The sequence below is a fragment of the Cohnella massiliensis genome, assembly GCF_900169535.1.
In the GTDB taxonomy this organism is placed as follows: domain Bacteria; phylum Bacillota; class Bacilli; order Paenibacillales; family Paenibacillaceae; genus Cohnella; species Cohnella algarum.
The window spans coordinates 570,574-628,244 of sequence record NZ_LT821257.1 but is presented as its reverse complement, the minus strand read 5'-3'; the positions used below and the strand labels follow the sequence as shown (position 1 = coordinate 628,244).

51 protein-coding genes (2 of these 51 only partly in view) are annotated in these 57,671 nt (G+C 41.5%); 47 read left to right on the top strand and 4 right to left on the bottom strand.

The features are described 5' to 3' along the window. The 5 genes from B7E11_RS09565 to B7E11_RS09545 all read left to right on the top strand — a co-directional run. Positions 1–180: the 3' end of a copper amine oxidase N-terminal domain-containing protein gene (locus tag B7E11_RS09565; protein WP_080833707.1), read on the top strand. It extends 1,392 nt beyond the left edge of the window; 180 of the gene's 1,572 nt are visible here — the last part of the coding sequence; its start codon lies beyond the left edge, outside the window; it ends in the stop codon at positions 178–180. 461 nt (positions 181–641) lie between these two features. Beyond that, positions 642–5,495, top strand: a complete 4,854-nt coding sequence (locus B7E11_RS09560) for a hypothetical protein (RefSeq protein ID WP_080833705.1) — start codon at positions 642–644, stop codon at positions 5,493–5,495. A gap of 269 nt (positions 5,496–5,764) precedes the next feature. After that, complete coding sequence (locus B7E11_RS09555; RefSeq protein WP_080833702.1) at positions 5,765–6,103, top strand: hypothetical protein; 339 nt, start codon at positions 5,765–5,767, stop codon at positions 6,101–6,103. A gap of 148 nt (positions 6,104–6,251) precedes the next feature. After that, entirely contained in the window at positions 6,252–7,061 is an 810-nt protein-coding gene (locus B7E11_RS09550; RefSeq protein ID WP_080833700.1) for a hypothetical protein, read from the top strand. Continuing rightward, entirely contained in the window at positions 7,054–7,944 is an 891-nt protein-coding gene (locus B7E11_RS09545; protein ID WP_080833698.1) for a DNA adenine methylase, read from the top strand. Before B7E11_RS09550 ends, B7E11_RS09545 begins: the two co-directional genes overlap by 8 nt. Positions 7,945–8,601: 657 nt before the next feature. Here B7E11_RS09545 and B7E11_RS09540 read toward each other — a convergent pair. After that, complete coding sequence (locus tag B7E11_RS09540) at positions 8,602–8,796, bottom strand: hypothetical protein (RefSeq protein ID WP_080833696.1); 195 nt, start codon at positions 8,794–8,796, stop codon at positions 8,602–8,604. 936 nt (positions 8,797–9,732) lie between these two features. Here B7E11_RS09540 and B7E11_RS29495 point away from each other — a divergent pair. The 25 genes from B7E11_RS29495 to B7E11_RS09420 all read left to right on the top strand — a co-directional run bounded on the left by B7E11_RS29495 (position 9,733) and on the right by B7E11_RS09420 (position 38,089). After that, positions 9,733–9,906: a hypothetical protein gene (locus B7E11_RS29495; RefSeq protein WP_176220670.1), complete on the top strand. Its 174-nt coding sequence runs from the start codon at positions 9,733–9,735 to the stop codon at positions 9,904–9,906. 56 nt (positions 9,907–9,962) lie between these two features. Continuing rightward, positions 9,963–10,184 (top strand): DUF5348 domain-containing protein, encoded by a 222-nt coding sequence (locus B7E11_RS09535; protein WP_245809665.1) that lies wholly within the window; start codon positions 9,963–9,965, stop codon positions 10,182–10,184. Between the two features lie 18 nt (positions 10,185–10,202). Further along, positions 10,203–10,742, top strand: coding sequence for a hypothetical protein (locus tag B7E11_RS09530; RefSeq protein WP_080833694.1), 540 nt, complete (start codon positions 10,203–10,205; stop codon positions 10,740–10,742). A gap of 31 nt (positions 10,743–10,773) precedes the next feature. Further along, positions 10,774–11,496: a hypothetical protein gene (locus tag B7E11_RS09525; RefSeq protein WP_080833692.1), complete on the top strand. Its 723-nt coding sequence runs from the start codon at positions 10,774–10,776 to the stop codon at positions 11,494–11,496. 25 nt (positions 11,497–11,521) lie between these two features. Continuing rightward, entirely contained in the window at positions 11,522–12,169 is a 648-nt protein-coding gene (locus B7E11_RS09520; protein ID WP_080833689.1) for an HNH endonuclease, read from the top strand. 1,435 nt (positions 12,170–13,604) lie between these two features. After that, positions 13,605–14,054, top strand: coding sequence for a hypothetical protein (locus B7E11_RS09515; protein ID WP_080833687.1), 450 nt, complete (start codon positions 13,605–13,607; stop codon positions 14,052–14,054). Between the two features lie 17 nt (positions 14,055–14,071). Further along, on the top strand, positions 14,072–14,842 hold the full coding sequence (locus B7E11_RS09510) for a hypothetical protein (RefSeq protein WP_080833685.1): 771 nt from the start codon (positions 14,072–14,074) through the stop codon (positions 14,840–14,842). After that, the gene (locus B7E11_RS09505; protein ID WP_080833683.1) at positions 14,823–15,533 is read left to right on the top strand and encodes a hypothetical protein; all 711 of its coding nucleotides are present in this window, start codon (positions 14,823–14,825) and stop codon (positions 15,531–15,533) included. The genes B7E11_RS09510 and B7E11_RS09505 overlap by 20 nt, the downstream gene beginning before the upstream one ends. A gap of 79 nt (positions 15,534–15,612) precedes the next feature. After that, positions 15,613–15,852 carry a hypothetical protein gene (locus B7E11_RS09500; protein ID WP_080833681.1) on the top strand — a complete coding sequence of 80 codons (240 nt, stop codon included), beginning with the start codon at positions 15,613–15,615 and terminating at the stop codon, positions 15,850–15,852. Positions 15,853–16,609: 757 nt separating this feature from the next. After that, the gene (locus B7E11_RS09495; RefSeq protein WP_139787132.1) at positions 16,610–17,170 is read left to right on the top strand and encodes a hypothetical protein; all 561 of its coding nucleotides are present in this window, start codon (positions 16,610–16,612) and stop codon (positions 17,168–17,170) included. Next, the gene (locus B7E11_RS09490; protein WP_080833676.1) at positions 17,167–18,438 is read left to right on the top strand and encodes a leucine-rich repeat protein; all 1,272 of its coding nucleotides are present in this window, start codon (positions 17,167–17,169) and stop codon (positions 18,436–18,438) included. The genes B7E11_RS09495 and B7E11_RS09490 overlap by 4 nt, the downstream gene beginning before the upstream one ends. Positions 18,439–18,548: 110 nt before the next feature. Then, positions 18,549–19,406, top strand: a complete 858-nt coding sequence (locus B7E11_RS09485) for a hypothetical protein (protein WP_080833674.1) — start codon at positions 18,549–18,551, stop codon at positions 19,404–19,406. Between the two features lie 232 nt (positions 19,407–19,638). Further along, positions 19,639–19,893: a hypothetical protein gene (locus B7E11_RS09480; protein ID WP_080833673.1), complete on the top strand. Its 255-nt coding sequence runs from the start codon at positions 19,639–19,641 to the stop codon at positions 19,891–19,893. A 33-nt stretch (positions 19,894–19,926) separates the two neighbouring features. Then, complete coding sequence (locus B7E11_RS09475) at positions 19,927–25,047, top strand: hypothetical protein (RefSeq protein WP_080833670.1); 5,121 nt, start codon at positions 19,927–19,929, stop codon at positions 25,045–25,047. Between the two features lie 238 nt (positions 25,048–25,285). Further along, positions 25,286–26,242: an amidoligase family protein gene (locus tag B7E11_RS09470; protein ID WP_080833668.1), complete on the top strand. Its 957-nt coding sequence runs from the start codon at positions 25,286–25,288 to the stop codon at positions 26,240–26,242. Positions 26,243–26,270: 28 nt separating this feature from the next. After that, the gene (locus B7E11_RS09465) at positions 26,271–26,750 is read left to right on the top strand and encodes a gamma-glutamylcyclotransferase family protein (RefSeq protein WP_080833666.1); all 480 of its coding nucleotides are present in this window, start codon (positions 26,271–26,273) and stop codon (positions 26,748–26,750) included. A gap of 92 nt (positions 26,751–26,842) precedes the next feature. Then, on the top strand, positions 26,843–27,115 hold the full coding sequence (locus tag B7E11_RS09460; RefSeq protein WP_080833664.1) for a hypothetical protein: 273 nt from the start codon (positions 26,843–26,845) through the stop codon (positions 27,113–27,115). Between the two features lie 93 nt (positions 27,116–27,208). After that, on the top strand, positions 27,209–27,400 hold the full coding sequence (locus B7E11_RS09455) for a hypothetical protein (RefSeq protein WP_080833662.1): 192 nt from the start codon (positions 27,209–27,211) through the stop codon (positions 27,398–27,400). Between the two features lie 181 nt (positions 27,401–27,581). Beyond that, on the top strand, positions 27,582–32,036 hold the full coding sequence (locus B7E11_RS09450; protein ID WP_176220669.1) for a leucine-rich repeat protein: 4,455 nt from the start codon (positions 27,582–27,584) through the stop codon (positions 32,034–32,036). Between the two features lie 193 nt (positions 32,037–32,229). Further along, a complete protein-coding gene (locus tag B7E11_RS09445; protein ID WP_080833658.1) occupies positions 32,230–33,756 on the top strand; it encodes a DUF5050 domain-containing protein in 1,527 nt (508 codons plus the stop codon). 206 nt (positions 33,757–33,962) lie between these two features. Beyond that, entirely contained in the window at positions 33,963–35,183 is a 1,221-nt protein-coding gene (locus B7E11_RS09440) for a hypothetical protein (RefSeq protein WP_139787131.1), read from the top strand. 110 nt (positions 35,184–35,293) lie between these two features. Further along, positions 35,294–36,343 carry a Kiwa anti-phage protein KwaB-like domain-containing protein gene (locus tag B7E11_RS09435; protein WP_176220668.1) on the top strand — a complete coding sequence of 350 codons (1,050 nt, stop codon included), beginning with the start codon at positions 35,294–35,296 and terminating at the stop codon, positions 36,341–36,343. 42 nt (positions 36,344–36,385) lie between these two features. Next, complete coding sequence (locus B7E11_RS09430) at positions 36,386–37,051, top strand: hypothetical protein (protein ID WP_080833653.1); 666 nt, start codon at positions 36,386–36,388, stop codon at positions 37,049–37,051. Between the two features lie 180 nt (positions 37,052–37,231). After that, positions 37,232–37,723: a hypothetical protein gene (locus B7E11_RS09425; protein ID WP_213084130.1), complete on the top strand. Its 492-nt coding sequence runs from the start codon at positions 37,232–37,234 to the stop codon at positions 37,721–37,723. Next, positions 37,724–38,089, top strand: a complete 366-nt coding sequence (locus tag B7E11_RS09420; RefSeq protein WP_245809664.1) for a hypothetical protein — start codon at positions 37,724–37,726, stop codon at positions 38,087–38,089. 428 nt (positions 38,090–38,517) lie between these two features. Here B7E11_RS09420 and B7E11_RS09415 read toward each other — a convergent pair whose 3' ends face one another. Continuing rightward, entirely contained in the window at positions 38,518–38,721 is a 204-nt protein-coding gene (locus B7E11_RS09415) for a helix-turn-helix domain-containing protein (RefSeq protein WP_080833650.1), read from the bottom strand. Positions 38,722–38,946: 225 nt separating this feature from the next. Here B7E11_RS09415 and B7E11_RS09410 point away from each other — a divergent pair, with 225 nt between their 5' ends. The 13 genes from B7E11_RS09410 to B7E11_RS09345 all read left to right on the top strand — a co-directional run bounded on the left by B7E11_RS09410 (position 38,947) and on the right by B7E11_RS09345 (position 52,121). After that, positions 38,947–39,879 carry a stalk domain-containing protein gene (locus B7E11_RS09410; protein ID WP_080833648.1) on the top strand — a complete coding sequence of 311 codons (933 nt, stop codon included), beginning with the start codon at positions 38,947–38,949 and terminating at the stop codon, positions 39,877–39,879. A gap of 170 nt (positions 39,880–40,049) precedes the next feature. Then, entirely contained in the window at positions 40,050–42,581 is a 2,532-nt protein-coding gene (locus B7E11_RS09405) for a leucine-rich repeat protein (protein ID WP_080833646.1), read from the top strand. A 769-nt stretch (positions 42,582–43,350) separates the two neighbouring features. Next, positions 43,351–43,959 (top strand): hypothetical protein, encoded by a 609-nt coding sequence (locus B7E11_RS09400; protein ID WP_080833644.1) that lies wholly within the window; start codon positions 43,351–43,353, stop codon positions 43,957–43,959. A gap of 244 nt (positions 43,960–44,203) precedes the next feature. Beyond that, positions 44,204–45,085 carry a BsuPI-related putative proteinase inhibitor gene (locus B7E11_RS09395; protein WP_176220667.1) on the top strand — a complete coding sequence of 294 codons (882 nt, stop codon included), beginning with the start codon at positions 44,204–44,206 and terminating at the stop codon, positions 45,083–45,085. A gap of 221 nt (positions 45,086–45,306) precedes the next feature. Beyond that, positions 45,307–45,711, top strand: a complete 405-nt coding sequence (locus B7E11_RS09390) for a hypothetical protein (RefSeq protein ID WP_080833639.1) — start codon at positions 45,307–45,309, stop codon at positions 45,709–45,711. 337 nt (positions 45,712–46,048) lie between these two features. After that, positions 46,049–46,525 carry a hypothetical protein gene (locus tag B7E11_RS09385; protein WP_080833637.1) on the top strand — a complete coding sequence of 159 codons (477 nt, stop codon included), beginning with the start codon at positions 46,049–46,051 and terminating at the stop codon, positions 46,523–46,525. 533 nt (positions 46,526–47,058) lie between these two features. Then, entirely contained in the window at positions 47,059–47,967 is a 909-nt protein-coding gene (locus B7E11_RS09380; RefSeq protein WP_080833634.1) for a tyrosine-type recombinase/integrase, read from the top strand. Between the two features lie 32 nt (positions 47,968–47,999). Beyond that, entirely contained in the window at positions 48,000–48,668 is a 669-nt protein-coding gene (locus B7E11_RS09375) for an EAL domain-containing protein (protein WP_080833632.1), read from the top strand. Further along, positions 48,669–49,019: a hypothetical protein gene (locus B7E11_RS09370; protein WP_080833630.1), complete on the top strand. Its 351-nt coding sequence runs from the start codon at positions 48,669–48,671 to the stop codon at positions 49,017–49,019. A gap of 30 nt (positions 49,020–49,049) precedes the next feature. Then, positions 49,050–49,385, top strand: a complete 336-nt coding sequence (locus tag B7E11_RS09365; RefSeq protein WP_080833628.1) for a hypothetical protein — start codon at positions 49,050–49,052, stop codon at positions 49,383–49,385. A 726-nt stretch (positions 49,386–50,111) separates the two neighbouring features. Beyond that, a complete protein-coding gene (locus tag B7E11_RS09355; protein ID WP_080833624.1) occupies positions 50,112–50,417 on the top strand; it encodes a hypothetical protein in 306 nt (101 codons plus the stop codon). Positions 50,418–50,907: 490 nt separating this feature from the next. Further along, the gene (locus B7E11_RS28875; protein ID WP_139787129.1) at positions 50,908–51,387 is read left to right on the top strand and encodes a hypothetical protein; all 480 of its coding nucleotides are present in this window, start codon (positions 50,908–50,910) and stop codon (positions 51,385–51,387) included. Between the two features lie 335 nt (positions 51,388–51,722). Further along, positions 51,723–52,121: a hypothetical protein gene (locus B7E11_RS09345; protein ID WP_080833620.1), complete on the top strand. Its 399-nt coding sequence runs from the start codon at positions 51,723–51,725 to the stop codon at positions 52,119–52,121. 76 nt (positions 52,122–52,197) lie between these two features. On the opposite strand, the gene B7E11_RS30780 is transcribed toward B7E11_RS09345, so the two are convergent. Continuing rightward, entirely contained in the window at positions 52,198–52,701 is a 504-nt protein-coding gene (locus B7E11_RS30780; RefSeq protein ID WP_080833618.1) for a cold shock domain-containing protein, read from the bottom strand. Positions 52,702–52,867: 166 nt separating this feature from the next. Between B7E11_RS30780 and B7E11_RS09335 the strand changes: the two genes are divergently transcribed. The 4 genes from B7E11_RS09335 (at position 52,868) to B7E11_RS09315 (ending at position 56,262) form a co-directional block, all read left to right on the top strand. Then, positions 52,868–53,656 carry a hypothetical protein gene (locus B7E11_RS09335; protein ID WP_080833617.1) on the top strand — a complete coding sequence of 263 codons (789 nt, stop codon included), beginning with the start codon at positions 52,868–52,870 and terminating at the stop codon, positions 53,654–53,656. Positions 53,657–54,086: 430 nt separating this feature from the next. Beyond that, positions 54,087–54,665, top strand: coding sequence for a hypothetical protein (locus B7E11_RS09330; RefSeq protein ID WP_080833615.1), 579 nt, complete (start codon positions 54,087–54,089; stop codon positions 54,663–54,665). Positions 54,666–54,796: 131 nt separating this feature from the next. Continuing rightward, a complete protein-coding gene (locus B7E11_RS09325; RefSeq protein ID WP_080833614.1) occupies positions 54,797–55,372 on the top strand; it encodes a hypothetical protein in 576 nt (191 codons plus the stop codon). 467 nt (positions 55,373–55,839) lie between these two features. Continuing rightward, entirely contained in the window at positions 55,840–56,262 is a 423-nt protein-coding gene (locus B7E11_RS09315) for a WG repeat-containing protein (protein ID WP_176220666.1), read from the top strand. Positions 56,263–56,362: 100 nt separating this feature from the next. On the opposite strand, the gene B7E11_RS09310 is transcribed toward B7E11_RS09315, so the two are convergent. Continuing rightward, positions 56,363–57,671, bottom strand: the 3' portion of a protein-coding gene (locus B7E11_RS09310; protein ID WP_080833609.1) for a hypothetical protein. Its footprint extends 875 nt past the window's final position; the window shows 1,309 of its 2,184 coding nt (coding positions 876–2,184); its start codon lies off the right edge, out of view — the gene reads right to left on this strand; it ends in the stop codon at positions 56,363–56,365.

Sequence of the window (57,671 nt, the reverse complement as noted above, 5' to 3'; positions counted from 1 at the left end):
AGCTTGGGATTTAATACCGCTATTATCGGCGGTTCAAATCACGCTGAAGTCTTGATCCAAATTGACGGAAAATGGTTTGAATGTGGATCAGGAACTTTTCGACTCATTGATGTATCAAAAGCTTTAAAGAACGGCTCGTACATTATTTCTCTACCTACCGATGGAACAATCCTTATGTAATCTTTCATCGGTATCATGACGATGTCCTTGCCGACATCGTCTTTTTAATTTCTCGAATAGTTCATTAGAGATTTTTTCAACTTTTGCATCCGAAAATAAAGATGAAATACAGTTGGTAACGATAGGACTGACTAATATTCAGTAGAACAAACAACGGATACGGTAATCAGCTTGAGACATGAAGCGTAATCGAAAACAGAGAATTCTTCGATGGGGTATCCCTTCCAATCTTTGATCATCCCGCCCCTGTGCACCCCACAAAGCAGATTAACGCCCCCTCTCCAATATCAAGACGATGTCCCACCCGACACCGTCTTTTTTCATTTCCCGACATTTCTTACGGAGTACATTTACGTTTTCGATCTAAATCCCAATCAATTTTACATTTATCAGGAAGATTGAATGCCAACCATCAAGGCATCCCGATCCAATCTAAGATTTCCCAAGGAGGAGAAGAGAGAATGAGGAAGTTGTTTACCATCATGGCTTCACTGGCTCTATGTTTCTCGCTGTTCTCGGCATCAGCCTTCGCCGCTGAGCCACCGACAGAAGGAGCAGTCAGTCCCACCAATCCCACTCCGACCAGTGAGTCCAGTCTACCCACTCAACCCGAGCAGTTGACTGACAATAGTCAAAGGGTCGTAACGGACGGTCTGTATGTAGATATCTACTACCCGACCGACCAAATCACCTACATCCCTGAGTTCACCTTAGAGCTTTGGGACGTACCAACCGACAAGTTGATCAGTTCCGCTACAGGTAACAGCCAGAATTACGAGAATGGGAGGTATCACCTGATCTTCAATCATCCGGGGTATCGACTTGGAGACGAGTTGGCTTTAATCCTGCGAAAGACGGACGGCATCATCGAGGAGTTGAACTTCAATGGCATCCATCTCAAGAAGGACACCCATTACAAGTTCACCATCGACCAGTTTACCTACTTCGAGGGCGCTAATGACGAGCGTCATTTCCAAGACCTAACAGCAACCAAGCTCAATCCACTGCAAGCATCTCTGGTAACCAATCCGAAGAAGATCGGTCTATCGCTCCAATCGGAGTCCGGCACACCGATCAAGCAGACGCCAGTCGAGGTTAAATTGTTGGAAGGTAAAGGCTCCCTCCAAGCGACTTCCGACAATAACGGTCTAATCTGGCTCGATACCGACAAGTTAACGTGGAAGTTCCTCGTATCTGCAAAGGGGTTTATTTCTTCTGATGGCTTAAGTAGCGGAGTTGAGGTCGAGTTACCGGCACCCGTTGTTACAGGAACACAGAAGTCGGCAGTCGTCCTACCCATCATTTTCAAATCGACAGAGACATCTCAAAGTGAGATTGCGCTATCCCTCTCTACCGATGCAAATACTGACTTGAGTAAAGCTTGGTCAGAGTTCGACCTCACCCTAACGGATGCCAATGGGGTATCGAGCACTCACACGCTCAATCTGGACAGCAAGACCATCCAAGGATTAGCGGATGGTCAATACAAGATTGAGGTTTCCAACGCCAAGTACGCCGATGTCAAGCTCGATTCCGCTTCCCTTTCCGTTAAAGGGGGTAAAGGGGGCATCAAGGGCACGATCCAGCCGAAACATATTCTCGAAATCAGCAAGGATGGCGACCCTTACAACTTCTCAGTAATCAACGTCAACAGTATCTCCGACAAGCAGTACACGGGAACAAAACCACAGACCTTCGCCGTAACACCAGGCGAGTCCTACATGATCAAGGACAACGATACGGGTAAAGTCGAGACGGTTGCCATTGACGCCAACTCCCCGACCACCCGAGTCATTTTGGGCGCAGGAGTAGTATTCGGCGGTTCGGTAAGTAGACCGCATACGGGTGACCTGATTATCTTCTTGGTTATTCTGGCAGGGGTATCGCTCTTAATTTCTCTTTGGGGTTGGATGATGTATATGAACAGTAAGAGATCTCCCAAAAAATCGGCACCTACAACAAAGCTGATGAGTCTTTTATTAGCTGTCGCTCTCATGACTTCAATTTTTTCAGCAGTAGCACCGACATCAGCTTCCGCCGCGCAGTCAGATGCGAATGTTGGCGGCACTGGACCCGCAACTGGTAACGCAACTTCAAGGACTCCAGCAGGAACATTCCAAGTCAGCGACAAGATTGCCGTATTGCAGTTCGGTTTCATCCCGAACAAGGTAAAGTCCAACGGAGAAGGCGTTCTTTCCGCTTCTTCAGGGGTTGCCGATCTTGAAGATCCATTTAAGTTCGACTATGAAGACCTAATGTTCTACATGGCACCAAGCCAGATTTCGGATTCCCTCTGGAGAAAGCAAGGTTCCGGCTTAATCTCCTTCGAACGGGGTATCGGGGTAAAAACGCTTTACGGCAACAACCCACTCTACCCAAGCATTCAAGCCGAAAATAGCCGAGACGACCTGATGAAGCGCACCTTAGATTACGCTGACATTGCTCGTAACGATGGGGACGCCAGTTATTTTGAGCAAGTCATAGGCGAAGTTCTCTATAACATCGACCCGAACAACCCCGATAGATCATTATCCGGTAAGGGGAGTGATCGGGTCATCGGTGATTCGTTGAAGAGAATGATTGAAGATTACATTACGAATCGTCCAGATGGATTTGATGTCGATGCCCAAATCATCGGCAGTTTGATGTTCTCGGGGTATCTCGACCTAATCAAGTCTAAGGGAGTCCTGACAGGAGCCGAGTATACCGCCTTCGAGCAGATGATGAAGGACAAGTTCAAGAAAGGTGAGCTGATCTTCTTCGCCCAAACGGTAATCGGCATTTCCGTTCAAGACGGAGGCAATCCGCAAGCCAGAGACTATGCCTTCATGCCGTTCCATGACGCAACTGACTGGTATCTCAATACCCGACAATTGGCTCGTCCGACCGACCAAGTCGTGCAGGGGTTGACCGCTAACAAAGAGTTCGAAGCCGTATCCCTTGGAGGAGCAACCTCGGCGGAGCAAGGTTCCCTTTCCCCTTACAAGGAAAACGGCAATATTCCATTCTCTTTCCGCACTTATGCGCGAGATTATTACGCCCGTACCTTGAAGCCGGTAACCGAAAGCGTTCCGATGTCATCGGACTATAAGGTCAACGGATTTGGCGGTTGGGGGTTCCAGCCTTGGGGCTATGGCGATACCGAGCAAGCTAATACACCTGCCATCGATGTTCAGTTGAACGTAACAGTCATTGACGAGAATGGTAAGCCGACAAACGAAACCTTCACCGTTCCGGTTAACGGATGGTCGGTGCAAAACCAAAGATATCTTGGAGATCTCAATATTCGCAGTAACGATTCGGATTTATTGATTCGGGGTGGCATGGAAGTAACTCATGACGGGAAATCGTATGAAATTCTTCCTGACGAGGACGCCAGATTCACGTTGATCGATAAGAAGGACAATGAGAACATCAACAAAATGGAGTTGACGAAGGAAGCTGTTGGTGAAGATGTAACGATTCCGGTACCTTCTTCACCAGAGTCGAGCACTTGGGAAATCCGTTTGGGGTATGATACTCCCCTCCCACTCGACCTGAATAAGTATTTGGGCGGAGATGCATCGTCGGGGTCGTCATCGGTTGAGAACAAATACGAAGGCACTGGTAAGTTCTCCAATGCTCAAATCACTTTATTCGTCCAAGCGAAAGAAGCCGCTCCGAAAGATGAGAAGGTCGAGACCAACCTTGAAGTCCCGCAATGGCGACTGTCGAAGTATTGGGGAGATATTTCCCCATCGGCTAAGAATCCGGCAACCTTCAGTCTCCAGCTTCCGATTGAAACATTCCGAAACCCGAGTCTTTCGCCTTCCAGCGTGACCTTCAAGTTGCTCGATCCTGATTTGAGTCAGGTACCTTGGGCGATCAGCCGAGCGAAGTTGTTTAATGACACGCCGTACCGCAGCTTCTCGCCCTACAACACGTCAGCCAAGTTCAATCTTGCGGGGGATCTGTTAGCCATTAAGGACAACACGACAATCAGCAATAACAAGTTTGCTTCTTGGGTAAACAACATGACCTTGTTCAATAATCGTATCGGTTCGGCAACCGCAGGTTCCTCTGACGGACAAGCAACGGTAACAAAGGATTTCTTGTTCCAATATGGGGTCAATAGCGGGGTTGATCCTTTCCGTTATACCGAGGACAAGCGAGTTCCAGTAGGCACAAATTGCAGTAAGTTTGGCTGTTGGACTATATGGGGTTGGGAGCCGCGAACCGCCAACGCCACAAGCAATTACGACACGGCTGACTACGATACGACCGTAACCTTCCAGCGTTACATGCCGAAGGATAGCACCGCACCAAAGACCTTTGAAAATGCTTCGGAGTCGGTCAACGGCAAGCATTGGGAGACGAATCAAAGTTCGGACACCTTGAAAGTCAATCCAGAAGTCTTGATGGCGTATGACGATCAGAGCGGCAACACGAGTGTCGCCTTTGTCGCCGGAGATAAACTCCGCCCGATCAAACCTGTCTCGTTCAATGTTGCTCAATTCGTCAACGTCGATGTAAATCCAACCGTAACAGGCATGTCGGTCGCCACTGATTCGAACGCCAAGCAATTAGCAAAGAGTCTCAATGCAGCGGATAAAGAGGTTCTTTACAAAGGCAGCGCGGTAACTACCAACTTCGAGGTCAGGGGTCAACTGGAACTGAAGACCTTCGCGTTGGATATTGGGAATGATGCGTTCAAGAATGCTTGGAATCCAGGCATCTCCTACTCGACCGATGCCATCAACGAAGCTTTTGTATCCCAATACGCAACCAAGGACGAAGCTACAGGTAAATGGAAGGCGACTCTGAATGCTGATGGTAAGCTGGTCATCGGGGGTAAAGAGTACGGTGGCAAGCAAGGACAAGTCGTAGCCGAGCAATCGGATGAATCGGTAAAAACTTACGTCTTGGAAGTGCGCGGCGGCAAGTTGGTGGGGGTCAATGGCAATCGCAACTTGAACAACCTGCCGACCGAACTGAAGGAAGCCTTGACTCGGATGCACATCCTCGGTGACGACAACGTCTTTAACACTTTCGAGCGCAGCACTGGTGCAAAGTTGAACGAGGATATCGTAGCGACTCTTGGTAATGCTATAAGGGGGTCGAGCGATCTAGCTGTCGGCAAAGGCTTTTACAACGAAGATTCGACAATCTTGGTCGTAAGAGAGTACACCACCACCTTCGACCTTCCGTCCTACATGACAACGGATAAGGTTCCGATGGAGATTTCCGGTTTGGAAGTCCAGATGGATAAAAACCAGTTCTTCTCCAAAGGGGCGACCGGACATACCTTGCTCCAGTACAAGGTAGGACAAGTATAGATGATTGCCGATTCCTTCAGAGGTGACGTCGGAGTGAAGAAGTCCACACAGTTTGTAGTGACTAACGTCGCGATTTTGGAAAGTTTCTCAAGTCAATAATGATTATCCGTCGGGGGTTGTCTTAAGGGGTTTGGCAATGAATCGGATATAGATTTTCTGAGAAGAAGGTGTCGTAAAAATCGGCACCTTCTTTTCTTGCGATGATGTTTCAATCTACGGTATAGTACGACACAACGATTTTTCTAATTCTTTTGCATGGGGGTATTGCTGTGACGGTTCTAACGGAAGCTGATCTACATGACCGTTTTCCTTGGTCAAAGCCGGTTGTCCCGGCTCTATCTGATCAAGATAAGGCAGACGGGTATTTCTGCGACCCACAACCTTGGGACTTCGCTGAGCCGGTATTAAAGCTGATTGAGCAAATGTTTTTGGAGATCGAGTCTTACTTCGCTAACAGAAATGAGCCAGTGGAAATCGCCATCTACGGGATGCAAGAGTTGTTTGGCGAGCTTCAAGTCGAAATGTATTGTCCTCACGCAGATGTTTATGCGATTGTTCGGAGGTACACCAGACTGTCACGAGATTTGTTTCAGGATGAAGACGAATAATGGAGCATCTATTGAAGGTGTCGCTATGCGCGGCACCTTATTTGTTTCTCTGAGGGTGTTTTGATATTAGTGAGGGAGTTGAATGCAGTTTTAAGAGGTATTCGCCCTACTGGTGAAATTCAAATTCACTGGTAGAGGAGTTAGAAAAATGAGCAAAAGAAATGTGGTTTTAGAAAATGTCACTGTCAAAAACGGAGTATTACCTTCCGCAGACGAAGTAGTTGTCAAAGAAAGTGTATTTCCTCCGGGTTTGCGTGAGGTAGTGGAAGAAAAACTGGAAGTAGAGGTTCTTCATGTAGAGCACCCAGATTATGACGGCAAAATTTTCATTGCAAAGCTAACAAGTGTATGGGGCGAGTCAAAGCCGATGTTTTTTCCTCTTGGTGATTTAATCGATAAGAAAAAGAAAGAAAATGTAATAATACAATTGGTAAATCGGACCTTTTTTGATCCAGACAAAGACTTCGAATTTCTTTATGAATATATTAAGTGCTTAATACGCGCGAAATTGTATAAGACATATGACGAGAAGTATCAACAGTATCTTTTTGAAACTGAAGATCTATCCGAGAATGAAGACAGTTTAGAGTACTATAAGCTTCTTGTTGAATACATTGAGGAAAATAGTACGGTATTCCCTAAGCGGAGCAGCGGTTTATTTGAAAAGAATTGGTGTCATGGTGTTTATTTAGATAAACCGGAGCAAGTGAAGAAATTCGGTAAGAATGCTTATGCTGTTATACCTGAACACCTTCGTGAGATATTCCAAATACCGTACACGAATAAGTATGGTGCAGTTCTCGATGATCTTGTAAAAAAGGGCTTGTTGTATTGCGGTGGGGGTAAAAAAGCAAGAAAGGATATTGTGGTTTCGCTTTCCGACAGGGTTTCAATGAAGGCATATGTCTTTACAATTGATCCTTCCGTATTAGTTGAGGAGGGACGCGGAAATGTTTGATTTCAGGTTGAAATTTATCAAGACCCTTAAAACAATAGGCGGAAAAACCCGCCTATTGAAAAAGCTTATACCGATTATGTATTACGTAATAAAGTCTGAACAAATTCAAGGTGTTCTTGATCTCTTTGGAGGGGGTAATAAATTTATTCCGCAGCTAGATCGATTCACAATTCCCATCCGAATATATAATGAGCGAGATGAAGGCATCTCGAATTTGATGGCTTGCATGACGGATGAAAACAAAGCAAGAGCGGTTATTGATCTAGCCTATCGGTTACAAGATGAGTATCGAATTGAAGCGGCTTTTCATAAGGCGCGTGAGATAAGACGTTTAAAGGAGACTCCACCTATCAAATCAGCAGCACTTACACTTATAGTTGCGGAGTTTAGTCGAGCAGCGGATCGAGTTAAGTATTATAAGCCAAATGCGGAACGAGGATTTAAATACGAAAGTCATTTACCCTTCTTGGAGCTGGTTCCAATCATGCGAGATGTAATTATAACCTGTGCCAGCTATGAAGAGCTTTTTGAGTATTACAGTCATCGGTGTGATTTTCTAACCATCCTTGATCCGCCATACGTTGGATCAGACTGTTATGAAGATGAATTCCCCGACGAGAAGCATGAGGAAATGGTCAGACGTATCGTTGACACCAAAATGAAGGTTATCCTTTGTGGGACTGATACTACCATCTATGACTATCTCACAGAAAGAGGATGGCATAAGTATTGTCTTGGAGAGATACCTAGAAGTAATGTTGGTGAGGCGGATGCAGTGCAGGAAGAATTCATTTGGACGAATTTTGAAATTCCGAGTTTCTTACTTTCCAGATTAGATATCCACCCAGTCTACCCAGACAAGCTGGTCAAAATTATGGTTTGAAAAATATAATTGTAGCCCCAATTCGGCTGTTTCCATCCGAGTTGGGGTCTTTTGTATGCAGCACAGCTCGTTCAACAGATTAATTAAGCTTCGATGAAGTACACTTCTGATGATGATGATAATTAGCATCGCAGGATTGATATTCAGATAAAACACACTTGGCAAGAGCGTAGTGGGATCTTTATGACAACAGGATGTCGCAAACCGGCTAGAGAATCGGGTTAAAAGAACACATTGGTGATTATCCACTCTTGATTTGTCGAATGCTTTATAGATTTCTGTCGAAAATTGAGAGGTAAGGTTGCCGTAATCAAGTTGTTTATGGCTCGAATCTTCGTAATCGGCAAAATTCCGTATTGTTTCCGAGTTTATCTCGGGGGTCGCCGCGCCCTTCAGAAAGGCTCCGAAATCGCCCTCCTTCCCCCTTCAGGCTTGTCATAGGTCTACCCCGCCATCAAAAGCGTCTTAAACTGGCAACAGGTGGCTCACATCGTGCGTTCGAATGTCGGCTCGAAGTCATTGTTGGCTTTTGGTTTCATTTCTATTTGTGGGGAATGGTTTGAATTTGCTCATTTCAAAGGAGTTGCCGAATTTATTTTGGTGGACTGAATGAAATAGGGATAAACGAAAATGACCACATCCAATAGGCGGATATGGTCATTGCTCATTGCCGGTATGGTATTTCTTAACGTACACCTTAGTTCCATCCTTGTATTTGTCGAAGACGCCGAGCTGATCACCCATTCTCACGGGATGTCCAGAGTTGAGAATGGCTTCTGTTATTTTCTGAAATTGTTCCTTCAGGATGTCGTCGGTTTCATCTGCAGGAGTATCGAAGCCGAATTTCCGCAATTCAATCACCTTCCTTTGAAGTACGGGTTCCCTTAATTTTATCACAAATTTTGATCGAAAGCTCGGTCTGGTGCGACATTATTGAATCGCAGGGGTATTGAAAATCCTTATCTGTCGGTTTTTAGAACGACCGGCAACTGTTTTATAAAAACACTTCAAAGATCGTTGAAGCTATGCAGGTTGATTTGAAAAAGGATGAGCTGCTGAAATCCTAATCTTACTGACGACATGTTGTCACAAACCTATTCTAAAAGCACACTTCTTGCCAGTACAGCATCCGACAGATCAGGAGACAGTGACTTTAGTAGGTTCTAAAAGCACACCTCTCAAGAGAGGCGTTGCCCTGAAGATTGATTTTGACGGACTTTCGTAACGAAACGGGACAAAGATGTGAGGAGAATGCCGGTTCGTGGAGCAAAAATGCCGATCTGCAAGATAAAGGTGATGACATCATCTTGAGATTGGTAAAATTTCGAGAGTTAACCGTATTCAAGTCGATGTTTCAATGATCGTTATATGTTTAACTCCCATTTTTCCGTCATGGTAAGGAATGGACGCTCGGTCGCCCTCGCTCTCTTTAGGGGGTCGCCCCTGTTCTCCTTCTGTTCGCCTTTCGCCCTACCCGCCAAATTTGCCCTCTACGCCCTCTGCTCCCCGCTTAGGGCTATTCTCCTATTACCCTCCCCTTCAAAATCGAATTCGGGCGGCTTACGGCTCGTCTAGCGCGGTATGCCCTTCTCGGTCGATGGTCGGTCGCCCAAAATCCAGTCGTATCAAGGGTTTTCGGCTTCTTTGGGTCTATCAAAAAGTTCTTATTTTCGTTAAAAAGGACTTGAATTACTCGCTAAATGACGCTATACTCATAACACAAGTTAAATAGGTAAAAAGTACTAAAAAAGTAAATTAAAGAGAGATTACGAGAGAGGATGAGTGAGCATGTTGGATCAGTTGTTTGTCATCTTTTTTGGATTATTGAGCTTATTTCTAGGATTTCGTTTTTTCACTATTGCAATGATTGATCTTGGTGAAACTCTGAAAGGGCGTATCTCAGGTGTATTGGCAGTAGGATTCTTTATCATCATGATCGTTACCAAGTATCAGATTGGTTGATTGCAACAGTGAACGTTTCTTGCTCTAAGAGAACACACTAGAAGGGAGGTGAAATCGTGCAGCGTAACGTTCCAATGTTCTACGATCCAGATTCTGATCGCTGGTGTGTTGAACTCGACGGTACAAGCTATGGATTGCATTGTGGAGAAGGCTTCGAGATTTATCTTGGTCAACAAGCCCTCCCTTGTCGGATTGAGATGGATCGTGAGTGGTATTTGATCGTGAATGGAACCAGCTTCAACCTTCGTAAATCGAGCCGGTATCGGGTGAATTATTAAGCGAAAGGGGTAAATGGTGTGGCGAGAATTGGTTACCTTCGTGCCAAACGGAAACAAGAGATCGAAGAATTCGAGAGCAAAGCCAAAATTGACAAGACCTTTGTTGACCTGACAAATGAAGTTGGCTTTACGCGTGGCGAAACCCTGAAATTGATGTTAGAGCGGATTGAGGCTCGAGACACATTAGTAATTCGTAGTCTGATAGATGTGGCTAACGATGTTCTCGGATTACGTAGCTTTATTGCGACTTTGAAGGAATTGGATGTAGATTTGGTGATTCTTAGTGCAAATGAACCCAATATTTTGACTGACCAAGGTTATGAAGCACTTTGTTTTATTGATGACTTTCTGAAGAATAAGGCTATGTCTCAAACATCAATGCAATCGAAGATTGGAAGGCGTTCGGAGCCATACCCACCGAACTTCCTAGAGGTATATGAAGAATATCGAAGACCGGAAAAAGAGAATAGAATTTCCGGGCTGGAAGCCGCTAAGAAATTGTCGGTCAGCTACAATAAGTTTCGCGAGTTAATCAAGCTTTTCGAATTGAGGTTTTAAGTATTGCTTTATAGAGAGAGGGGAAGGGAGAATGAATCGGGTGATTAGCTTTTCAATCAACAAAACTATGGAGGAAGTTGATAATGCTTGTAGGGTTGCCTTTAATGATTACGATGATATTGATGAAATCGAGGACATCCGAGCAAGAAAAGTCCATTTTGAGGAGTGGCGAAGTGAAGTCATATTTGCTTATCTCGAAGAAAGGGTTGGTGATTTTGTCAATTTTGAAGCATTCGCAACAAGATGTGAACGAAATCGGGTTTATGCAAAATCCAGTCGTGAGGTCAATTTGCTCAGTAAAGATGAGTGGGAACGGGGTAAAAGTGGTATAAATGACCCATCATATCAGCCACGTTCGAGGCGAAACGAGAATACTGAAGTTGACAGTTTAATCGAAAAACTTGCTCATGAAGAAGAACGTGACGCAAAGCGAGTAGAGTTCGAAGAATTTTACGAAGTATTAGCAATCGAGCATGGTGTGAATATCAAGACTTTGATTCGTAAGGCTCTTTCTACGGGACTTAGACGATACGTCAATCGAATAAGGTACTGGATCGAGCAATATGAAAAGCAAGAACTAATTGAATTCGTCTTGAGAGATAAGGTTCTCGTAGATGAGTTTGAACTGAATGACGAGGATGCAACTTTCACTAGACCAAATGGCATAGTTGAGCATAACGAAGTCGAACCTAAAACTTTTGGACCGAAGAAGTTTATCGTTGATGTTGATGAAAGATTTAAGTGTGTAGTGTGAAAATTAATAGAGGAGGCGTTCCAGGATGATAAAAGAGAGTGAAACCAGGAATCCGAATCCGAGACCTATTCCAAAGATCGTGAAGGATTTTGATGGCGTAGAAGTTATTCTCACTATCAACGAAAAGCTAATTGCATGTTGGACAATGTATCAAAACCTACAGCATCTATATGGGGCAGTTTTCCATACAACCTTTGAAAGATTATCATTTCTTATCGACATGACGAACGGTGGAGTATATCGCTACAACAATAAAAAATTTGATTTGTTGAGAGACGGGAGTACTCTCTACTTACTAAGAAAAAATGGTCGTAGAGAGTGGAAGGCAGTCTATGAAGATGGGGTATTTAACGTTTCCCGTGGAAATTGGCTCATGGAAAGTTGCCAAAGATCAGGCAGCAATAATAACTACAAGGTATTTACAATTCGTAGGGGCATTATCATTCGGGATCACCAATTAATTGTTTTATTCCGGGATGGAGCGGTTGGGTTACTTGGGATTGGTGATGATAGGCATTATGAAGTCAACCACTTCGACAGGAACACCAATAACAACAGCCCAAGTAATTTAATTTTGGGGACTAAAAAAGAGAATCAGGATCACCGTATTGAGAATCTTGATATTTTGTCAATTATCAAATTACCTAATGGTGAGTTAGGTTTTAATTTGTAGTCTGTAGTCTGTTGGGAGAGAAAAACTGTGCAGCATAATAGTTGAAACAGCGAGGAGTCCATCCGATTTCTCGCTATATTTACGCCCACTTGTTTGTTTCATAAAGAATCCCTTCAAGAGTATCAAACCCTCGAATCTCATCCTAATTTCTAGTCCGCGACTCGTAGTCCGTCAATTCGTCAATGTCCAAATATACGTGCCACTGTTCATATTGGTCTACCTTCGCTTCCCACCCTTCAGGGGTTCCTATCTGTTTCTGCTCTTATTTAACCCAAGATCCGGCAAGGAATCGACAATCGCCATTACTTGAATCTTATCTCAATAAAATTTCCACAGTTAACCAACCCTGCAGTGATACTTTAATTGCGAAAGAAATCGGTATTGTCATTTTCTTCACTTAATTTATGATTGTACAGATTGAAAGTGAAGAGATCCCTTTATTCATGTGCAGAATTGGTTCAATGATTTCTCATTATTTGCGGAGGGGTATGGTGTGTAATCAGAAAAAGGAAGGAGTTCTTAATAAATACACTCGATTTATTTTATTACGATACTCAACTTTCTGTATAACGTCACTCAATCTTATTATAACAGCACTCAACCTTTTTAACCTCAAATCAATGTTTTTATTACGAGGCTCAATGTTTATAGCTCCGAACTCAATATTTTTATTAAACTTTCAGTCAAATCGGCTGAGTTTTACCTCATGCAAAATGAGGACTTTTATAACTCTGCTCAATGTTTTTATTAAGCTTCTCAATCTTTTAATAAATACTCGATCCGATCCAAATAATCTCTCAGTAATGCTCCGAATAAGCAGAGCTTGATACAACTCACTGCCCATGTGGTATCTCACCCCTGAGTATTCACCTTCCCAGGTTGGGTATGAGCACTGACCTAGTGAAAGATGTTTTTTCCTCGATTATGTAAATTATCCTTGCTTTCCCCAACAAAACCGGCAGAACGATCTTATCCTGACAGACTTGATTATCTTCGAGAGACAGGGAGCAAGTGCATACCAGTCTGATCTTGTTGGTTCCTTCCTACTTCCTCAAATGCCCTTTTTTCAATTAATCACCTTTATTCAGATTTCAATCCTTGATGGTTTACGAAATTCCCCGAGTAATATTTTTTATCTTAATCGGTACATGAATTTGATTTAGGCAGCTTGAATCTGAGCGACTTTATACTACTTAGGCTTCGGCTACTTGTATTATGTTTTTCGACCATTCCGTTTTGGGCGATTTTCGCTTGCCACGTCTAGGGATTTTCAGAAATTACAAAAAGCCCTGAAGCCTAAAAATCGGTGAAAGTGAGCCACATTTCTAAGTAGGGGGTCGAATCAAGAACAAATAGGTTAATTATGTTCTTTTTAAACGACTTTGTTGGTTTGAATTGGAGCTTTGTATAAAAATTTTAGAAGGAGAGATTGCATATGTCTACAACTAAAACGCAGATTGCTACTAACCTAGAGACTTTGAATGATGGAGTAGCTCAAATTTGGATTCAGCTTAGTTCATCGAGTTTGACGGATGAAGAACGGCAAGTATTTCTTTTAAAGCTATCGATCGTCAAAATGATCTTCGATTTTCTAAAAGCAATGAAGGATATCTCTGAGAAACAAGCAACATTGGTTACTCTTTGTATGCGCGGCGGTAGATGCACCAGTAAGGACATGCGTGAATTAGGTTTTCGAACGTTGGATCACATGCGTTATGTGCGTAACCAGATGGAGACTTTATTGGAAGCTACCGTTTTGAATACCGATCAAGTTAATCGCTTGTTTAAAACGAATTCTCTTGCCGAGGTGATGGAGATAAAAAATTGGTATGTAACGAACGTTCTGCAAAATAAGCAGTTATTGCGTTTCATTGCTCAAAATTAATCGAAGGGGGTATCACTATGGCGCACAAACAAAATATCTTTCGAGAAGTAATTAGTACTCGGGAAGTCATAATTGAGCAATTGAGAAGAGCCAATCCAAAGGAATATGATCTGGTGAAGCGGAAGCTTGATGCCATAGATGAACTGCTTCGAGACCTTAGATCACTTCACTGGATCAAGCATAAGAAAGCAAAGGAACGTCTTGAATATTATTTGAATCATGCCGACTTGAATTGTAGAACCACAGCTTCCCGTTTTGAAGTCGATAATGTCAATGTAATTGAACAGACAGTCAAGTACGCTTCGGACAAGATCAGACCTTCAGTGGATAGGGCAATAAGTCTTATTACGGGAGCAAAAGATCCTGAATCTATCGACGAAGCCATCGAAGCCTACCGAGAGAGTGCAACCCATCCGGGGACATATGGTTATTTCTTACCAGGCACTTCTCTATATTTACCTGCACCTAAGTATGATCCGAGTTTAAGTTTAAAGGATTGCAGGAAAGAGTTAGCTCGACTTGGGGTATATGCTCATTTTGCAGAGTATGTTTTAACGAAAGACTGTGATCCTGAAAAAATTGCTCATATTTTAGCCCTGCTAAGCACACGAAACGGGAAGAAGTGGGATCGAGATGCGGTGAAACTGTTCTTTAGTGGTGAGTTTACCCTGCAAGGTCAGCATACGATAACCGATCAGTTAAATCAGCTATACGAATGGCTCGAAGAACAGAATCCTTATCGGAACTTAGATTGGGAGGCTGAGTACGATGCCAGTAATGCGGATTAAAACTCTGTTAGAGTACCGCTTCCCTACGCCTGACGAGGTTTATTTCCTTGATGGGGTATTACTCGAGCCTTTAGCTCCCGACCAGATGCTCCAGTTAGCATCATTCCCCTACCGAGACGATCACTTTCTTCGATTGGCGTATTCTGTTTCTTATCCTTCACTTCGTTGTTATGCTGACGAGGGCTACCTTGATATAATCAAGCAGCTTCAGCAAGATGCCAGCGATGAGACGAGTTTAGTTCCAGAAGCCCCGATTCGTTGCCTATTTATTATCACCAATTTGAAATCGCCGCTCTATCAAGTGAGGGAGATCAAATGGCTCAAGGGGACTGATTTCCTTGGCAGTTATGGCATGTATACGATTCACTCTAAACTGGGCTTCAGTGGGGAATTAATGCAGAGAGTAACGACTCAAATTGTCCAGTATAGTTTGGAATCCTGCAATACTTTCGAACGATTGATGATCGGGTTGATACAGCCTGATAATAGTTGGCAACTTGTGTTGGTCAATATTAATATCTCACCGTCGCTAATGAAAAAGGGTAATAATCTCGTAAGTATGAAGATTCGAGTTTATGACCCGACAATTTTCGTTCAAATGGTTACGGGCGAGTTGAATCCGAATGATATCTCCTGTCAGGAGCTAAAGACAATTGCAAATGTCGCAGGGAGTTTACGGCACTTCAAGTAGCCGGTATTTTGTAATTTCTTAGCGACTTCTGAAGAGATTGCTCTACATTAGGGGACAAATGTCCAAGGAGTGATTTAAGATGAACTCAATTAAAAAGGTATTCCTGATCATCGGCGTACTGATGCTGGCATTCATAGTCTGGAGTATTGTATTTAATGATGGAGGGGTTGTAAGAACGGCTTACGATGCGATCTCAACCCCGATCAACAGCGCGTGGCAAACGGTTACGGGTGATCCTGATGCTATGTTGCTTCCCGATTGGGGCGATACTGGGGTTGATCTCGAGGATAACTTGAATGACCAGAGTGGCGGATTTTAATGGAGTTTTTGAATAATGAGTTGAGAATATTTGATGGATTAAGATGAGAAGTGAGAAATTTTCGTATTAAAATGGAATGACGGAATCAATGGATTCATTCTTCTGTCTATTCCCATTCATCATTCTCTCTTCCCTTGCCACTCTTGCTTTTATTAGCGAGAGTGGATCTTTTTTATGAGGATGAGCTGCAGAACCAGGGCATAGGGGGCATCAGGGGAGTAGGATTTGTAAAATAGCAGATGTTCAAGCTAAAACAAAGTATCGAATAATTTCTTGAGTTATTAAATCGAACGGGGATACTTAATCGGATTTCGGTGTTACAAATAGATGTTTTCTGCTTAATATTTGAGCATTCTTTGATGTTGGTTCATCGGCTATGATTTTGCATGGCTGAAAATCTGCTCATTATTCGGGACTTGTTCATTGTTACAGGCAAAGTCCGTATAAAATATCGGTATTCACAAAGTGCCTTCCCCTCTTTCTGGGGTAATGGCACTTTTTCTTTTTAAGGATGACCAGATAATAAGCCGAATGAGTTCAAGTTGTAAAATGTCTATCAATTTTTGGGGTTCATCGGACAATTAATTACTTTTCGAGTTTTCGCCTAAGAAATTTTACGGGTTATGAGTAAAACGCAAGCCCTTCCCCTCTTGCTTTTTGCTCAACCTTTAAATCGGTTCACTTGCTGACTCACCCCCAATTGCAAGTGAAACACAAGTAAAAAGACAGAGACTTTCTGAAGGGAGAAGTGATGTGATTGAGTGTACAAGAAACAGAATCTGTAAGGGAAAGAAAGCGAAGGATGATTATCGGCTTGACCATCCTATTGCTGGTCGCTCTGGTCGGATCGTTATTCCTCGTTCCACAGAGAAAGGATAATCAGCCGGTGAACTCAATCGACCCTCCAAAGATGGAGGAACGCGGTTTTGGTGAAGATGGCGAATTGGATATGACCAACGCTCAAACGATCCGAGACGGGGTTCAGCAAAGAGCTGATGAGTCTATGTTGGAATTGGTTATCAACAATAACCCGATTTACGAAAACGGTAAAGTGAACTGGATGATCGAGAATCCTGCAAAGAATAGGAAGTTATTGCAGGTAGACGTTTACTTGGATGGGAAAGTGATTTATAAGAGTCCAACCTTGAAGCCAAATCAGAAAGTTCAGACTGCTGAAGTTGATCTAAGCTATATGAAAGCTGGAACAAACAAGGTTGTAGCTGCTTTTAACTTCTATGATGAATCCACCAAGTATTTAGTCGCCAACAATTCTATGGTAATTAACTTAACCATTAAAGATGGAGGTTCAGAGAAATGAAAAAACTGATATTATTGGTCATGTTGTTTACTTTGGCTTTTGCCGGAAGTGCATTTGCAGCAACATACGGAGATTATGAGTACACAGATAATGGGGATGGAACCGTCACGATTACTAACTATTTGGGAACTAATGTAGGTATTGTAATACCCGATCAGATTGGTTCGGTTAACCAAATAATTATTTCAAGTCAGGCATTCGAGAATAAAGGTTTGTATATTGTGGAAATCCCTCAAAGTGTTATTAGCATCGGTTCAAATGCCTTTAGTGGAAATGGTTTGAGTGAAGTTAAGATTTATAATCCCTCTGTTTCCATTGATCCTACAGCTTTTGCTAATACGCAGGCAGTCCCCTCTGATTTGACTATTTACGGATATTCGGGATCAACTGCGGAGTCCTTGGCAATGAGCAAAGGTTATACCTTTGTCCCCCTTTCTGCTCCAGTAACCTCAGGTTTTAAGTATACCGACAATATGGATGGGACAGCTACTATTACGGGGTATGATGGAACAATCCCTCAAGATTTGGTGATTCCAGATACGATTAATGGTTTAACTGTTGTTGAGATCGCCCCTTCTGCTTTCGCGAGTAAGGGGTTGACCAGTGCCACCATTCCTTCGTCTGTAACCACTATTGGAACTGATGCATTTGTTAACAATGCCCCGTCATTCAAAATTAGAGGTGAATCCGGAACAGCGGCTGAAACCTATGCTACGGCAAATGGGATACCTTTCGAAGATATTAGCGGCGCTTCGGGAACTGGTGGAACTGAACCGATTTTTGAAGACGTAACTGTCACGGGTAGTGTATACGCTATCGTTCTTCGAGTCACAGTTCCATCTGAGGTTACTTTTGTGATCGATCCAAACCAGGAGAACGTTGAGGACAGATTCATTTCACCTGTATTAACAGTTCAAAATCAGACCAATGCGCCTGTAAAGGTGTCGATTGCGAGCTTTGATATGAAGCAAGAATCGATTGATAAAGGGTTTCAGAGTGTAGCTCCAAGTCTTTTTACAGATGTTGAGTGGTCAAAGTTAAATAAAACAGACAGTAAGAAGTTGGCTGTGGGTATCAAGGCAGATAAGAACTGGCAAGTGTTAGATAATGCCAGTACACAATTTGCAAATAATTTCTCTAATCAGGTAATCGGCACAATTGCAGCTAATGGGACATCCGACTTTGTCTTTGAAGCCAAACATGGTAATGCCTTCGATAAAGCGGAAATCATTAAGTATACGGTTTCCTTCGTGATTGAACTGGACTAATGAATAGTTGATGTTAATGAATCAATCCCTCTCGAACGAGAGGGATTGATTCGGTTTTATAGGTCATATTTGATTTTTAATTGTTGATTTCCCTTAAGAGGGTGGGAGGCATGACAAAAAAACTGACCTTATCTATTCTTCTAGTATTATTCCTATCGATTGTATTCAGTTTCTTTGGAGAAATTTCGGTAAATGCTGAAGAGGCTGGTGTGAAGTCGATATGGATTCCTCCTGCCGATATGAAAGCTATGGAGGAGCTTTGGTCGCAGATGGGCGTGGATGGAGATTATTTGACCTTAGATTTTAAGATGGATTCTCATGGAAGCGAATCCGACACCAGACTTCTTGTATATGATCCCCAAGAAGGGGTATTAAAATTTCGAGCTGATATTTTTCAGGCAGCTACCAGCGAGTCCCGATATAAAGCGTTACAAACATTTGTCTCGGCATTACAGGAATCAAGAGTATCTCCTCAAACCCAGCAGAACATAATGGATACAATGACTTCGATGAATCATGATGTTTCTGAAATGTTGATACCGATTGTCATGGAGACAACAACTGCTGATGTGTATACAGCAATGAGGTGGGTTGCCCCGATTTTACCTATTCTACGTGTGATTCTCGGAGTCGGGGCTATCGTTATTACGATCCTGTTGGTCGGTGTAACAATTATTGATTTGACATACATTGGTTTACCGATAGCACGGGAGTCAATGACGGATAGGAGCGAAAAGAAAGGGAAACGCAAGCCCTCTTTTGTTTCTGACGATGCTTTTGTCGTGGTCAGGGAAGTTGAAGCATCCCTTGAAACTACGAATTCATATAAAAATGCGTATCTTCTGTATTTTAAGAAAAGGCTGTTGACTTATTTTATACTTTCAATCTGCTTACTCTATTTAGTCGCAGGTGAGTTGGGTGGACTCATTGCATGGCTTTTGAGTCTTGGTAAAGGAGTGGTTCAGTAACATCAATGCTTTGTAACGGGTGATCAATGTGTTCACCAGGGGTTGAAAAATATAAAACTTTCTCAGACCGCTTTATTTATAGGGCGGTTTTCTTATTGAAAAAAATCGAGTTTCAAACGATGTTGTTCCAGTTTATGATGTGTTTTTTATTCAAGTTTGCTTTTGGGAGTTAATTGCAGATCGAATTTACAAGTATCAGAAAGAAAAGTCGATTTGGGAAGGATGAGGATGAATGAGTAATAAAAATGTTGAGGTGTTTGTGACGGTTATCGTAAACGATGAGCCAGTTGATACTTCTAAGGAATTGACTTGGTGGCAAAGTGCCACAGGGGTTATGAGACTAGAAGATTTAGCTTGGTGGCAACGAGCTACTATCAAATTTCTAGATGGTATGGAACATGCAGCTTTAAAGTTAGATCGATTAGGATCATGGGCAAATGATAAGTTGGAGCAACATACAGGGAAAACGATGATTAAGCGTAAATAAGCTGATCCTGAATCATGCAGAGGGGCGGATAATATGAAACGAAATAGGTGGACAAAAGGCATAGTCATCGCTCTGCTGATGGTCATTGCCTTTTTAACAGTAACACCGCATCCCGATGTGCAAGCAGCAGAGTCGGAGAATAGCGGCAGTTCCATGACTCGATCCATGATCGATTTTTTCCGAAAGGAACAAACACAAATAGATGTGAATCGGGTTTCGAAGGATGAGCTAATGATATATGGAGTCTTTCTTTCCAACTTTTTCGTTCCGGGTAAGACCAAGTTGAAAGATTTGATTGATCCATCGACGGATAAGGATGACACCTTACCTAAGCAGATAAGTAACAAATTTTTCGGTTCAACAGGTAACTATCAGCAGATCATTAATATCAACAATAAATTGTATTCTGCCATTACAGATGTGTTAAAAACGTCAAGATCGTCCTTCGGTTTGTATGCTTCTCCCCCATCGGAAGATGCAAAAGTAATGTCTGGAACGGATTTGTATAACAAACTGGCGGGTGTTGATCAAGATTCGAAGATTTATGGGAATATTTCTTCCCCAGATGGAGTTGTCATGGATTTAAAGGATAAGGCAACAAGGGCTTCCATTCAGGTTTTGTTTTCCTTTGCTCCAGAACTTATATTGGATAAGGAAAAGGGCTTAAGAGCATTTCACTCGTTGTATATTGACGGTCTGGGAAATATTTGGGGCGCTTATAATAATGTCTCTATCGAAGAGTATGTATTAATTCTTCCGTCAGCTTTAAATCCGGTAGTGTTTTCAAAAAACACGAAGAATGGTAAGTTCCCTGTTGCGAATGTTTTTGTTATGGGAGGTATTGTGAAGATCACGGAGGATTTTCTTGCTGACAGTCATTTTATGACTCCGTATTACAATATCAGGGACTACTTTACTACAGGGACAACTGGCGCGGCGAAAATGAATACTAATAATATGTTGAATATCTTTGGACTCCAGTCACCTTCTGCTAAAACGGTTTTAAAGAATAATGGAATTTCCCTTGAGATAGGGGCTATTGGTGAAACGGACACCATTATTGAAAATAGTAATCGTGTAGAGTCGAATCCATATGAAGATATAAAGGGATATTTATCCGAAACCACGGAGTCCACTTTTTCGGATGCCAATTCGTTTATTTTATTTACGATTGACTCCAGCAAGTTTAAAGACGGAAAAAAGTATTTCGATGGAGAGTCATCATTAACAACCGCTCAGAAAGAGTCCTTATCCGATTACTTATTCGGTGGGAGCGTCTTTTCCTTAAATGAACTAGCGGATGATATGTATTACTTTAATGTTACCAATGGGGCAAGTGGAACGGATGAGGGAAGCTGGAATAATGGTAGTGACGATGATCTGATCAAGAGACAGAAATTATTTGCTAAAGAAGTCGATGGGAATTTCACATTCTATAAGCAATCGTATTTCTCGTCTCCGTTTAATCGTTTTTTAAAGCAATATTTTGATAACAATAGTCATGATGTTCAGAAAGGGACAGAGTTCCTAGTTAATTACCTAAAGACACATACGTTAAGCAAGGAAGTTAATCCAGAATCTAACTCGTTTAAAGCTTTAAAGAGTTTTCTCGATTCAGGAAATTTCGGTACAGAAGATCCAAAGGTTATTAACAATGCGTTAAAGCTACTTAAATTTGATGGGAACAATTTTGTTTATAATCTTCTCCCTTCTTCTACTTCCGTTAATTTGAACACATTGGATTCGAATATTTTCAAAAATACTGTTTCACCAACAGGATTTGGGCTAGTGGAGAATGAACGGCGTTTAGGTTTCATTTCATCCGCCATACGAGAAAGTAGCTTTTGGAAGGGATACAGTAAGAGTTTTCCCAACGCTCCATATTTTAAATTTGAAGGGACAGATTTATTCAGTGCAGGCAATGGTGGAGAAATCGTTGGCTATGATGATAATGGTAAGGCAGTAGGTAAAAACGGTCAAAATGCGATCTCCACTTTGTTTTACAATACGATGGTTTATAGAATATTTGGCATGAACAGCACATTCGCATCGCAAATTGATAGTAATAAACTATATGCCGGAGATAAAGTATCAGGGGCATTAGGAGAGTATACGGTTAAGACAGCTGTTATGAATGGTGTCAATAACTACCCAGGCATCTACTGGGGGTATATGGTGCAGTTATTGAACATTCATAAAGACGGAGAAGTCTGGAAAAGCGAACCTTATTCAAATCCTTTGCTTCCTTATATGGTGATCAGCACTTTGGGGGGCAGTTTTAACTTAAATGACGCGCTCAATAACTCTACAGGGGTTGTATCTTCTGAAGAGAGAACGATGGCGGAGATGTCAAAGGATATAATTAAGAAAGTATACGGTCTACTGTCAGACGGACCAAGTCCCTACAGGGATAAACTGGTGAAGTCAGCTCAGGACAGTTGGGTCATCCAGACCCATCGAGCGATAACAGGTTCATGGATCGGGAACATTTTAAGTGTGAGTGCAGGAGGAAATAACTCATACGCTTCAATTGTGGGTTACATCAATTCTCCGAGTCTTTACGATTTACCGCTAACTTCTTGGGTTTTAGATGATTATCTTCACATCTATATGCTTTTGCTGTTGTTTGTTCTGTTCGTTGTCATCCTCATGGTAATAGTTGGACAAAGAAGAGTTGGTGTAGGGGTCTTAATATTATTGTTGATGGCATTTGTTCTGATTTTACCTCAGTTTTTGCTTTCGAATGTGATCAATGTATCGAATGCCGCGGGAGATAAAATTTATTCTGAACGGTTCAATTACTGGGCGATAACCCAGCATCAACAATCCATTTCAACGATCAACTCCAGAAGAGGCGATGAGATAGATTATATCATTGCTCAGAACATGGAAGCTGCAAAAAATGTTTACTCAACCGATGTTGGAGTTCGGGTAAAATGGATGTCACCCAAGAAGGATGACGTGTTTGATAAGATGTTCAATCATAATACTAGCCCACAGGGGCTGATGTCGAATCTCACCATTTTCCGATGGTTGTTTAATTCCTTCTTTACTCAGGTTGAGTATGTATATGACAACCCCTTAGCTACTTATGTGTATCGTCCATATAACGCCATAGCCGCTGAAGCTAAAAATGCTTACGAATCAGTAGAGGTTAATGCTATCGATAGAGAAAAAATATCTAACCAGATTAAAAGTGCCAAGGAAAATCTAAAAGGAGTACCAGATTATCGATTTAAACTGTTTAGCGATGCGAATATTGGTTCCTTATTATCCAAACAGCAACTTCAACTAGTGCAGTCAGTTGGAGCTTATCGAGCACCGGGCACAAATCAAGACTTTATTGACGATTACCGTTATTGGATATTGAACAATGCTGATGTAACGAAGGCGATTTTCCGTAATGATTTTGAAAACAATGTGGGTATCAATACGGACACTTCGAATCCGTATTACAATGCGTTCTCCTTATCTACGGAAAGTCCGTTCTATTATTTCTATAATGTATTCCGGCATCGTTATTCATCCATAGACGGTGGCTTTAAATCGGCGTTGCTATCAAAGGACGTGTTTAAAGTTAACAGTGATAATGCCGAGGTCAATCAAAAACTGAGAGATTTTCTTGATCTTGAGGGGTTATTTACCTATGTTATTCCTTACTTGCAACAAGGAAATCAATATGTTCATGGGTGGATGAGTATTAATGGCGAGAGCGTAGATGGTTACGATTTTGCCAATGGGGTTGCACCGAGCGATCCAGAATTACTCAAGAAATATGAAGCTGAACTTCGTAAAAAAGAAGATATGAAAAAGGTTTGGAAGCTATATTCACCTTGGGTTGATCAGTTATACGACTTGAATGTGTATAATCAAAAAACACGAATAGCTAACCGAACTACTCTTGTTCCAGATGCTTTAAATCCAGGTGCTTATTTTGAAGTGGGCAGACCAATGATCTTTTCGGAAGCGGATATGGCAGCTAAACATTACAGAGTTTCTGACTTGACTGATATAGAAACTCGAATCCAAGCTACTTTAAAGGCAACTTATAAAGATTTATTGTATCTTTCAAATTATCGTGATTTTGATGACGAGGTATTGATAACATCCGCAGCGATGATCGCAACTTTCAACTTCAATCGAGAATTTTCGGAGTTTAAGTTACTTGGGGAAAGTGTTATGCAATACCCTCAGAATTATGAGCTTAAAAATTTCAACTATGATGCTTTCATGAGATTGATTTTGTTGAATGCGACAGGCGAGCCATTGATGTCGGATAAAGATTTGTATGTTCGGATTATCGACAAAACGTCATTCTTTACGGGACTTGCGCTTTTGGTGAATGATTTACTGGCGGTTATAGCGATCCCAACAGTTAAAATGGTAGTTCTGCTACTCCTTCTGTTCTTAAGTATAGTGATTTGTCTTTCTTGTGTCTTAGTACCGCCAGAACGGGTTGGAAAAGAAATTTTGAAGAGGGTTGGGACACCTTCATTACTCTTTTTTGCAGTGAGTGTTGGTTTTGCGTATCTTGTATCACTTTTTATGGGAGAAGGGCTAACGGGGTATGTAGGTGGACGAACTCCTTCTCTTGGTGTGACTGATCCTTCCATTATGCTATTGTTAATGGCGATTGTGGATCTTGTGTATATCTGGTTGCTTTGGAGATTGATTAAAATTTTATTCAACTCCCTCAAAGTGCATCTCATCAAAACGGTTTTTGCTACTGCTGAATTAGGAATCGGTGCATTTAAGGTTATCTCCAATAAGCTGTCTATGAGTAAAAGCGATACGTTTGGCGGATCAACCACGAAAGGTGGTATTTCGGGAGGGGTAATGTCGGGGAAAGTCGGTTTACTCAGCAAGCTTCGCGGCGGCAAATCCAATGGCAACATGGACTCGAAAATTAGTGATGACGAGAGTTATTCAACTGTTTCTGCTCAGCTTGCCCAGGACTATAAGAACTGGTCGAATAATAAACAGTCTGCAATACACAATGCACAAAGCGACAACTCGAAAATCGCTAATCGTACCGAAGATCAGTCATTTCAAGCTTATATGGATGACTTGGCTTCAAAAAGAGATGAGAAAAAATCAGATGAAAAGCCTAAATCACAAAAAGGAAAGAGCAGCCAGAAGGCTCAAGATGAGTGAATTGAATTCAATTCTATAAAAGGTTCGTGAACGCCTTGGTATCAGGGTGGTTTTATTTTGATCATTTCCGACAAGTACCACTTATCACACCAGACTTGCTCATTGATTTATCAAATATCCCCCCATTTCCTCAGATATTTTTTCAAAATCCCTCTGAGAAGCCTTAAAAACTGCATTGGAAACCGGAGATTTTTTACTACATACAGGGACGGAATTTCAAGGAAAGGAGCCTTAAAATGTGCCAGTCGATCACTCAAATCAAACGTATGGCGTTGAGATCGAGTTCACTCGTATCCAAAGGCATTTTGCCGCCAGGGTCATCGCGGACTTCTTTAACACCAATCCGATCCCGCGAATGTTGTGGGGGTATGAGGTCTACGACATTCGGGATCACTCAGGACGGATCTGGAAAGTCGTTCGAGATGCTTCTATTGAGCCTGAGATGGTGAGCGGGAGTGACATCATCATTGCTGATGATAGCTATCAGTGCGAATTAGTCACTCCGGTATTGAAGTATGCCGATCTCCCTATGCTTCAAGATCTGATCAGAGAATTACGCTCGGCGGGTGCTTCACCCAATAGAAGTTGCGGACTCCACGTCCATGTTGGAGCTGATCAGTTTACTCCGAATCAGTTACGGATTTTATGTAACATCGTCTACGCCAAGCAGGATTTGCTGATGAAAGCCGTACAAGTCAGAAGTATTCGCCAGCGATATTGCCAAAGTTTATCCGATGATTTCATCCAGAGGTTAAACAAGAAGAAACCGAAGACCATGAACCATTTGTCGGATTGCTGGTATCACGGGGTTAGAGAAGGCAGGACTATCCACTATAATGACTCACGTTATCGTTGCCTTAATCTGCATCCTATACTAAGCGGGAGACAGAAAACCGTAGAGTTTAGATTGTTTAATAGTACCCTACATGCCGGCAAAGTTAAGGCTTATGTCCAATTGAGCTTACTCATCGTGAATCAGGCACTTCTCCAGAGAAAGGCTACCAGTCGAGTAACAGTTTCGGAAAATGGCAATGACAAATATACCATGCGAGTTTGGCTCTTGAGGATGGGAGCGATCTCCGATGAATACAAGACCATGCGACACCACTTGTTAAAACCACTTGCAGGTGATTCCGCATGGCGAGATCCATCAAGACGCGATGAACAAGAACCTGTTTTGGCGGAAGTAACGTAATCAATATTTCTTGGAAAGGGTGTTGAAAATGCAGAGGAAGCTCTATGTTGCCTACGGATCGAATTTACATAAAGTTCAAATGAAGCGTAGATGTCCTGATGCTCGCATAATCGGTAAAGGTACCATTCAGGATTACGAACTCGAGTTTCGAGGGGTTGCCAATATCAAGCCAAGCCCAGGTTTGATTGTGCCAGTTGTGGTGTGGAGTATTTCGGAATCCGATGAACTGGAGTTGGATCGTTATGAGGGGGTTGGGCAAGGTTTGTATCGTAAAGAGATGATCGAAGTCAAGTTGCAGCTTGGAGCAAAAGAGGAAGGTAACAACACGAAATCTGTACAGGCGATGGTTTATATCATGAACGTTGATGAATCGAGACCCATCGCACCACCGAGTCCATTTTACTACGAGGTCATCCGAGAAGGTTACATTCATCACGGAATACCTCCTCGTCCACTTGCAGTTGCAGCGATTTTGTCGGGAGCCGGTTATCTTGATGAAGAATTATAGGTCGGGTTTGAGTAGAATGGAAATTTCGGACATTTAATGGCTAGCGATGACTTTCTTATTATGATCAGTACCTTAGGAAGGAGTTTTTATGAATGGAACTTTCAGTTGTAATGACCCAAGGAGTTAAGGAAAGCGGATGTCGAGACTGGGACTTGGCGATTGCCCTTCTTTTTCAATTATATCGGCAGCGTGAAGAGTTCATCGTTTTCAAAAATGTGGGTAATAACACGGTTGTTACGGACGGGAATGATAATCACTTGGTGACCGTTGACAATAAGCATCTCTTTTCCGAAGATGTATGGGCGATATACGGTGACGATGGAAAAACGAAATATTATACCTTCTTACTCCCGAGTGAGTACTGATTGTTCGACTTGTCGAATTATGTTGAATAAATGGAACTTATTCGGTATGTGATTCAGAGTAGCGTATTTCAATAATTCATGGGGGTAAGGCTATTGGAGAAGCCGAAGGTTCGCTTGGTCGGTGAAAATGGGAACATCTTCAATCTGCTAGGCATTGCTTCAAGAGCATTAAAGGATGCTGGACTCGATGGTCAAGCAAAAGAAATGAAGGACAGGGTATTGTCCGAAGCACGAAGTTACGACGAAGCACTACGGATCATCATGGCTTATGTAGAGGTCGAATAGTTTGATTCGTTAGTAATGGCTGTAATCCTTCGGGGTTGCAGCTTTTTTATTTTTGAATCAGGTAGTATAACCCTGCAGAAGCCCTTTGCAAAGTCATTGCTAAAATCCACTTTTGCAGCTTTTCTCAGATCAAATTTATTCCTTTTAGATGAATTCTTATAAGTCTAAGGGGATGAGAGATGTGAATGTGAGGAAGAGGAAGTTCTTTAGTGGAGTTGCCCTATCTTTGGTCATTTGCTTAATGTTCAGCCTATTCCCTCTCGGGGCATTTGCTGACAGCGGAACAAGCGTGACGGATGCTGTTTATGGTGATAGTAGTGTCACCGATAGTGTCTATGGAGGAGTTTCGGTCACCAGCGTAGTATACGATTCTGATCCGAGTCATTTTACCTACCAGACTTCTGGTTCTAATGCAACGATCACAGGGTATACGGGACCAGGGGGAGATGTTGTAATTCCTGATACTATTGATGGATATCCTGTTAAATCAATTTTTATTGATGCCTTTAAGGGAAAATCAGAAATCTTTAGTGTGGTTATCCCTGAAGGGGTGACCTATATTTGGAAAGGTGCATTTAGTATGATGCCTAATCTAACAAGCGTAACCATACCTGAGGGTGTCACATCTATAGGGGAAGGAGCTTTTGCTGAGAATAAAAATTTGACCAGTCTAACACTTCCAAGCACTTTAAACGATCTAGGTTTCGGTGCATTTTATGGAACGGGATTAACAAGTATTGAAATACCGCCATATGTGACGAGTATTAGTGAAAATGCATTTGCTTCAACTAAATTGGAGACAGTTGTGATTCCATCAACAGTCACAGATATCGGCACGAGGGCATTCTATTTTTGTTTTAACCTGAAAAGTATTGTCATCGAGAATCCAAACACTGTTATAAGTGATGTTGTTATCGGAACAATACCTCAGCAAACGACTATCGTGGGTCATGTCGGTTCTTTTGCCGAAGAGTATGCAATTGCCAATAACATTAATTTTAAAGACATAACTACTGGCACAGATGTTCCTGAAATCGATAATGGCGGTCAAGATCCGATCTCAAGGTATCATCGCGGGGAAGATGTTATCATAAGCGATTTATTCGAAGACGAAGATTTAGCAACTTATTTTGTTGAGTGGATGTCCTATGAGTGGGGAGAAAAATGGTCGGTAACGGATGTAATCAATAAGGAAGATGTTGAATCGAGGATCATGTGGCTATATACCAATAATGATTTCAGCTTTGTTAGTTTTGGAAATCCTTCAAGCAATATGGGAGTCTCCAGCCTTGAGGGAATGCAGATATTTGACAAAGGACTTTTCAAAAATCCGCGAATTGCAAAGAATATTTACTTCCCGAACAGTAGCTTAACAGATGTTGATCCATTAAGCTTTTTGGAAGATGCCAAAAACATATTTTTAAATGACGGACAGCTTACTAATGTGGATGGGTTAAGCAATCTGCGGACAGTAGACACGCTGAATCTAGGACGGAATAAGTTGACCGATATTAGTGGCTTAACAAGCTTAACTTCAATTGACACGTTGAGGTTAAACGATAACCAACTAACAAACAATGATATGGCAACTTTAACATCAGTGTTCAACAGCGCGAATCCGAATTATGTGGATGCAGCTTATAACTACTTTGTCTTAGGCGATGCGGAGAGCACGCAATTTTTTAATAATCTGATGGAGATTACTTCAGATGTCGCGGCTCGTAGCCCACAGTATAATTTTGAATTCAATCCTACTGGAAATGTAAAGGTCGAATATCGAGACAGAGATACCAATGAATTAATTGATTCAGAAGTATTTACCAATGTCGCTATCATGCAACAACAAACCTACTATGCTAAAGGTATTGAGGGATATTCATTAGATGACGATTCCGAAAAAACAGTATCAGGATTCGGTGCTGTTGAAAGTGCAGTACTAGCACCGAAGTTTTTATTGAGGGGTATTTATGCACCTGACCCTAATACTTCTGTGGACGGTCTTGTTGATTGGAATTCTGTCACCTTTGCAATCGAAGATGAATCGGTATTGACTTATGACGCAGCTAATAATAAATTAGAAGTGCTTAGTGCTGGCAGCAAAGATATTGATGTCAGTGAAAATGGAATATATCGCGGCACATATTCTGTTGATACAGGATCGTTTGGCAATACTCCGGTTGTATTTTATTACAAGTCCACAGCACCATCAACAACTAATCACACCTTGACCATTCTTGAACCATTAGGTGAAGGATCGGTATTCCCAAATGCAGGAACTTATGAATATCCTGATGGACAAACAGTATCCTTGTCTACTAATAATTCTGTTCCAGGGTATGAATTTGAAAAATGGGTCATCGATGGCGATGACGTTTACTATCCAAATCCATTTGCACTATGGGTTGATGTCGTTATGGATCGAGATCATGTAGCTCAAGCGGTCTTTAAGCCGACTTCTCCAGCGCAGTTTACTTTGAGCGTAAATCAGATCGGGGAAGGTCTTGTCTCCCCTGCAGGGGTAACAAATCATTTTCCGTTAGAGCCGGTAACCTTAACTGCGAGTCCAGCAGCTGGTCACAGATTCGTAAAGTGGGTTGTTAATGGGGTTGAATCATTCGCCCCTGTAATGACGATTACCATGAATAACAATACAACAGCCACCGCCTACTTCGAACCGCTGATTCAGTACACTTTATCGGTTGATCATGTCGGTGAAGGCGATGTCTCCCCTGCAGGGGTATCAAAATTTTATGAGCTACAGACGGTTAACCTGACTGCTAACCCTGCGGACGGATATAAATTCGTAAAATGGGTCGTAAACGGGGAAGAGATTTTGACAGCTAACATTACGATTACGATGGATCGGGATATCGCGGCGGTTGCTTATTTTGACTTGATAACACCAACTGCACCGAATCAGTTTATTTTAACAGTGAATCAGGTCGGTGAAGGAGCGACGACACCAAGCTCCAATAACGGAGAGTTGAAGTACGACAAAGATGTAGAAGTCACTTTAAATGCTGATCCATCTGAGGGATATGTATTTGTGAAGTGGATAGTCGATGGGCAAGAATATTCGGATGCTGAAATCACCATTAAAATGGATAAGAATAAAACTGCCACAGCATATTTCGAGCCGATCGCTCTACCGCCAGTAACAAGAGGCGAACTTACAGTTGAGTTTAGAGATTCAGTAACGAATGAAAAGATTCGAGATGATGAGGTCTTAACGGATTTAGAGCTTGGAGAGCATTCGTATCTAGCCGATGCAGTGATCGGGATATACGAACTTGTGGGCGAAGCCTTGAAAAAGGTCGTGCTGACCGTTGCTGAGCCAATCCAAAAGATCATTTACTTCTACAGAGAGAAGGTTATTACGCCACCTTCAGATGATGATCCAGTTGAACCGCCTGTAGTTGAACCACCAGTGGAGGACGATCCGGTCGAGCCTCCTGTAGTTCAAGAACCACCTACACCACCAGTGGTTGAAGAACCTGCTGATCCGCCTGTAGTTGAAGTTCCAGCCGAACCTCCTGTTGTCGAGCAGCCGGAGGAACCTATTAGCAATGAAAAGCCGGTTGTCGAAGATCCAATTGCTGACGAACCTGTAGAAAATGAACCTGTTATCGTTCAAGAGCCGGTAAGTGATGAAGGTTCATCAGAGGATGTTCAGGTTTCAAATGATGTGTCGAAAGTTGAAAAGGCTCCAAAATTGGATCAGGTTCGTATTGTTGCGATTGACGTTGAAACGGATGAAGTCTTGACAGAAGAGATTCTGCGGGATTTACCACTCGGCAAGCATGAGATTTCTGCTCCTGCTATAGAGGGGTATACTCCTTTGGAGCCTTCTGTCCAAAGTGTAATGATTGAGCAAAAGGATCGGCAATTGGTGATCGAGTTCAAGTATCGAGAGCAAAAACAATATGGAGTGGTCTTTGGGGTTGTGACGGATGCCAACGGTAATCCGATGAAAGGCATTCAAGTCGAACTGCATTCTGACCCGCGTGTCACGTATACGAATGCCAATGGGGAGTATAAATTTGAGAATGTGGAACTTGGTCAGCATACCGTCATCTTGAAGAATCCTTTCACCAATGAGGAACTTGGAAAGATTGAGATTGTTGTTTATCAGGGCAGCGAACAAAAGGATTCCAGGACCGAATCGTTAAAGGATGCAAGCGAGATAAGAACGGTAATTGAATTAAATGAATCGGAAAATACGAGACGGATCGACTTTATCATCGAACCTGTCGAGCCAAAGGACTATATCCCACAAATCCCACAGGAACCGGAGCCGATTGAGCCGAAAAGTAAGCTGCCGATCATCCCGATTGCGACTGCTCCTTTATTGATCATCGTAGTCATTCTTTATTTCCGGCGTAAGAATGTGGTGATCTACGATATTTCGGGTGACGATGATGGAGAAGGTATCATTATCAAGAAATTGCGGGTAAAGGCTAAGCCGGAGACGATTATCGATCTATCTGGCTTAGAAGCATCGAAGGTTCGGATCAAGTTCAAAAATCCGGTATCATTCCGAGATATCGATTTATTCTTAAAGTTTGGCGAAGAGTTGTATCCGACAAGCTTAGTTGATGGTCAAGACAATCTTGAAGTTACAATTAATGAAGAATAATTACGAAAGCACCTCGTAGATCGCGAGGTGCTTCTTCAATGTAAAGGATTATTTGGCATGAATGTTGCAAGAATTATTTCCTAAGAATGACCACAATGAATCCATTAAAGAAGGATTTGCATATAGATTTGTCGAAAATTGATTGTTATTCGTTAGTTGGTAATCGTTGAATACCATAGAGGGGGCTTATATCTTGTCTAAAGTAGTCGTGTCATCAAAGATCATATTACCGCTAATTCTGTTTTTTATCCTGCTTCTTACGGGATGTATCAACGAGGGGAATTCTGAGACTCAGGTGGAGAAAAAAAGTGGCGAAAATATTGAAAGGATCTTAATTATTCCCAACAACTTGACGCTTACCGTGGGTGAACAACTTCCCATAAATGCAAAGGCGTTTTACTCTGACGGAACTTCAGTTGATGTTACTAGTGAGGCGAGCTGGGAAAGTGGTGATAAATCCATACTCACAATTGAAAACGGAAGAGTAAGTGCTCTTGGTAAGGGCACAACTTTTATTTCAAGTAGTCTCAAGGGTGCATCAGCTACTATTTCGGTAACTATTAATGAGGCAACTGCTACTTTGTCCAAACTTGAATTTAGCAATTCGAATTTCACTGTTCAAACAGGTCAGAATTTAGATATTAAGATAATGGGCAGCTACACTGACGGCAAAGTAAAAGATGTAACAAACGAAGCAATCTGTGAACTGGATAATGAGAGCATCGCCACATTTCAAAATGGGGTAATCTCCGCACTAGGTGAAGGTGAAACGAAGATTAGCTGTGAATTAAATGGCATTTCTGTCACTAATAAAGTGACTGTATTGTTTAAATCTGATTACGAACCAGGCTTTGAGAATATTATTGGAAATACTGTTGCTAATATTAACAACGGCGGTTCTGTAGCAACGCAAGGCGACTGGATTTATTATGCGAATCGTTATGCTGATTCTGGTGTGCTATACAAAGTTAAAAAAGATGGCTCAGATAAAACTGTCTTGGATGAAAGAGCAGGAAATAAAAGCATCAATGTGGTCGGTGATTGGATTTACTACATCGATCAAGACTTTAAGGTAGTAAAAATAAGGACAGATGGAGGCAATAAAAAAGTGTTGCCTGTTAGTGCCAGCAAAATTCTCGTAATAGGTGATTGGATTTTTACTGTGACGAGTAGTTACGAGAAATTATCCGTGGATAGGATGACAAAAGATGGACTTCAACGTAAAACCTTGTGTTCTAATTGCGATATTGTTGACGCTGTAGGGGACTGGGTTTATTTAGCCATCGATGGGGAGAACGAGGGGCTTTATAAATTCAAATCTGACGGATCTGGCAAACAACTTGTTCAAGAATTTAATGTAATGATTTCTGGGGTTCAGATTGCTTATCAAAATAAATTGTTTGAGACTTCAAGAAACTTTATCTATGCCTATGCTAAAGGAGAAAAGTATCAAGTGATAGCTCAGGGTGAATATGATTATATTGATGACTTTGTTATCAGCCCCTCTGGTGATTTGTTTTATGGGAATGGAAATTTGATAAAGAAGTATAATTTGTTTACAGGAACTGTAGATGGTGTTGATAAACCCATTGATGTTGGTGGTGCAGTATCTAATATCAATACCATTGATAACTGGCTTTATTTCACGAAGTACTATGATGATCGAAACGAATTCTGGAAAGTAAAAATGGATGGAACTGAATTACAGCAGGTAATTTAACCATTTCGAACACAACCTCCTATAAAATGAAAAGATGTAGTTACTTACCTTATCGTTCTGACCGTTAACTTAACGACCTTTCTTTTTAGTTATTAGAGAATACCTTGTCCGATTATATGAGCAAATTTTACAATCCTTTCAAACGTATCTCACTGCCGCCATTGTTCTGGCGGCTTTTTGCAATCATTTTGAGGGGAGCGATTCTTATGCTTCTAACAGTAGCAACACGCGAACAATTGGCTTTCGCTGCGGTCACTTTGCATCATCCACTCGATTACTACTTCAACCTGTTTCTTCGCGGTAAGTTGTGGATTTGTAAATTAATCCGGCGTTGGATTTGCAAAATAATTCCGCAGAAATTACGAGGTCAAACAACTTATTCTCCCATCAATCCGGCGAGGTCACTTTTTCTTATTTCTGCAGTTGAATTTCGAGAATTTAAATACATAGCAGGAGAGGAAGGTGAAGAAGTAATGAGTAATGTAATGAGACAGCTAATAACGGAAAGACAAAGAATCGTTGCACGTGATAAGTTTTCCGAAGAGGATGAGGATGTTTCGTTCCACTTCTTTGATGACGGCTCAACTGTCAACATCGGCATCGGCACTGAGGTCGACCCGACAATTCGCCTTGCACATATCGATGATCCCGAACCACCGATTCCTTCCGAACCAGTCGAGCCAGCAGATAAAGTTGAACCACAGTCTGAATCTGAACAAGCTACTCAAGATCCAGAACCAGCTTCGCTCCATCAGGATGAAGTCAATCTTAAATCCGATCAAGTTATTTCTCCGACTGATGAGATCAAGCCAAATTCCGGTTTAATCATCGCCGCGGCAGAGCAATCAGACAAACCCGAGCCAGATAGTTCATCCATAGATGACTTGAAGGAACAGATTAGTAAAAGTGCCAAGCTGTTCGAGGACACGAGATCTCATATCAGTTCTCACAAAATCACGGTCAATCAGTCTACCCACTCGATCCACTCTGCTGAGTCAATAGGCTTCCTTGACATTGAAGGAGAATCGGTTGAAGCTCCGCTACTTCCGTTCGATGATGTTGAGAAGTTGGAGGCTGAATATGTTAAGCCAAAGGACAATGTCGGAAGACTGACAATAGACGGTAAGCCAGCAGCCCCTCACCAATCAAGTACCAAGTCTAGAGAGCCTTGGGCAGTCAGAGTCTTTATCGTCGCTCCGATCAAGGGTCTATTCCACGCCTTGTATGATAATGGGATTATGAAAATATCTAAATTTATTGGAGTAATTTTCTTATTTCTATTGCTCAGTGGGATAGCGACGGTTGTTTATAATGCGCATAAAACAGGTCAACCACCACTTGAAATAGCTCTACAACTTTATTCTGATGCAAAGGAATTCGTAAGAGTTGTATACAGTGACATTTCCTCTGCTATCAGGGGTAACTAAGCTCTTCCCATTCCCATATGCGCCTTCCACAGTTCAACACGATTCGGCAACTGCAATAGAGGAAATCCTTTCCTTTTGTCGAATTATTGATGAGTGGGAGGCGATATGAAATGGATATAAACCACAATGATAATATCATTAATAGACTCAGCAATTTGGCGTTGACGGACGAAGCCTTGAATGGAGTAGATTTGTCTTTTCACCTTGTAAGGGTGCAGAAGGAATCTGATTCTTTCTATCAATCCTCGGGTATCCAACTTGCGCCAGATGTTATAAAGTGGGTCAAGAAAAGTATCATCAAAACCTTGCAGGGGTTAAAGGAAGTTGACGATACCGAAAGTAAGGTTTTTCTAGTCGGGAACTATAACCATGAAATCAAGATAAATGACCGTATAGCAAGGTTTGAGTTGTCTGAGAATCTGGGTCTTTTAGATAAAGTTAGAAAGCTGACCACAGCCTTGCGCACTCCAGATCCTGAGTATCCTGAAAAGCATACAAGCTTTCAAATGGTAAAGCTAACCTTAGGTGAGCAAGATGCGTATTTTTGCTATTATCGCGGGGTTAAGAAAAATAGTATGCGTACCTCAAGTAAGAAGATATGGGCAATTAAAAATGCCAATCAATTTATTTTTACTGAGGATACTATGATCGATCTAGGGGGTAACATCGACTTCTTTATTGTCGGAGATTTTATCTTCATTATTAACGTCCGACATTTCGAGTTCGCATTTGATTACCGAGATCATATTAATGAGCAGCGAGATCGGAATCTGACTGAGATTATTTCAATGCCGTTCTTTGACGGTGAGAATTCAAACAAAGGGAAATTCGAGGAATCCTGTAAAAAGTACATCCACTCACGGGGACTAGCTCAAATTAAACGTGACACCTTAACGGCTATTCAGACTAATTTCGAGGCTAGATGTAATGAGCTGTCGCAAATCAAAGCGAACCTTCCTGAGGATCAAGCTGAGCAGGAACGGTATAAGAAGAAGTACAGCATGATTTGGGAATTGTTCGAATATATTGATCTGGATAACCGTAAGATTATTTTTAAAGAGGGTGCTTCCCCCAGGGCGTTATTGCACTTCTTTGCTGATAAAATCGTAAAGTCATTCGTATCTGAAGACTTCAAGGTGGCGATTGCTTACGAAGAATAATTCTTAGGGGGTATGATTGTCCTCTCTGGGAGGGAGAGTAAAATGTGGGGTAAGCGTGAACAGGTCATTTTATGGGCGACAGCATACCTTCCCTTAGTCCTAATCATGGTCTATAGATTCGTTGACAGTAACGATTTCTTTAAGAAAACGGAATGGGCGAAGTGGTTAGCCAAGCATATTGATAAGACGGTCTTTGACGTAATCGTTATTGCGGGGATAATCGTCATATCACTGCTCATCTATCGCTTGGTTGCCATGTGGCTTTTCAGTGACTATGATCGCCAATTAAAGGATAAGGAAATAGGTAAGAGTGTCTCGGTCAGGAAGTATGAACGTTTAAGTGTAAATGACTATTCATTCTTTTTAATGACCTTGCTGTTGCCATTGATATCTATAGATCAAGCTTCGGCTATAAATTTGATGGTGACATTGGCTATTGTAGTGATCGTGATTGTCATATACGTTAAGACGGATTTTATAAGTGTTTGTCCTGTGTTCTTTATGTCGGGTCGACAAGTTTATAAGGCAATTATTTCAGACCAGAGTAAAGAGGCGGAAGCAGCTGATCCGTCAATTCGCCAAGAGGTTATTGTCATAACTCGTGAGAAGTCCATGAATTTGAACAACAAGTTCCGGACGGTAAAGTTAATCAGCAACATCTTTTATTTGTCCAGTAACAGTAATAATGCCGATCCTGATGATGTATGAATTTATAGAACGGTATCCGAGACAGCAGGCAAATGGCTGTCTCTTTTTATGTTAGAATGAAATGAGGGGGTCTCGATTGACATGAAAGCTAAAATGGTATTCTTCATCACAGCACTTCTCGCAGCTGTGGTGATCGCTGTTCTCTGGTAATCGGGGTTAATCGGCTTATGGACGAGTGGTATGGCTCATATTGCCAACAATACGAGGGACTTTACTGATAAGTCAGGTCACTTAATCGATGGCAAGTATTCACTGGAGGTTAACCTGTCTGATTTTGATAGCAACATTGGCAAGGACATCTACACTGATGGCGACCATCGAATCTACGTCTCATGGCTCCAACATACACAGAATGGCGGCTATGATATCGGATTCAGATCAAGCGGACAGTACTCTCTTTCTGGAGCCACACATATTTCGGGGGTTCATCATGAGACGATCAACGATCATTCCTTCACCATGTCAACACCTGCTAAGATGACCGCCGAGTATAAGGGCAAAACCTACGATGCTCAACCAACGGGACAATGCGGAATGAATTACAAGGATGGCGACTGTTTTTCATTCAGCTTCTTTCTCAAGGATGATCCGAATGAAGAGCCCGTAGAAGGTGTTGGCATGGTCAAACTAACCATGACCGACCTGTATAAGAATATTTGGAGTAAGCAATGAGTGGCTGGTAATGGTAACATCCAAAATGGAGGGGATAAAATGCTTATCTTTTCTATAATTGCATTTTCCGCTTTAGCTGTTGCGATGGTGTCTTTAATTATTGCTATCAGTGGGAAACACCGCTATTACTGGATTACCGCTATAGGAATATATATTTTCAGTTTTATAGCAGGGTTTTCGATAGGACAACTAACAGTGGGTCTGACATTCATACCACTAGCATTAGCAATTGGTTTGTCCTTAGGATGGATAAAAAGGAAATCGGATTATGTATTGTCCGTAGGGGTTGGAACGGTTATGGGAGTTATTGTTGTGATGTTTGTTGATGACTATTGGACTTTCTTCCCGTTTTGGATTTTTTCTTAATTTCAATCAAGTAAAGTAACTGACAACAATGAGTGGGATGAAGGGAAAGAACAGTCTGCCTTTTCTGAAATTGCTTCTGGTTCTTTTTCTTACCCTATCAACCCAATGATTTTCGTATAAGCCCCCTAACATTATATAAGAAGAAACTCGGTAAGGCTTCCCCGATAAACTTGGGGTCGCTTTTTTTTTTTGATTTGCTTTAGCTCTGGAACTCCCTTCTCGTTTACGCTAAAGTTACAACACCCCTGTTGGATCAGGCAGGCTAAAGAAGAATTTTGTCGGAAATTCACCCTCGTATGAAAGGTCAGGTGATGCACAGAGATTCCAAGTATTTGCTCACCTAAAGTTTCCACAAGGCAATGTGACGTAAAGTCGACAGACCAATGACGGAATTCTGTTTAATATTACAATGGTTATTTGCGAACACATTACACTGAGGGACGTCTATCTTTCCACTCATCTATCTTTCGGGGGTCGACATTAAGAACTTCGCAAATATGTAAGGCGATGTTGACTGTTGGCATTGTGATTCCGTGTTCGATGTTTTGATAGTGTTTTAAGGATATATTAACAGCACGACTCACATACTCTTGTGTAAGTCGTTTCTTTTCTCGCGCATCTTTTAATTTCACAGTAGGGAACAACTCCTTGCACTGTTGATTCCCTTAATGGTATATAATGCGCGAATTTTTGATAATGAATTATAGTTGGCGAAGAATAATACGTATATTATAATTGTCAATAGTTGTCGAAAGTCTTGTGATATCAGGGGTTCCTCAACATTATGGGATTCTACGTGAAGAAAATGTGTATGTGTTCTCGATTCTAGAGTTGATAAATTTCGAGGAGGAGAAAGAATGAAGAAGTTGTTATCGTTGATGGTAGTTTTTTCTTTGCTGATTGGGGGTATCTCTTTCACCGCACCACCGAAGGCGAGCGCGGCGAGTGATCTGGTAATTAAGACGAAACAAGGCGGATATGTGACTTTATCCAATATTGTAAATGTAGTGAAGATCCACAGCGTCAAGCTTATTCCAAGCGAATATGTGTATATTTCTGATGGAGCAGTAACTTTAAAGATTGTTGGTGATGACCCACAATCAATAATCAATTACTATCCCAATGGTGAAATATACTCCGATGAGTTAATACAAATGTTCGTACCATCCCGCGAAAAGAAGTCTATTGATGTAACTGGTAACGAGGTTGTATTAAGTAAGCCGGGCTTCTATGAGGGGGTTGTAAATTTTGGATCTGACGTCACGATTTCAACTGCAGCACCTTTTATCATTCAAGTGGTTGGAGATTCTGGAGGTAAAGCTGAGCCTGCTTCTACTCCAAAGAAAGAGCCAGTGAATGTTTCAGCAAAGCCAACAGCTTCAAAAGTCTTGGTCAATGGCAAGGAAGTCTCCTTCCAAGCCTACAACATCAACGGTAACAACTGCTTCAAACTCCGCGACATCGCAATGGTTTTAAATGGAACGGAGAAGAGCTTTGAAGTTGGTTGGGATGGAGAGAAAAATGCAATAACTCTTGAATCAGGGAAGCCATACGAAGAAGTTGGCGGTGAGTTGACGGTTGCTGAAAAGTTTAATTCTGAGAAAGCTACGCTGTCAACTTCGATCATCTATCTTGACGGTAAGGAGGTTAAGCTTACAGCTTACTTGATCAATGGCAACAACTATTTCAAACTTCGTGATGTAGCAGCGGTCATTGATTTCGGTGTAACTTGGGACTCTAAAACGAATACGATTGGTATTGATTCCTCAACGGGGTATGTCATGGAATAACTGAATCTTGTAAATAAGCGTAGAAAGTCTATAAAAACGGCAGTATAGGAATCGCATACCGAGTTTCTGTAAACTCGACAGACAGCAAGTACGGTTTTTGTTACGTTTAAGGCAAACTGTAGTCAAGGACAGGACAGTAGTGTAAGGAATAAATATCGAGGAGGAAAAGTATGAGGAAGTTGCTTTCATTGATACTCGCAGTATCCTTATTAGGGGGTATCTCTTTCGGCGCACCGCTGAAGGCGAGCGCGGCAGAAATTCCAAAGGAATTTCAGGAAGTGCTCGACTATCTTAATAAGATCCGGCGTGCTGTTGGTATTCAAGAGCTTGAGCTTGACCCTTACCTGACGAAGGCGGCTCAAAATCATGCCGATTATCTTGAACTAAATGGTTATCAAGAAGGTGGCTCCGAAGATCCTTCCAAGAAGGGGTTTACCGGAAAATCGGTAAGGGAGAGAGCAACTGCGGCAGGATATGACATGTATGCTTTTGTCTCTGAGAAAATTCACTTTAGTGCTATATTTATGGGTTCACCAGTGGTTGAGAAATTAAATACTGTTGTTGAAAATATGATGAATTCTGCTTATGACAGATTAGCCTTTCTTATTGATGCGGATGACAAGATAGGCATCGGGGTATCTGAGGGTATATTTGTTTTTGTAAGGGGAGGTCCATCCAAACCTATTGATTCCCCACCTATCATGTATCCTTACGATGGTCAAACAGGTGTAGAAACTTATTTCAAGGGCAGTGGGGAGTTTAATCCGCTAAAGAAGTTTAATATATCAAAATCGGGGTTTGCTATTTCGTTTTCTCCGGAATATGTATTCGGTGAGCCGCTCATCGAAGATATTGATGCTAGATTAGTAAACAGTAAAGGTGAAGATGTTCCATTTTTCTCTGAGAATAGCGGCGCATTTTTCATCTATCCGAAAGAAGAATTAGAATATGGTGAAACCTACACTGTAACTATGACTTATGGTGCAAATCGAACCATTACTTGGTCATTCACGACGAAAGATCGTTATTCTAGCTCAAATGAAGAGCCTACTTCCAATTCAAGTAATGATCCTAGTTCTGATTCAGTAGAAAAGGTGCACTTATATTATGGGGTAATTATGAATGGAAGTACTATGCTTCCAATGAGAGATGTATTTGAGAATTTAGGTGCGACTATTTCGTGGGATAACAAAACAAGGACTGTGACAGCTCAAAAAGATGATAAGACCATTGTTCTGCAGGTGGACTCGAAAGAAGCTAAGGTGAATGGCACAGTTCATCAATTAGATGTTCCTGCCCAATTGTTTAACTCTAAAACTATGGTTCCTGTCAGATTTGCTAGTGAAATGTTGGGGGCTGAAGTAGGTTGGGATAGTGCCAATAGAATTGCAAGTGTTCGTACTCCTGATAAAGAGCTTGTTATTCATGTGAATGCAACAAAAATAAGTGAATCGGATGTAGCCATCCAATTCACTGATCCTGTGCTTGAGAAAGCAGTTCGGGATGCTTTATACAGATCGGCAGGTACTATATCCGAAGAAAACAAGTTGCATTGGAAATGGGGAACAAACGAGCCGGTAACGCAATCTGATTTGTTGAACTTAAGTATGTTGAAAATGGATAAAAGAGTGAATCTAGTTAAAGATTTGAATGGACTGGAGTATGCGACAAACTTGGAGCTTCTTCAGATTAATAACTCTGAAGTTAGTAATGTGGGACCTTTAGGACAACTTCCTTCTTTAGAAATTTTAGATTTAGGTCATAATCGAATAGAAGATATTAGTCAATTAACGAATCTTCCTTCTTTGAAAGAAATAAATCTATCGTTCAATAACATTTCTGACCCTTCGCCGTTATCAAAGCTTCCGAAGCTGGTGACGTATAACCTTGAGTATAACAATATAAGAGATGCACGTTTATTAACAGGCTTTAAGAAAATGACTAAATTGTCAATTGTAAATAACAAGCTGACAGATATTGAACCATTGAGTCAGCTAACGCAGTTAACCTCTCTGGATTTAAGGGGTAACCAAATTACAGATGTTAAACCAATAGGGAAACTGAAGCAGCTAACTGATATTGATCTAAGTGATAATCAAATATCTGACCTGTCTCCCTTTGCGGAATTAGAGAATCTTTCCAAGCTTGATATGTCTGGAAATGTGATTAGTAGTTTGGAGTTATTAGCGAAATGCACTAATCTAACCTCTCTTAAAATAAGTAGAAATCAGATTACAGATATTAAACCCTTAAGTGAGCTGACCCAGTTAAAACAATTGGTCATCAGCGATAATCGAGTTGCTGATCTTAAACCACTAATTCAACTTAAGCAACTAAAATGGCTTGAATTGCGTGGAAATATGTTGAAAGACCAAGATATAAATCCATTAAAAGATTTAGTGAATTTAGAAGTACTAGATTTGAAAGCAAATCAGATCCAAAATATTAGTGTTTTGAAAAATATTCCGGGATTAAAGGTTCTTCATTTAAGTGATAATAAGATCTCTGATCTCGATCCGCTAAAAGGAATGATGAATTTGTATGCACTATTTTTAGAGAACAACCAGATTAGTGACCTAAGCATAATTATGGGATTACCTAAGCTTGCGGAACTCGGGTTATCAGGCAACTTGATCGATAAGACGAAGTTTAAAGATGAGTTGAAAGAGTTGAGGGGCAGATTATATTATTTCAATTACTAGGCATCCCATTCAGTAGTATTTGAGTCAGGTGCTTCGATTCTTGACTCATTGATTATCAAAATATTTTTTAGAACTTTCGCACAGGTTTTTTGCACAAGGATTAGCCGCTGAACGAGTCGTTGATCCGACTCCCTACTTGGAAAAGATTGCATATTTACTGACATTCGAGTATATTAGAGATAGTTGAATATTCAATCTTAAGCGGAAGCACCGCAGATTTGCCTTTAATGGGCAAGGTCTGCGGTTTTTTTTGCCTTTCGATCAAAATTGGAGGATGAATACTTATGAATCGTTGCACATTCTGTTTGCATGAAGCCGAGAAGTTGTTTAACCATTTAACCTATGATCTTGGTTCTCTCTGCATTGAATGCTATATGAAGCTACAAGGAGCATGCGGGGTATGCAGCCATAGTTTCCTGCCTTCCGATCCAAAGCCTGATGTCACTTATCAGGTTCAAGCAAAGTTCATCGGTCTAGGCGAGAAGAATCTCATTGTATGCGATAATTGCTTCGGAGCAATTCGTAAAGAATTCCCACAAATGTTTGCTTAGGTGGGGAATTCAGGGCATCGGGGCATGGGTTTTCAAAAATCGTTGTCTTGAGTCAGCAGGTTTTGACAACGATGATTGAATATGTTCAATATTTCCAATCAGATTAAAGGCAATCTTTCTGAACTTTCGAGTGATATGTGGCATATAAAATAACTTTTGGAGTTGCGGGGTGATCAAAATTACATAGTTTGTAACTCAAATATAAGGAGGAATCTGCAATGCATATTTGGCAAGGTGTGAGAGTTAATAACTCAGGTGAAGTGGTTCCTGTAAATTACGCACTGATTACTTCTAGTAAAGATAGTACAATCAAAAATAATGTAGCTTTATTTGGGATTGATCGGTTATATCAGACGCTTGGGGTTTCTAAGCAGAATGCTGTTATATTATCATGTCGGAGAGCTTTTAGTGACGAATCGTTTGATCATGTGTTCGGTCATGCGGACGCAGAAATTCGCGTGAATTCCGTGTCTAATTTTCATCGGTTACCTGATAAAGGTGATTACTCACGTAAAGAGCTTGAAGATATAGCAAATGATTTTGGCAGTACTTTAGTAGCGTATGGATTTGAGAAAGCATTAACTAAGGAACAGATAATTGGATTGGCACAAAATTATAATGTGCTACGAGGTAATGATGAGATCCCTGTTTATTTCTTTAATAAGCCGAGTGATGGTGAAATTTACAGTAAAGGGCTACTTTTCTATCCTAGGGGAAGTCTCAAGCTTAAAGTAGCTGATGAAATCCTTCAGGCAGGTCGATATGTTCGGAGTAAGGAAGGTCATTATATATGGGGTGAGGGTTGGTTTAAGAAGGAAGCTAATTGAGCCACAGATAATATTGGAGACTTTTTGTTAAGATATTAATGTAGCAAAACGGTAATATCGTACTTAAATTTACGGTAATATCGTACTTAAATTTACGGTAATATCGTACTTAAATTTCGAGTCCGGTATTACCGTTTTTATTTAGATGAAGGATGTAACATTTTCCAAGTTGTTCTCGTCAGTTCCATTAGGGGTTGGTGAGAGGACTTATTTTGACGTAGAAGGTTGAGGTGTTCAAATGAGGATGTCGATATCTAAGCATATCGTTTTATTACTCAGTCTGACATTTGGGTTAATGGGGTGCAGCGACATTCAGAAGACACTAATCGCCATGCCCGATGATGTTCCATCTTGTAAGGAACCGCCAAGTTCCTTTACATGGGGACAGCAAACCTACACATTGAAAACCATAGGTAGTACGGATTTAGAGCCAGGCATGAAGCTCGGTTACCTCAACTGCCAAAATGGAGTCTACACTCAACAAGGCGAAGGTGAGAATGCGACCTTTAATATTTACTCCTACGGAAGTCCATTGGACAGTGACGATCTCCTGTATTTCGGGAAATGGGGTCGAGCCTTATACACACCGGCTAAAGAGAATCCGAAAGCCCAGGTGAAGATAAACGAATCCATCCAGATCATTGATGACTCAAAGCATGTATCGAAGTCCGAGGTTCGAGAAATTAGGCTTGATCCGCAGCTTGAAAAGGAACTACTGGAGAAGAAGCAGCCGATGCAGGGATTATTTGAAACCACGATGGATACGGTTAAAGCTGACGGAAAAATCGACATTCATTTCTCGCTCAAGAACATCTCAGGGAAGGATTTAAAGATCGTTCACGGCTCAGGACAACGGTATGATTTTTGGGTGTATAACGAAAAGGACGAAGAGGTCTACAGATGGTCATACAATAAAGCATTTACCGCAGCTTTGATTGAACGGGAGCTAAAGAAATCCGAAAAGTTAGAGTTTGATGAGGTATGGCACCTGAAGGATAACGAGGGAGAGCCGGTTCCCCCAGGAAAATACACGGTAGTGGTTATGGTCATGATCGGGTTAGAGTCAGGGACGATTAGTCAAGATGAACTCATCACAAAGTCAATCATTGAAGTTAATCAGGGGTGACTTGGGCAAGAGTATTGAATGCGGTTGATATGTTAATAAAAACGGCAGTATAGAAACTCAGTTCGAGTCTGTATACTGCCGTTTTTGTGTTTACTTTGAAAATTTCGCGGCATATCTGTTTAGTTCTTTTTAGTCAAGAGTACAAACCATTTTTGGAGCTTGAGCAAGAGATTTTTCATGATAGGTGTACACAAAAATAGAACAAAAGTGAGGCGATCTGTATGAGTACCAGAGCTATCGTCATCGATAGTAGAGTCAATGGTAAAGGATTTTGGGTTTCAGAAGATGGTTATCCCGCTGATCTTGGGGTAACTTTGAGGGGTTTATTCTCTAAAGGTAAGAGCATTGAGCAAATCTTTAATGAGCTTGTCCAAATGCGGACAGAGCGCACTCATCAAATTGTAGCTCAGACTGGTTATCCAATGCCGAATATAAATAATAAGTTTTGTATCCTCACACCTGAGCAAGTCGAGGTAGCCAAGAAATCCGGAATCAAGGCATTATGGGATCGGTTTAGAATTGGAGCCGAATATATTTATCGTATCCGGCAAGATGGGGTCTATGTGTCAGGTGGTAGAATTCCAAGACTTCGGAGAGTTAAAGAAAAGGAGTCCATACGGGGTTGACGGTTTACCCACTCTACCCACTCCCCCATCCTTTTCTACGTGTCTCTACAATCGATTTTATTGTATCAGCGGTTCGGTTTACAGGGAAAAATCGATTACAAGCCGTTTCACGCTTAAATGGGATAAGCTCTCTTTCATCTTGAACGAAAATGCTCTGCCGGTAACGTGTCCATAAAACTACCCATTGGCGCGTTATAAACACACTTCCCCTGCTCGCTATTTTGTTTACATTACTATAGTAGAAACTCGTTCAGGGCTATCCTTGTCGCCGTTGAAAATTCTCGATGGGGTCGCCCTTCTATTTTGTTGATTATCAAGACTGAAAGGACTGGTTCAAATGAGGTTCCTTCTCTATTTAGAGAACTGTTTCAACAAATGCCATGCTGAAGCTAGAGCTAAAGGTAAGGTATTCCCTTCGCAATATGATAAAGAGGTAGCTGAGGCGAGATTTCGTGCAATCGATTATATCTTGGCATTCATGGGGTCTGCGATTGACCACACCTACCCTTTTCTGCAAGGTGGATTTAAGAACAATTTACCACCAACAATGAAGAAGTGCTTTGAAGTATTTAGCCAAGAGTATCATGAGCGTGGTTATTTATCGGGATTAAGGTCAGCAGCTCGTCACTTGAATATGCCTACTAATCAACTTCAGATGGTTCTTTATCGTATTGACGGAGTAATGAGATCGCTTGCTCACAAGGCGGTTAAGGAAATTATGAAAGCGAAGACCGACAGGGAAATCAAGTTTGCAAGGGAAATGTTCGAGCAGAAGGTAGCGAGTAATAAGGAATTGATCTTGAATCTGCGGTGATCAATAACAGCTTAAATTTGGCAGTATCGAATTCGCTGGTCGAGTTCAATACTGCTTTTTAATTTATTACTGCGAATAATAGATGCTCGAATGACGGAGAGCTTTTTCTACTTTGGCAGTCAGTTTTAGATTAAGAATACTTCTAGTAAGGATGCGGTATGGCGGTTGGGAATAATCCTATTTCCCCTCATCGGGGGAATGCTTAACATTTCTTCATCCCTTCTCCCTTCTTAAATAGAAGCCATACCGCATCCCCACATGGCAGCACGATTGAAGCATCTGCAAACAGGAGTGTCTTAAAAGCACACTTCTCCTTCTTTCAGCTCAGTCGGCTCTGTAGCGGTCGTCCTCCCTGTCGGTTTCAGGGTCAGGATTCGTGCAAAAAGGATGCTCTCACAACTTGTCGTGCAATTATCATTATGTGACGAGTTCGTAAAAATCGGTCGCTGTTTGGAGTTCAATTCAAAAAGAACTCGTCGTACATCATGGTTCGCAATCTTGTCGTATAACGTTATCCGAGGAGGTGAAAGGTCTTGAAAATCCATGAAGCGGTCGCTCATTATCTCGAACACCTAGTCGCTGAAGGTAAGTCGGAAAATACGGTCAAAGGTTACGCCATGTGCTTTAAGCGGTTTATGATCTGGTTGGATTCTTCGTGGGGTAACGTTTCGGATATCGAAGACGTCTCACAAACGGTTGTTCGGGACTTCAAATCGTTCCTTGAATCAAGGACTGATCGCAGGACGGGCAAACAACTGGCTCCTAACACGATAAATCAAAACCTAATCGCTCTTAAGTCCTTGTTTGTATTCGTAAAGGGCAAAGGTGTCAACTTTAGATCCGATCCGATCAGTGCTATTAAGCTAAAGCCGATTGCTTCCCAAAATGATTACCGTTGGCTCACGCGACACGAAGTAAACCAGATCCTACACGCGATTGAAATGCTTGAGCGTACTGGTGAAAAGCGAAAGGCTATGTATAAAGCGGTCGTTGCTGTCCTCGTCAATTGTGGGTTACGGGTGGAGGAGCTGTCAGAGCTAAGGCTGACCGATGTAGTGATGGATTCGGGGTTGATTGTTGTACGGAGCGGTAAAGGTGGGAAGTATCGGCATGTGCCGTTCAATGTTAAAACCCGCGATATCCTGCAGAAGTGGTTAGCTCATCATGGGGGGAACTCGCCCTTCTTATTCTATTCTCAACGCAGCCAACAACTGTCTGTTCGGGCGATCCAGCACATGATCGAGAAACTGTCCGACCTGACCCAAATCAAATTTACAGTGCATCAACTTCGCCACACCTTCGGGAAACAAGTTGCAAATGAACGAAGCATCGAAGCGGCAGCTACTTTGCTCGGTCACTCCAATATTCAGACGACCAGGCGATACATTCAACCTTCCCTACAGGAATTGCGCGATGCTGTTGAAGGTATTGAATTTGACTAACTATGTAATCATCAAAATTGGAGGCATGAAAAATGGACAGGTTTAATTTATCGAAGATGGGTATCAACGTTGATTTTTTACCTGTTGTTGACTCGAGTCTAAAGATTATCGCTTATGAGGCAGCTATTAGTCTGGAAGGAGATAATCCGAATCAAGATGTTTTTCAGTTCCATTCTTCCGAGCTCAATGAGGTTCAAGCAAGTATTGATCTTTACTACAAGAAGAAGGCACTTGAAACCTATAATAGATCATCCCCTTTATTACTCTCTACGTATCCGAATGTATCAGACCCTTATCCGAGTTCTTTACCACATCCAAAAGGTTTTGAGGTAATCCTGACGGTAAACCCGCCTGAGCTTTGGCTGAACGGTTTTGTCATGGGGAGGTATGACCAATTATCCTCTCAGGGGGTTAGCTTTGCCCTTGCTGACTTCGGTCAAAGCTTCTTATCATTACCGTTTCTGCTCCATCTTCGCCCAACAATTATTAAGTTAGCGGATAATGTGATTCAATCTTGCATGATTGATGATGAAATCTTAAAGACGGTGTCAAATCTGATGAAGCCGTACAGGGAAATGGGGATCAAGATCCTCGCAGGTGGTATTAATTCCCGAGTGCAGTTTGAACGTATGACCTTGGTAGCTGATGCTTTTCAAGGTTACTGGTTTTCTAAGCTCGGAGGTGAACCTACGATATTGTAGATGAAAGTTCGTCCAATTGGGGTTGATGTCGTGGATGCTTATGCTGTACTTGAAAAATACGGCGACACCTTCGCCGCGGCAGTCTATTTGTGGTCTGCTTCCGTCAATAAAGAAGATGCAGATCGAGAAATCGCAATGATGCTCAAGAAGGTGTTCGAGTTCAAGTACTCCACAAGTAACATCGTAATCATCGATTCCTATATTGACCGAACCGGTTCAAGATTAGAATGGGATCACCTAATTCATGACGCTGATTCAGGTCGCTTTCAAGGGGTTCTGCATTTCGGGGATCTGGAGTCGGCAACTGATCTCCAAAGTAAGGGGTTATTACTCATCGATGTTAGACGGTGAGGTAGATGTGTCCTTAAGGTGGTGTAGGCGTTGGCAAAAGGCAACATGGAAATTAAGGAAGTGAGGCAAATCTTTCAACTGGCACTAGCAAAAGTGGAATCGTTAGAGGCTATCGGAGTTGAGCATGGATTATGCGCTCCCCAGGATTTATCGGAACTTAAATCAGAGATCGATAAAATTCATAAGTCACTTGATCTGATGACTTTCAAAGCCAACGGTCATTTCGAGAAATTATCGGAGTTGATGCGTTCCTGCGGCTCAATATGTTGTAAAAAGATTATGAAGCCCAATTCGCTGATGATGTTTTTTCAATGCAACTCATGCCCGATTTATCAATTTGAAGAAGCATTTCTGAGTGATGAATAGGAGTTGATGGTATATGTCGACTGAATCAACTATTCTGAGAAGACCGGATCATTTCTTGGCGGTAATCATCATAGACCTACGGAACAAGGTGCATATTCAAACGCTCGTCGGTCACTATAGTGAACTGTTTTCCGATGACTATTGGCTTGATCCCAATCAACTTAAGAAGTCGTACTTGGATTTAGGTGGGCATCGAATGGTGTTTCTTCAAAATTGTATAAAGACTTGGAAGGAGTTTAAGGAGTTCTATAATTTTTGCGTGGAGCAAGGGGTTACGATCAATATGAGCTCGCTATTTATTGATCTGCATAATCTTTGCGATCATTATACAGCCATTAATCAATATGGAAAGACTTTATACTCGGTTCACCCGCAGATTAGGCGTGATGCTGTTACAACGAGGCACAATTTATATCAACGTAGTCGCGAGTTTGACTTGAATTACATTACCTCGCCATATCATCATGTTCCCATTGAGTTGGGGGCGTTCTTGCAGAGTGTTCGGGCTGGCTGAGCACTCCGTTTCTTTGTAACGGGGTAACTTGAGATTTTGAAGTAAAGTGCAGTTAATTTTCTCTGAACGGATATTTATCGGTATTCGACAGCTTTACTCCTGAATTTCATATCACGACTGTTGGGAGTTGGAATCAATTTTGCAGTTAGCATTTGATATTTCTTACAAACAGCGAAGGGAAAATAAAAAGTCAAAGTTTGGAGGAGATGTGGATGGCTGATTCGTTCTGGGCTGGCATGGATAGGTTGCTTTACGTTTCTATCGTTTCATTAGTCTTTCTCGGTTTTGTGGGAATAACATTATATTTTAGACCAGAATCTAGGATCTCAAAACTGATGATTGCGATTTGGAATAGCAAGCAACTGAAGATTATCTTATTTACTTTGGGGATTCTGGGTTTATTCGTTTCATTAATAGAGATTACCAATGGTCAATCGCTCGGGTATAATATTATTATGCTTCTTCTTAATATTAATCTAATCTATCAAGTATTACGGAAAACGGAAAGCATTTGGTGAGAAACGCCCAAGTTGGATTTCGTATCCAGCTTGGGTGTTTCTTGTAGTTCAGGTTACTTTACAGCCAAACTGATATTTTTGATCATCAGATTGGAGAAGAAATCATTTTTGGAGTTGGTTAAAGAGCAAATACACTTTAAGGGAGGAGAAGTCCAATCAATAACGTCTACAGCTAACAGTAAGATTAAACGAAGCCAACGGATAGAGCAGGTCAGCCCGGCAGTTGACTCAATGGGTCTATTCGACCCCTAAGAGAGAATCACGCCCTCCCATTAGCATCTCCCGATCATCCCCTTCACCCTCATCTGACCTCTCTACCCATTCATCCCGTTTATGGTAACCAATCAGGTGCTTCTGTTTACGATGGCAGAAATTAATGTCTAGTTATATCTAAAATAACGCGCATTCGGACAAGTGGTTGACAAAGATAATCATAAAGCTTACAATAACTTTGACGGTAATAAAGTAGTCAATGGGGAGGCGATACTCGATGCACAGATATACCTGTATATTGTGGCTTTCAGACGATTCACTTCGTAAGACAGTTGATCTTAGACAGGATGAATATCTTAAAGCAATTGAAATTGATGGACCGGAGTATTACAACTCGGTATCAAAACGCAGTAAAAATCCTAAAGCGATTACAGAGTGTGTGGTCGATAATAGTTCAGGAGTAAGTGAGATTAAGATCGTCTTGGAGAGTGAGGCAATTCTTAACACTCCAAATCGTGCACTCAAGGTTTACAGCAGTTATTTAGCAAACGGACCATTATCTGATCTAGTTCGTCACAACTCACTCTTTCGAGGAAGCGCTGAAGAGGTTGAAACAAATAGTCATGAAGAGGAACTTTCCGACGAAGCATTATTGACCATGTTGATTCGCTGTGTGCTGAGAAAGTCAAAAGAGGACAGAGAATTATTAGATTCAGTTAGAGAGGCAATAAAAAGCAAACATCGAGACTGGGAGTGAGGAGAGTATGCTAATCCGTCACATCTGCGAATCCTGTGGAGTAGACGAGCTTCTCACTTCTGAAGAGGGTTATAAGAAAGGTTGGGATTACCCGCCTAAGATGGGTGCATTCAAGGTCATTTCCCCAAGAACATGTGGGAGTTGTTCAATCCAAAGCACCTTGTGGTGGGCTTTGAGAATGGAGGCTAAACAAATAGATGATTTAGACGAAAAGCAGGTTCAGACTCTGAAGCGGATCTTGCAAGAGCCTGAAAGTATTATGGTAACGGGGTAATCATACTCCAATTGATGGGCTAAAGAAGAGATTGTGAGCTCGAAAACGGGAGGATAATAAAATGTTAAAAACCAATGAGTTAACAGACGATGAGTTGAGAGATGCCCTTAAGTCCGTTGAAGAATTGCTTGATCTGGTAAACAGAAGCCGCCTTTCTGGTAAATTCGTTAGAGGTATCGATACATTTTTCTTTAGGAAGGGAATCTTTGAGGAAGATATGTCTATCGATACTTCTGTCAAAGAACAGGTGCTTTCATATGTTGAGGAAACAGTCGACAAGTCGCATTCCACCTATCAAACTATGAAGCTTTTTATCGATGACAGCGAATGTTCATCTGATTATTTTGTTTGCAACCCCTCTAGAAAATTCAGGGGGGCGTATAAACCAGTTGTTCTGAAAACTATCGCAAGCATGGTATTGTTTGAGTTGTCGAAGAATTCAAAGGATAGGCTTCATTAATAGCTACACCTATTACCGATATGGAATCGAGATGGTGTCTGCGCGGCACCATCTCTCGTTTTTTATATTGAATTGTTTAGTTTGCAAGTAGCTCATCTATCTCCCGTAACTTCTCGTCGATGTCAAAGTCAACCTGATCTTCCCTGAATCTATAGTTGTCTCCCTGATAAGTTGTTACATATAGAACTTTTACATCCACATAATTATTGACTATGACATTTCCTTTTGTAGAGATTGTTCCACCCTCAAATATTGCTCCTAATACCTTTCCAAAAGTTGCCTTCTGCCACTCTTGTTTTCTTACTCTTTCTGTATCGATACCATATTGTTTAATATTTGTTGTTTTTATTCTCGTATCACCGAACTTGAGAAATGTAGCCCTATGTGTTTCTTTTACCCGGACATTGGTCGCTGTGAGTCCCTTTGGTTTAGGAGTTACATCGAATTCAACTTGCAACCCTGGCTCAATCGATTGGACACCTTGTTTTACTTCACTCACATGAAAGAAGTAGTCAGTTCCTTCACTTTCAATAAAGCCAAATCCTTTTTCAGAGAAGTATTTCTTAACCCGACCGATCATGCATATATCACCTGTTCTTTTTGAATATATGTTAACACAAATTACCACGTCTTATAAATGCACGAGCTTAACGAATGTATGGTCACTGCTTCAAGATTTGCTCAAGAGTACCCCATAATTTACCGATAATAATGAGATATGAATCTCAAATAGGAGTTGCTCATTGATGGAGATTAAACTGAAAAACACCAGTCTTTCGTATCTAGGGGTTTTCACAAAGTCGGTACGCACCACAGAGTATAATGAGCCAGTGTCAGGTGATTTGATACAGTACAGGTATCAATTAAAACTTGAGGAAGAGGATTCATCTGTAGTTATTGAATTTACTTCAGGAAATGCGGAATTAGTTCCAACATGGATGCAGTATTACTTTAGTACGGATAAGTTGTCGTTGAGTAAATCTGTATTATCGAGTATGGATATCTTGATTTCTACTTCTGAAGCTCACTTGAGATATAATATCGAGCGCCTAAAGCTTCTTTTCATGGAGGACAGCAGTTTCGGGAGTGCAAGTTTCCGTATTGATGATAACGAGATAGTCCATCCGACCCTGTCCTACAAGATTGAGATTCAAGACCTCAAGATGTATTCCGGTAAAGAACTGACCTACCGAAAACGTGGGGTATATGTGGAAAGTGAAAGACCGATGATCATTTCTGAGTGCCGACATCTGATGGAATGGCTTCCTTCAGTAAGAAGGTTGAAGTTGATAAATAAAGACATCTCCAGAGGACAAAAAGAGCCAATAAAGAGTAAGCCTTATATCGTATTTGATCTTGACTACAGCGAGGACAGCCCTTCATTCCAATGGGGTAACGCACTAGGAAAAGACACGGGCGACAATTTGCATAAGTGGTATGCCTATGCAACACAATTGATCGAGGACATGGATATTAACAACCGGATTTATTCACTTCTTAAGGAAGAACTGTTGGACAAGTTGGCTTCAAAATAGGCAGCTACATAAGAAAATATTGTCCTAAAGAGTATTAACGAGAAAAAAATCAGCTCAAACAGTGAGTTTAATATCAGTATCAGTAATCACACTTCCCCGAGGTGTGATTTTTCTTCTTCAAGGGGTTTTACGGGTTTTGGATGCCCCTTTTTTCGCGGATTAAGGTTATTTATTTGCGTCTTAACGGAGTTGGGATCAACTTACTGATTTGAATTAAGAGGTATAGCAATATAAGTAGCTTCAAAAATTCAACAACCAATTTTAAGGAGGAAGATCGGTATGAAAAATCGCAAGTCCAGGCATCATCCCTTCTTCAAGGGGTATATTTCTCGCCTATGTCGGAGCTGAATAAGAAGAGATGTGCGGAAATGTTTTAAGAGGTATTGCATTATAAGTAGATTCAACAAATAACTTTTTGGAGGGAATGACAATGCTAACGATTGAGGTAACCACCGGCGGTAACATTATTGACCACTTCGAGTACATGCCACCAGGAGCGATGGGGCTAGACATGATTCCGAATGACAGCGGAACCGTTTTGAGACCAGCCCTTTTCATTAAGACAGACAAAAGCATGCGCGGCAGCTTCGGTGCGAACCCACAGATCAATATCCGAGTTGCCCCATTCGCTCTCAATGATGTATATCTCTTTAGCCTGATGGTAAAGATCGGGCGCGAATGGTATCTGGAGTCGTGGTTGAACTACCATGCTGATGGGGGTTTAGGGCTTCAACTCTTTGAAGGATTAGCAAACCAAATGCACATCCCTGTAATTATCCTTGATGAAGGAACCGAAATCGTAGCTGCCTATGAAGTCAAGAATTCACTTCGGTATGGCTTCAAGGATTACCTGAAGGTTCTTGACACCACCGAGCCTTGGACGATGGGAGAGTTCGACATGGCAAAGGCGATGGTATTAGGCACTCTCCCCCGTTTGGATATTATGTGGGGTATGCATCCTAAGCCGCCTTCCTTGAAGATCGGACTGGAGGTAACGCTTGGCAAGTAACTAGGGTTAGGGGCTAACTGCCTTTTTCGAGGCAGTTAGCTCACCTGAAAGTGCCGGATTGAGTTGTTTTAAGAGGTTGAGATATAAAGATGTGCCTGTAACGGCAACTACTATCCCGAGGAGGAAAACAAATGGAAGCTATTTTTAACGATTTGAGAAATATCAATGCCGAGAAGTTACAGCCAGAGTACAAGCGGATGTATCAAGTGATACTTGGTCTAATCGACTATTTGGACACTCTGCCACCCTATCCGTCCAAGGCGAAGTTAAGGAAGATTGGGGAAGATCTCAGTAAAGAACTGGCAGTTGGGTTTATGAAGGTCATGGGTTTGGATAACTTTTACATTGACAGTTTTAGGAAGGGAACTCCAGTAAAACAATATGTTGATGAATATGAGGTTGATCAGTGCTTACTGTCGGAACAGGATAAGAAGATAGTTGAGAAGTTAAGAAAATCGGGTTGTCGAGTATACTTTGTTTCGAGCAGCACCCTCTCCCAGCTTGACGAAGTCTATTTCGATATGACGACCTATTATTATTATGTTCCGACCAACATCATGCAATTTGAAAATCCGAAAGGTAAGTTTCGGATAAATAGTCAGGATATCATATCATTCTTTTATAAGACTCTATCCGATGCTTGTAGGGGTAAGATCTTGAAGCATTCGGTGATGGACTCAAATTTGTTGGATTTTCTTAAAAAGTAACAAGGTTAAGATTACGTAAAATTCGGCACTTATCTTTATCAGTTGCCGAAAGTTAATTATCGGTAAAGTTTATCCAGGCTAATATTGGTCGATCATGCGAGATGAAATCTTAGAAAGTTAGCAATCACACTTTAGGAGTGGTTGCTGACTTAGGGGGTAACGGTTTAGGTTTGCCTTCTGATGGAGTTGAGGACATTCTTAAGGAGTTGATTCTATTGGAGGACTTAAATTAAGAGGTTTAGCAATATAAGTAGTATCACAAATTCATTCCAGAGAGGAAGAGTGTACTGAATAATCCAAAGTATCTCGTACAAACATCCGTCAAGTTTAAGCCAGGCATAGCAGTTATCAAGCAGCTCCAGATCAACGAGTATGGCGCGGATCAGTACTACTACGGACTGGTCGATAACCAAGACAACGAGATCGTTCCTTGTGAGTGCCAGTATTTCATCCCAATGGGAGAAGGGATGCTCAAAACCGAAGATCGATTCGGTAACGTTGGTATCCTCAATCAAGCTGGTAATTTCATCGTTCCCTTCTCAAGGGGGTATCAATTAATAAGCCGTTTTCACGATGGTCGAGCATTGGTTAGAGCTGCCAATCTTCCAACAGCATACGGCTTCATCGACCGACAAGGGAACGAGGTCATCCCACTCCAGTATGCTAGTGCAGGTTACTTTCGTAATGGTCTAGCGGCGGTGCAGAATTTCGATGGTAAGTGGGGTTTCATTGACTCGACGGGTAAGCAGTTGACTCTCTTCAAGTATGGTGAGGAGATAACGGATTTGAAAACGAGTGGATATGTAATGATTCGCAGCCAGAGGCTGTATGGTTCGGGATGCAGTGAAAGTATAAGGCTTATTCCGGCAAAGAGTTTTATGAGAATGTAATATCAGTCATCGATTGTTTTGAGGGGTTTTTAGATCTTTGAACTTACGGGGTCTGCAAATAAAGGAGATTTTGCAGACCCTATGCCATCGTACAGAGTTTCTAACTCGCAGATTTACGTTTTTCTGAAGAATTCTTTTTCCTTTTTACAATATCAGCCTTCAATTCCTCTACAACCTCTGAGATTGACATTCCATAGTGCCTGATAGCGAAATCAACCACCAACATTAATTCCTCGTATGTCCACATGACGATTTTCTTTCTGTACCTTCCGGCAAGATCTTGCAATATGGCGGCAAAGTCCTGTTCTAGTTCCCCTGCTACCACAATCCCTAAAACATTGACCGTAGAATCTTTGCATTTATAAACAAACTGTTGAAGTATTTCATGACCTTTATTATCTGTGGACTTTATCGGTTTTTTCTCGTAACTCTTGGCAATACCTACAAATACGGCATCGTCCATACCGAGCATTTGAATGGTAAAGCTGATATCGCCATATTCTTGTCCATGATGCGGATGCAACTTGTGGTCTGTAAAAGTTACAAATGGTTTCATGATGCAACGGACACTTTTTTCGTGCTGACAGGCTTGACAAGCGTCCACACTATGTTTGGAACATTTTTCAGTTAGCAGACTTAGTACATCATGCAGTTCTTCGCGGCGCTTAGGGGTTATTCTTCGATCCCAAACGGGCTTAAACTGTTGCAGTTCTCTTACTTTGAACATGACTTTTGATGCGACTCTGGAAGAATAGTGAACGACATTGTTTTGAAGATAGAAGGATTCTTCTTCGTGTGAAAATCCTTCATCCGGAAAATATTTGTTAATTATCTTTTCAGCAATCCCGACTAAAGCTGATTTAGGGTTGATCATTACCCCATCGTACCAGGAATCGATTCTGATCTTATGATCCATGATGCAGCGGACGTTATCTTTTTGAAGTTCAGTGTAACAGAATGAACATACGACCTGCGGAGCCTGCCCTCTCTTTACAGAAATCGTTAACAAATCGGTGTTTCCGCAGTGATTACAGGTGATATCTGCATAGTGGTCGCAACTTTCACAATAGGGGTAAAACCGAGCGATGGTATGTTTCTTCAGTGAGCCAACAATCTTATCAACATTTAAGTCGTGAAGTTTGAAGCTCTCGACCTTCTTGACCTTACAGGTGACGACTGCCTTAATGACTTCCAGAATGACTTTTTTCTCGTCATTTGAAGTGGTGAAGGCGACAAGATCCGGGTCTTCATCAAGACCAAAAGATTCGAACTTTTCGTCGATCTCACCATTATCTTGTATGGAATTTATGTAATTCATGATTTGTCCGATCCGCCAAATTCCCCAACGTCTCATTTCAGAGGCTTTCAACTGACGGGTCAGATAAATTTTACCTTTGTCGTTATTGACC

Excerpts from the sequence above, each read along its gene's own strand:
- B7E11_RS09325 (WP_080833614.1), top strand. The coding sequence starts at position 54,797 with ATGGAAGCTATTTTTAACGATTTGAGAAATATCAATGCCGAGAAGTTA.
- B7E11_RS09315 (WP_176220666.1), top strand. The coding sequence starts at position 55,840 with ATGCTCAAAACCGAAGATCGATTCGGTAACGTTGGTATCCTCAATCAA.
- B7E11_RS09485 (WP_080833674.1), top strand. The coding sequence starts at position 18,549 with ATGACAAAAAAACTGACCTTATCTATTCTTCTAGTATTATTCCTATCG.
- B7E11_RS09475 (WP_080833670.1), top strand. The coding sequence starts at position 19,927 with ATGAAACGAAATAGGTGGACAAAAGGCATAGTCATCGCTCTGCTGATG.
- B7E11_RS09345 (WP_080833620.1), top strand. The coding sequence starts at position 51,723 with ATGTTAAAAACCAATGAGTTAACAGACGATGAGTTGAGAGATGCCCTT.
- B7E11_RS09395 (WP_176220667.1), top strand. The coding sequence starts at position 44,204 with ATGTCGATATCTAAGCATATCGTTTTATTACTCAGTCTGACATTTGGG.
- B7E11_RS28875 (WP_139787129.1), top strand. The coding sequence starts at position 50,908 with ATGCACAGATATACCTGTATATTGTGGCTTTCAGACGATTCACTTCGT.
- B7E11_RS30780 (WP_080833618.1), bottom strand. The coding sequence starts at position 52,701 with ATGATCGGTCGGGTTAAGAAATACTTCTCTGAAAAAGGATTTGGCTTT.
- B7E11_RS09440 (WP_139787131.1), top strand. The coding sequence starts at position 33,963 with ATGCTTCTAACAGTAGCAACACGCGAACAATTGGCTTTCGCTGCGGTC.
- B7E11_RS09425 (WP_213084130.1), top strand. The coding sequence starts at position 37,232 with ATGGCTCATATTGCCAACAATACGAGGGACTTTACTGATAAGTCAGGT.
- B7E11_RS09510 (WP_080833685.1), top strand. The coding sequence starts at position 14,072 with ATGGCGCACAAACAAAATATCTTTCGAGAAGTAATTAGTACTCGGGAA.
- B7E11_RS09460 (WP_080833664.1), top strand. The coding sequence starts at position 26,843 with ATGGAACTTTCAGTTGTAATGACCCAAGGAGTTAAGGAAAGCGGATGT.
- B7E11_RS09500 (WP_080833681.1), top strand. The coding sequence starts at position 15,613 with ATGAACTCAATTAAAAAGGTATTCCTGATCATCGGCGTACTGATGCTG.
- B7E11_RS09560 (WP_080833705.1), top strand. The coding sequence starts at position 642 with ATGAGGAAGTTGTTTACCATCATGGCTTCACTGGCTCTATGTTTCTCG.
- B7E11_RS09355 (WP_080833624.1), top strand. The coding sequence starts at position 50,112 with ATGGCTGATTCGTTCTGGGCTGGCATGGATAGGTTGCTTTACGTTTCT.
- B7E11_RS09430 (WP_080833653.1), top strand. The coding sequence starts at position 36,386 with ATGTGGGGTAAGCGTGAACAGGTCATTTTATGGGCGACAGCATACCTT.
- B7E11_RS29495 (WP_176220670.1), top strand. The coding sequence starts at position 9,733 with ATGTTGGATCAGTTGTTTGTCATCTTTTTTGGATTATTGAGCTTATTT.
- B7E11_RS09505 (WP_080833683.1), top strand. The coding sequence starts at position 14,823 with ATGCCAGTAATGCGGATTAAAACTCTGTTAGAGTACCGCTTCCCTACG.
- B7E11_RS09515 (WP_080833687.1), top strand. The coding sequence starts at position 13,605 with ATGTCTACAACTAAAACGCAGATTGCTACTAACCTAGAGACTTTGAAT.
- B7E11_RS09330 (WP_080833615.1), top strand. The coding sequence starts at position 54,087 with ATGCTAACGATTGAGGTAACCACCGGCGGTAACATTATTGACCACTTC.
- B7E11_RS09545 (WP_080833698.1), top strand. The coding sequence starts at position 7,054 with ATGTTTGATTTCAGGTTGAAATTTATCAAGACCCTTAAAACAATAGGC.
- B7E11_RS09405 (WP_080833646.1), top strand. The coding sequence starts at position 40,050 with ATGAGGAAGTTGCTTTCATTGATACTCGCAGTATCCTTATTAGGGGGT.
- B7E11_RS09370 (WP_080833630.1), top strand. The coding sequence starts at position 48,669 with ATGAAAGTTCGTCCAATTGGGGTTGATGTCGTGGATGCTTATGCTGTA.
- B7E11_RS09375 (WP_080833632.1), top strand. The coding sequence starts at position 48,000 with ATGGACAGGTTTAATTTATCGAAGATGGGTATCAACGTTGATTTTTTA.
- B7E11_RS09390 (WP_080833639.1), top strand. The coding sequence starts at position 45,307 with ATGAGTACCAGAGCTATCGTCATCGATAGTAGAGTCAATGGTAAAGGA.
- B7E11_RS09550 (WP_080833700.1), top strand. The coding sequence starts at position 6,252 with ATGAGCAAAAGAAATGTGGTTTTAGAAAATGTCACTGTCAAAAACGGA.
- B7E11_RS09480 (WP_080833673.1), top strand. The coding sequence starts at position 19,639 with ATGAGTAATAAAAATGTTGAGGTGTTTGTGACGGTTATCGTAAACGAT.
- B7E11_RS09465 (WP_080833666.1), top strand. The coding sequence starts at position 26,271 with ATGCAGAGGAAGCTCTATGTTGCCTACGGATCGAATTTACATAAAGTT.
- B7E11_RS09490 (WP_080833676.1), top strand. The coding sequence starts at position 17,167 with ATGAAAAAACTGATATTATTGGTCATGTTGTTTACTTTGGCTTTTGCC.
- B7E11_RS09525 (WP_080833692.1), top strand. The coding sequence starts at position 10,774 with ATGAATCGGGTGATTAGCTTTTCAATCAACAAAACTATGGAGGAAGTT.
- B7E11_RS09520 (WP_080833689.1), top strand. The coding sequence starts at position 11,522 with ATGATAAAAGAGAGTGAAACCAGGAATCCGAATCCGAGACCTATTCCA.
- B7E11_RS09410 (WP_080833648.1), top strand. The coding sequence starts at position 38,947 with ATGAAGAAGTTGTTATCGTTGATGGTAGTTTTTTCTTTGCTGATTGGG.
- B7E11_RS09400 (WP_080833644.1), top strand. The coding sequence starts at position 43,351 with ATGCATATTTGGCAAGGTGTGAGAGTTAATAACTCAGGTGAAGTGGTT.
- B7E11_RS09435 (WP_176220668.1), top strand. The coding sequence starts at position 35,294 with ATGGATATAAACCACAATGATAATATCATTAATAGACTCAGCAATTTG.
- B7E11_RS09385 (WP_080833637.1), top strand. The coding sequence starts at position 46,049 with ATGAGGTTCCTTCTCTATTTAGAGAACTGTTTCAACAAATGCCATGCT.
- B7E11_RS09335 (WP_080833617.1), top strand. The coding sequence starts at position 52,868 with ATGGAGATTAAACTGAAAAACACCAGTCTTTCGTATCTAGGGGTTTTC.